Source organism: Streptomyces sp. NPDC048352, from assembly GCF_040651895.1.
Taxonomy (GTDB): Bacteria; Actinomycetota; Actinomycetes; order Streptomycetales; family Streptomycetaceae; genus Streptomyces.
The window spans coordinates 1-47,137 of record NZ_JBEZKZ010000057.1 but is presented as its reverse complement, the minus strand read 5'-3'; the positions used below and the strand labels follow the sequence as shown (position 1 = coordinate 47,137).

Sequence of the window (47,137 nt, the reverse complement as noted above, 5' to 3'; positions counted from 1 at the left end):
CAGTACGCGGGCGGCCCTCCGCCTTGCGATGCACGGCACCAGACGCCGCAGGGCCCGCCCTTCGGGCGGCCGGCGCTACTTCGCGGACACCCCCTCGCGCGCGTCCGCCGCCCCGCGTCCAGGGGCGTCTGGGCCGTCGCCGGCTGGGCCGGGGTCACCCTCTTCGGCGCGGCCACCGCCGCCGACGCCTGGCTGCCGCTCAGCTGCCGGCCGACCGTCGACCCGGAGTGCGCCGCCCGCGAGACCGCCGGACTGGTCCCGGCCACCCACCAGGCGCACGCCGTCAGCAGCAGCCTCGCGATGGCCGGCGCCCTCGTCGGGACGGTGGCCCTCACCGTCGCCGCCCGCCGCTACGGGCGGCATGCCCCGCTCGCCCGCCACGGCCCGGCCCTCGTCGTCCTCGAACTGCTGGCCACCGCCTGGACCCTGACCGCGATCTCCCTGTTCACCGCCGGGCGCGGGACCTGGGCGCTCGGCGCCGGGCAGCGGCTGCAGGTGCTGCTGGTCGCCCTCTGGCTGGGGCTGCTGGCGTACTCCGTCCACCGGGAGGGCCGGACGTGAGCGGCCCGGCCCGCTTCGTCCGGGTGGACGGGGTCCCGCTGCACGTGGTCGTCGAGGGCGGCGGGCCCCCGGTGGTGCTGAGCGCCGGCCTCGCCATGGCCTGGTTCGACTGGGACCCCGTCGCGGCCCTGCTCGCGGACCGGGGCCGCACCGTGGTCCGGTTCGACCGTCCGGGGCACGGGCTGAGCGGCCCCGCGGCCGGGCCGTCGGGCGCCGCCGCGGAAGCCCGCCGCATCGCCGGCCTGCTGGACGCGCTGGGGCTGGGCGGCGCACCGGTGACCGCCGTCGGGCACTCCATCGCCGGGTTCCACGCCGAGGCCTTCGCCCGCCTGTACCCGGAGCGCACCGCCGCCCTCGTCCTGGTCGACGCCAGCGTGGAGGAGGCCCCCCGTACGGTGCTGCCCGCCGCGCTGCGCACCGGCGCCGCCCGCGCCCTCGGCCGGGCCGTGACCGCCGCCGGGCTCCCGGCCGCGCTCGGGCCCGCGCTGCGGCGCGGCGCCGTACGGGCCTCCCGGGCGGGGCGGGCCGCCGACCCGGCCGCGCGGGACCTCGTACGCCGCTGCTACCGCACGGGCCGGGTCTGGCGCGGCGCCCTCCTGGAGAACGCCCGCTACCCGGACACCGCCGCCGAACTGCTCGCCCTGCGCGGGGAGCACCCGCTGGCGGCCCCCGCCACCGTCCTGGCCGGCCACGACGGCTCGGCCGGGGGCGCCGCCCTGCACTGGCTCGGCCGTCAGGCGGCGCTGGCCGACCTGCTCGGCGCCCGCTTCGAGGTCGCCGTGCCGGCCGGGCACCTGGTCATGCTGGACCGCCCGTACGAGGTGGCCCGGGCGGTCCTGCACACGGCATAGGGGGTGTCCGCAAGGTCCCGCCTGCCCGACGGGCGGCCGGCGCTGCTTCGCGGACGCCCCCCGGCACCGCCCGGCGCTCGTGCGCCCGGTCCGCGCTCACCCGCGCGGAGCGGCCCCGCGCTGCTTCAGCATGTCCGCCATCAGGGTCAGCTCCGACTGCTGCGCCTCGGCCATGCCCTGCGCCAGCGCCCGCTCCGCGGGCGTGCCGCACTGGCGGGCGCAGGCCTCGGCCATGGAGACACCGCCCTTGTGGTGGTCGGTCATCAGCTGGAGGTAGAGCACCTCGGCGTCCCGGCCGCCGGCCGCACCCAGCCGCTCCAGTTCCTCCTTGGTGGCCATCCCGGGCATCAGCGCGCCGGGCTTGGTGCCGGCGTGCCCCTCGTGGCCCCCGTGCCCTCCGTGCCCCTCCGAGGACTGCATCCAGGACATCGGTGGCTCGTCGGCCACCACCTTCGGCAGCCCCCACAGGTCCAGCCAGCCCAGCAGCATCCCGCGCTGGTTGGCCTGGGTGTTCGCGATGTCGTACGCGAGGCCGCGCACGGGCTCGTCCTGGGTGCGGTCGCGGACGATGAAGGACATCTCCACCGCCTGCTGGTGGTGCACCGCCATGTCCCGGGCGAAGCCCGCGTCCGGCGAGTACAGCGCGGGCGCGGCGCGGTCGCCGCCGCCGTCCGGGCCGTTCGCGGTGGCGACCGTGGCCCCCACCGCGAACAGCACCGCCAGCACGACGGCCGCGCCCGCCGCCCAGTACGTACGGGTCACTTCTCGCCCAGCCCGTTGGTGCAGGCCGCGCCCGGCTCGGGGGTCTGCTGGCCCTGCACGTACTTGGTGAAGAACTGCGCCACCCGCGGGTCGTCCGCCTTGTCGACCGTCAACTGCTTGCCCCAGGCGCTGAGCATGATCGCCCCGGCCTGCTCCTTGACGGGGCTCATCAGCGTGTACGGGGTCTTGGTGACCTTCTCCCTGAGCTTGTCGAGCTCGCCCGCCGCGGCCTTGTCGCTGTACGTCACCCAGACCGCGCCGTGCTCCAGCGAGTGGACGGCGTTCACCTCGGGGACCGGGTTCTTGTAGACGTCGCCGTTGCAGTTCATCCAGCGGGGGTGGTGGTCGCCGCCGACGGGCGGGTTCATCTCGTACTTGACCGGGGTCTCGACGTGGTTGCGGCCGAGCTTCTTTGCGTCCCAGGTCTGCTCGCCCGACACGGGGGCCTTGCGGGCCGCCTCCGCGTCCTTCTCCTTCTGCTTCTGGTCGATCAGCACCCAGGCCCCGAACCCGACGAGTCCGGCGACGATCGCCGTGGAGATGCTGATCGCGAGGATCTTGTTGCGCCGCTCGCGCGACTGCTCGGCGCGGCGCATCTCGGCTATGCGCTGCTGGCGGGAGTTCTGGTCCGACGTCCTGCTGGCCATGTGCCCTGGTTCCTTCTGCTGAGGGGGGTGTGGGGGTGGAGCCGGTGGTGCCGTCCGGTGCGCCGGAGCGCTCAGGTCCGCAGCACCTGCAGGACGTGCAGCCCGGGGGCGCGCGCGAGGGTCCCGGGCGGCCGCACCGGCCCCGCGGCCGCGCCCGGGCGGACGGCGGGCGCCGGTCCGCTCCGGGGCAGGGCCACGGCGGGCGGCGGGGCGGGCAGCACGGCCGGGGTCACATGGGAGAGGGGGGAACAGCCCGGCAGGTCCTGCGGGGACACGCACGTGGCGTGCGCGCCGTGCCCGGCGTGCACCCGTCCGGGTTCCGCCACGGGCCGCACGCACAGGAAGGCCACGCCGGCCGCCACGCCGACGGCGACCAGCAGTGTCAGGACGGCGCGCCGAAGGGGGCGCCCGTGGCGCCCGCTCCCCGTGTGCTCCCAGCCCCCCATGGGCGCCGATGGTAATGCTCATGACGGCTCCGAGGTCAGAGCGGGGGTGCCATCGGCTTTGGGGGGTGCGTAATGTGGCGGAAACCACCACTGGCGATACTGGACGGGCCCGACTGCGCCCCCCGTCCTTTTGGGGTGGTGGTGCACAGATCGTCTGAACTGCGAGGATGAAGGCATGGACAAGCAGCAGGAATTCGTCCTCCGGACGCTCGAGGAGCGCGACATCCGCTTCGTGCGCCTGTGGTTCACCGATGTGCTGGGCTTCCTGAAGTCCGTCGCGGTCGCCCCCGCCGAGCTGGAGCAGGCTTTCGACGAGGGCATCGGCTTCGACGGCTCCGCGATCGAGGGCTTCGCCCGGGTCTACGAGTCCGACATGATCGCCAAGCCGGACCCGGGCACCTTCCAGATACTGCCGTGGCGCGCCGAGGCCCCCGGGACGGCCCGGATGTTCTGCGACATCCTGATGCCGGACGGCTCCCCGTCCTTCGCGGACCCCCGCTACGTCCTCAAGCGCATCCTCGCCAAGACCTCCGACCTGGGCTTCACCTTCTACACCCACCCGGAGATCGAGTTCTTCCTGCTGAAGGACAAGCCGCTGGACGGCACCCGGCCGGTCCCGGCCGACAACTCCGGCTACTTCGACCACACTCCGCAGAACGTGGGCATGGACTTCCGCCGCCAGGCGATCACCATGCTCGAATCCATGGGCATCTCCGTGGAGTTCAGCCACCACGAGGGCGCCCCGGGCCAGCAGGAGATCGACCTGCGCTACGCCGACGCCCTCTCGACGGCCGACAACATCATGACCTTCCGCCTGGTCATGAAGCAGGTCGCGCTGGAACAGGGCGTCCAGGCCACCTTCATGCCGAAGCCCTTCTCCGAGTACCCGGGCTCCGGCATGCACACCCACCTGTCCCTCTTCGAGGGCGACCGCAACGCCTTCTACGAGTCGGGCGCCGAGTACCAGCTGTCCAAGGTCGGCCGCTCCTTCATCGCGGGCCTCCTGCGCCACGCGGCGGAGACGGCGGCGGTCACCAACCAGTGGGTCAACTCCTACAAGCGCATCTGGGGCGGCTCCTCCCGCACCGCCGGCTCCGGCGGCGAGGCCCCCTCGTACATCTGCTGGGGCCACAACAACCGCTCGGCCCTGATCCGCGTCCCGATGTACAAGCCGGGCAAGACGGGCTCCTCCCGGGTCGAGGTCCGCTCGATCGACTCCGGCGCCAACCCGTACCTGACGTACGCCGTCCTCCTGGCGGCGGGCCTCAAGGGCATCGAGGAGGGCTACGAACTCCCGGCGGGCGCCGACGACGACGTCTGGGCCCTCTCCGACGCCGAACGCCGCGCGATGGGCATCGAACCCCTCCCGCAGAACCTGGGCGAGGCCATCTCCCTGATGGAACGCAGCGAACTGGTCGCCGAAACCCTCGGCGAACACGTCTTCGACTTCTTCCTGCGCAACAAGAAGCAGGAGTGGGAGGAATACCGCTCGGAGGTCACGGCCTTCGAACTCCGCAAGAACCTCCCGGTGCTGTAGCCCCAGCTCAGCGGCAGTACCCCAGCACCACGACCCCCGGGCCGACGGCACTCAGGCCGTCGGCCCGGAGCCGTTTCAGGTTCTGGGCGTCCCTGCGCCAAGGGGATGCGCGGGGTGAGCGGCTACGGCTTGGCGCACGTGAGGGTGACCTGGTCGCTGCGGGCGCTCAGGTTGGCCGACGGGACGTGCAGGGTCATGAACACGCTCTGGGAGGCCCCGTTTACGGTCGGCGACAGCTCGACCACCTTGAGCAGGGAGACGCCCTGGGTCCCGGCGTCGAAGTGGGCCGTGCCCTTCGCGAAGGGCTCGGAGCTGGAGGCGTAGGTCCAGTAGTAGTCGACGTCGCCCTTGCCCGTGCCGGTGATCCGGCCGTCGAACGCGGCTTTGTTCGGCTTGGAGCAGTCGACCACCGTGCCCGGCTTGGTGAGGGTGACGACCTCGACCTTGGTGACCTTCACCTTGCCCTGCTTGCCGCCGCCGTCGTGTTCGCCCCGGGCCGGGGTGATGCAGCCGATGCGGTTGCCCTTGGAGTTGACGGTGTACTTGCCGTAGCGGACGCCCTGCTTGTCGAGGGTGCCCTCGTCGCCGACCCGGGTGCGCTGGTCGGTGCGCGGCCCCTTGATCGTGACGGACTGGCCCGGCTCGAACCCCTCCAGTACGAGGGTGTACGAGGTGTTGCGGCCCTCGCCGGTCGCGACCAGCTCGCAGGAGGCGGCGGGCAGGGCCGCCGGTGCGGCGAAGGCCGGGGTGAGGGTGGCCGCGGAGATGAGGAGCGGGGCGGCGAGGAGCGTGAGGTGGCGGTGCTTCATCGTGCTGCCCTCCGGAACGGGAAAGCCCCCGATGCCGTTCCCAGGATATCGGCGGCGGCCGGGCGGGGCAGGCCGGGCGGGGCAGGCCTGGCGGCCCCGCCCCGGCGGAGGTCAGGCGCCGGGCGGGAGGACGGCCGGGTGCCAGGTGGGGTGGGGGGCGGTGGGGCGGGTCGTGGTGGTGTGGAGCCGGGCGTCCAGGCCCAGGACCGCCGTGGTCGTGGTGCCGGCCGGGTCGAGGACGGCGGAGGGGGCGCCGGCGTAGAGCATCCGGGACTCCGTCCAGGCGGGCGGGCCGCCCAGGGTGGTCGCCGCGACGGTGCCGGTGTCCGCGCGGCCGGCCACCGTGCGGCCAGCGACGCCGACCGCGCCGTAGCCCGCACGGCCGCCGGACTCGGAGACGCCGGAGACCTGCGGGCCGCCCGCGCCCGCCGTGACGAGCGCGCTGCGGACCACCCCGGAGTCGGGGCGGCGGAAGTAGAGGCGGACGCCCGCGCCCTCCCGGGCGGCCGAGAGCGGCACGGTGGTGGCCGGCAGGCCCGTGGGGAAGGGCCCGGCGAGCGGGGCGCCGGGGGCCGGCTGCGTCCAGGCCAGGACGGATGTGGTGGTGGTGGCGTAGACGTGGCGCCGGCCGGCCGCGTCCACGACCGCGACCGGGTCGCTCTGGAGGTCCTCGCCGCCCAGCTGCTGCCAGTCGGTGAAGGCCCCCGACGGCTGCTGGACGCGGGCGCGCAGGGTGCGGCGGGTGTCGCGGAGGTAGACGGTGAGGCGGCCCTCGGCGTCGACGGCGGCCGAGGGGGCGCTGACGGCCGAGGTGCCGGGCTCGTCCCCCGGCTCGGGGGTGCCGAGCGAGGTCCACGCCCCGAACGGGCCGTCGGGCGCGGCCTGGACGGCGTACACGACCTCGCGCCGGTAGTCGGCCGGCCGGGCGCCGAGCGTGGTGCGGGTGGCGAGGACCGCGACGCGGCCGTCGGGGAGGCGGGCGGTGGTGGCGCCGGGGTCGATGCCGGTGCCGGGGAGCAGGGCGGGCCCGGTCCAGGCCCCGGCCCGGTCCCGGCTCCAGACGGCCATCCGGCCGTCCAGCGCGGCGAAGGCCCACAGCCGGCCGGGGGTGCCCTCGGTGAGCCAGGAGGTGGTGTCGGCGCGGGCGTAGCGCAGGGACTGGGCCCAGTGGCGGCCGGTGGGGCTGCCGGCCACCTTGCGGTCGCCGCAGCCGGAGGGGGAGCCGCAGTAGTCGGCGCGGTCCTGCCAGGCGTAGGTCTTCAGGAAGCCGGTCTTCGTCTCGGCGGTCTGCGGGTCCAGCGCGTGCGGGAGGGTGCCGTTGTGGTAGCCGAGGTAGTTCTGGACCGAGAACCGCGGCCGGTCCGCGACGCGCTCGGCGTACACGGCGGTGGCGGCCTGTACGAAGCGGGCGCCGTACATGTGGTCCTGGTGGTCGGTGTACTTGCCGGTGTCCGCGTAGCGGTTCGGCGTCGGGTCCTGCATCCGTATCGTCGTCGGCCGGTACCGCTCCAGGACCCCGGCTATGGACTCGACCACCTGGTCCTTGGTGTACGAGAACTCCTGCTTGACCGGAGTGCCCGTGGTGAGCTGGGAGCCCAGCGCCGGTATCCGGCCGTTCCACAGGCCGCGCAGGCTGTCCGGGTTCTCCGCGGCCGGGTTGCGGGCCTCGCGCAGCTGGAGCCAGACCAGGTGGACCTGGGGGCGGGCGACGAGGACGTCGAGCTCGGCCTGTCCGCCGCCCGCGGTGGGTATGACCGTACGCTGCCACGCGCTGGTGCGGTCTCCGGTGGCCATCTGGGCGTAGGCGGAGCGTATGCCGTTCTGCCGGGCCTCCGCGTACCGGGCGCGGTCGGCGGGCTGTTCCGGGTCCTTGGCCTCGCCGCCGCGCGCCTCGTTGCGGCCGTCGGCTTCGCCGGAGGTGAGGTAGGCGGTGGTGACGGGGACGCCGGCCAGCAGGGAGCGGCTGAGGTCGGGGTTCATGAAGAACAGGTCGTCGTCGGGGTGCGCGACGATCTGGACGACCGTGCCGGAGGTGGTGCTGGCGGGGAGGGCTGCGGCGGGGTTCTTCCCCTGGCTGGTCTCGGCCGCGGTCTGCTGGCCGGAGGCGAGGGACAGGACACCGGAGGCGCCCACGGTGAGCATGGGCAGCACGGCCGCGAGGAGGAAGCGGCGGCGGGAAAGGGGCATGGTCACGGCCTCTTGAGGTCGCTTCGGGCAGGAAGAACCGCTGTGCAGTCAGTGAGAGGCCAAATCGGGGGAGTTGGTTCACCGATTTCGCCGATGACGCGTGCTTTTCCGAAAACGACCGGTTGTGATGGTGCCCTTTCGTGTCGCCGCGGCGCCCAACGGTCCGGATCGTGGACGCGGTTGGGGGGGCCGACCGGACCCGGGGGCGCCGCGCGCAGCTGTCCCCCGCGGACGTCTCACCTGAATGCGGGCGGGTCGTTCCCCCACACGCCGTTGGATTCAGTCCGAAATAGGCACAAAAACCGCAGACTTGGCCGGTCCCGAGGGCGCGAGGGGCGCCCGTCCCGGCGCTCCCCGCGAGCGCCGCCGGGGCCGACCTGCCCACGCGCTTAGGCCGCCGGGCGACCGCGACCGGCTCCGGGGCGGCAGGGGGAACGGCACCCTCCGGGCGGGCCCCTCCGACGACCGCCTCGACGGGGGCCGGATGCCGACGACTGCGACGGCGAGGCGGGTGCCGGCGACGTCGCGAGGAGGTGCGAGACGATGGGCGGCCTCCCGTAGACCGCCGCGCGGGCTCGCGGGGGACCGGAGACGGGACGCGGGGCCCCTACGGAGCGGTGTTGCGCGGCCCCACCGGCTGCCACGGCGCCAGGTAGGCGTCGGAGTCCTCCGCCGAGGACGTGACGTACAGCCGTGCGTCGAGGCCGACCACGGCCAGGCTGACCAGGTTCCTCCCCGTCATCGTGCTGGACGGGGCCCCGACGAACATCAGCGGCGAGCGCTGCCACGCCCCGCCCGGGCCCAGGTCCGAGCCCAGCTGCCCGCCAGCCGAACGGCCCGCCAGCACGTGCCCGCTGGCCGTCACCGGACCGAAGCCCTGGAGGCCGCCCAGGTCGGTGAGGTGGTTCACCTTCAGCCCGCCGTCGCCCGTCACCAGCGCCGAGCGCACGTTGCCCGACCCCGGCTTGCGGAACCACAGCCGTACGCCGCCCTCGCGCCCCTGCGCCGTCAGCGGGAGCGTGGTGTCGGGCAGCCCGGTGGCGGTGGGCGGGCCCAGCGGGGCGCCGGGCTCCGGCTGCGCCCAGCCGGTCACCGTCTTCGTGGTGGCGGCGAAGACCATCCGCCGCCCGGCCCCGTCGGTCGCGGTGGCCGGGGTGCCGTGCAGGTCGGAGCCGCCGAGGCTCTCCCACGGGCCCCACTCCCCGTCCGGGCGCCGGACGCGGCCGCGCAGGGTGGAGGCCCCGTCGCGCACGTACACGGCCAGGGCGCCGGTGCCGTCGACGGACACGGCGGGGGCGCTGATGTCGGAGGTCCAGGCGTCATCGGCGGCCTCCGGGGTGCCGAGCGACTCCCAGGGGCCGAACTCCTCGGAGCCGGGGGCGCGCTGGACGGCGTACACGACCTCGCGCAGGTAGTCGGCCGGCTTGTCGCCGAAGGAGGTGCGGGTGCCGAAGGCGGCTATCCGGCCGTCGGCGAGGGTGACGGTGGAGATGCCCTGGTCCATGCCGGTGCCGGGCAGCAGACGGGGGCCGCTCCAGGCGCCGATCAGGCCGCTGCGGTGCCAGAGCGCGACCTGGCCGTCGAGCACCTTGAAGGCCCACAGGCCGTGCTCCCCGTCCGAGGCCAGCCAGGAGGTGCTGGTGCCGCGCGCGTAGTTGACGGTCTGCGTCCAGCGGTTGCCCGACGGGTGGTCGGCGACCTTGAGGTCACCGCAGCCGGCCTCGCTCCCGCAGTGGTTCTCCTGGTCGAGCCAGGCATAGGTGTCCAGTATGTCCAGCTTCTCCTTGGCCTCGCCGGGGTCGAGGGTGCTGGGGAGCGAGCCGTTGAAGTAGCCGATGTAGTTCTGCACGGCGAAGTGCGGGCGGTCCTTGACCTCCCGCGCGTAGGCGGCCGTGGCCATCTGCACGAAACGGGCGCCGTAGAAGTGGTCCTGGTGGTCGGTGTACCGCTTGGTGCCCGGGTACCGGCCGGGGGTCGGGTCCTGGGCGCGGACGGTGGTGGGCCGGTACCGCTCCAGGATGCCCCCGATCGTCCGGACGACCTGCTCCTTGGTGTACGTGAACCCCTGCTTGACCGGGGAGCCGGAGGCGAGCACCGACTCCAGGTGCGGGACCCGGCCGTCCCACAGGCCGTGGAGGCTGTCGGGGACGTCGGTGTAGACGTTGCCCGCCTCGCGCATCTGCAGCCAGACGAGGTTGATCTCGGGCTTGGCGACGAGGACGTCGACCTCGGCCTGTCCGCCGCCCGCCGTCGGGATCACGGTGCGCTTCCAGGCGCTGCTGCGGTCGCCGGTGGCCATCTTGGCGTAGGCGGCGCGGATGCCGTTCTGGCGGGCCTCGGCGTAGGCGGGCTTGTCGGGCGGGGTGGAGGCCTGCTTGGCGGCGCCGGCGTTGATGCCGTCGGCTTCTCCGGAGGTGAGGTAGACGGAGGTGACGGGGTGGCCGGCGGCTATGGAGTACCGCAGGTCGGGGTTCATGAAGTACAGGTCGTCGTCGGGGTGGGCGACGATCTGGAGCACCCGGCCCGGGTCGGGTGCGTCCACGGCGGTGGCGGTGGTGGCCCGGGAATCGGCGGCGGTCGGCGCGTCGAAGGCGGCGAGGGCCTCGTTGCCCCGGAGGATGAGCATGCCGGCGGCTGCCGTGGCGGCGACGAGGCCGACGGCCTTGACGGTCTTCCGCGCGGCGGGGTGGCCTGCGGCCGCACCGCGACTCCGGCCCGGCACGTGCCACCCGGCGGCTTCGGCGGTGCTCGTGGCGGCTTCGGCGGTGTTCGCCGTGGCTTCGGCCGGGCTCGTGGCGGCTCCGGCGGTGTTCGCCGTGGCTCCGGCGGTGCGCGCGCCGGCTCCGGCGTCGGCGCTTCGCGCGGCAGCCGGTACGCGGGGCGCGGCTGCGGGACCTGCGGCGGCGCCGTCGCCGGGTTCGCCCTTGGCAGGGCGAAGGGCGGAGGCCCCGCGCTGGTGGGGGAAGCGTCCAGCGGGGCTCGACACCCGGTCGGGCTCCGGCGAGGAGAAGGGCGTCGCGGCGGAGCGGACGGGTCCGTCGGACATGGGGGCTCCTCGCGGCCGGTCGGGTGGGGACCGGGCCCCCTCAGGCATAGATCTACAAGTAAGCAGATAATCCGATAAGCCGCCTCATGATATCGGCCACGGTGACCGGTGAGTCGAACGCCTGCTCCGGCTAGGCTCGCTCCCAGGCCGGCGGCCAGACCAATCCGCAGCGACACACTCGGGAGGCGGCGGGATGACAGTCCCGGGACGCAGGAGCAGCACTTTCATCAGGCTGCTGCGCAGCGGGTTCACCGACCCCACGCACGCCGCCCGGCTCCTCGACGCCGACGCGCTGGCCGCCGTACGCGCCGACCCGGTCCTCCTCGACGCCCTCGGCGCCACCGCCGACCCGGACCTCGCCCTGCACGGGCTGGTGCGCCTCGCCGAGGCCCAGACCCCCGAGGACCTCCCCCGGCTCCTCGACACCCTGGTCAGCGCCAAACCCCTGCGCGACCGGCTCCTCGGCGTACTCGGCGCCTCCGAAGCCCTCACCGACCACCTCGCCCGCCACCCCCGCGACTGGCATGCCCTGGTCACCTACGAGGCCGCCGACCTGCACCCCGGACTCGCCGAGTTCGAGCAGGGCCTCGCCGACGCCCACGACCCCGTCGCCCTGCGCGTCGCCTACCGCCGCTGCCTGCTGTCCATCGCCGCCCGCGACGTCTGCGGCACCACCGACGTCGCCCAGACCGCCGCCGAACTCGCCGACCTCGCCACCGCCACCCTCCGCGCCGCCCTGCGCATCGCGAGCGCCGCCGCCCCCGAGGACGCCGCCTGCTGCCGGCTCGCCGTCATCGCCATGGGCAAGTGCGGCGGCAACGAGCTCAACTACGTCTCCGACGTCGACGTGATCTTCGTCGGCGACGCCGCCCCCGGAGCCGACGAGGGCAAGGCGCTCCAGGCCGCCACCCGCCTCGCCTCCCACCTCATGCGGATCTGCTCCGAGACCACCGTCGAGGGCACCATCTGGCCCGTCGACGCCAACCTCCGCCCCGAGGGCAGGAACGGCCCCCTCGTCCGCACCCTCTCCTCCCACCTCGCCTACTACCAGCGCTGGGCCAAGACCTGGGAGTTCCAGGCCCTGCTCAAGGCCCGCGCCGTCGCCGGCGACCCCGACCTCGGGGCGCAGTACGTCGCCGCCATAACCCCCCTCGTCTGGCAGGCCGCCGAACGCGAGAACTTCGTCGCCGACGTCCAGAAGATGCGCCGCCGCGTCGTCGACAACATCCCCGCCGCCCAGGTCGACCGGGAACTCAAACTCGGCCCCGGCGGCCTGCGCGACGTCGAATTCGCCGTCCAGCTGCTCCAGCTCGTCCACGGCCGCAGCGACGCCACCCTGCACTCCGGCACCACCCTCGACGCCCTGCACGCCCTCGCCGCCGGCGGCTACGTCGGCCGCGCCGACGCCGCCCAGCTGCACGACGCGTACCGCTTCCTGCGCGCCATGGAGCACCGCATCCAGCTCTACCGGCTGCGCCGCACCCACCTCGTCCCCGAGGACGAGTCCGACCTGCGGCGCCTGGGCCGCTCCATGGGCCTGCGCACCGAACCCGTCGCCGAGCTCAACAAGGCCTGGCGCCGGCACGCCTCCGTCGTGCGCCGCCTCCACGAGAAGCTCTTCTACCGGCCCCTGCTCGACGCCGTCGCCCAGCTCGCCCCCGGCGAGACCCGGCTCTCCCCGCGCGCCGCCGGCCAGCGCCTCGAAGCCCTCGGCTACGCCGACCCGGCCTCCGCCCTGCGCCACCTGGAGGCCCTCGCCTCCGGCGTCAGCCGCAAGGCCGCCATCCAGCGCACCCTGCTGCCGGTCCTCCTCGGCTGGTTCGCCGACTCCGCCGACCCCGACGCCGGACTGCTGGGCTTCCGCAAGGTCTCCGACGCCCTCGGCAAGACCCCCTGGTACCTGCGGCTGCTGCGCGACGAGGGCGCCGCCGCCGAGAACCTCGCCCGCGTGCTCTCCGCCGGACGCCTCGCCCCCGACCTGCTCATGCGGGCCCCCGAGGCGGTCGCCCTGCTCGGCGACCCCGAAGGCCTCCAGCCCCGTACGGCCGAGGCCCTCGAACAGGAGGTGCTCGCCGCCGTCGGGCGCGCCGACAGCGCCGAAGCCGGCGTCGCCGCCGCCCGCGGGGTCCGCCGCCGCGAGCTGTTCCGCACCGCCGCCGCCGACATCATCGGCTCCTACGGCACCGAGGACAATCCCGCCGAAACTGACCCCGGCGCCCTCGTCGACCGGGTCGGCGACGCCGTCTCCGACCTCACCGCCGCCACCATCGCCGGAGCGCTGCGCGCCGCCGTGAGCGACCAGTGGGGCGAGACCCTCCCCACGCGCTTCGCCGTCATCGGCGTCGGCCGCTTCGGCGGACACGAGCTGGGCTACGGCTCCGACGCCGACGTGCTCTTCGTCCACGAACCCCGCGAGGGCGTCGACGAACAGGAAGCCGCCCGGGCCGCCCAGACCGTCGTCGCCGAGATGCGCCGGCTGCTCCAGCTGCCCACCGCGGACCCGCCGCTGCTCATCGACGCCGACCTGCGCCCGGAGGGCCGCTCCGGACCCCTCGTACGCACCCTGTCCTCCTACGCCGCCTACTACCGGCGCTGGTCCCTGACCTGGGAGAGCCAGGCCCTGCTGCGCGCCGAGCCCGTCGCCGGCGACACCGATCTGGGCAGCCGCTTCATCGAGCTGATCGACCCGCTGCGCTACCCCGCCGAAGGCCTCGGCGAGGACGCGGTCCGCGAGATCCGCCGGCTCAAGGCCCGCATGGAGGTGGAACGCCTGCCGCGCGGCGCCGACCCCACCCTGCACACCAAACTCGGCCGCGGCGGCCTCAGCGACGTCGAGTGGACCGTCCAGCTGCTCCAGATGCAGCACGCCTGGGCCGAACCGGGCCTGCGCACCACCCGTACCCGAGCGGCCCTGGCCGCCGCCCACGCCGCCGGACTGCTCCCCACCGAGGAGGCGCAGACCCTTGACGAGGCCTGGGTCCTCGCCACCCGCGTCCGCAACGCCGTCATGCTGGTCCGCGGCCGCGCCGGCGACACCTTCCCCTCCGACGCCCGCGAACTGGCGGCCGTCGGCCGCTACCTGGGCTACCCGGAAGGCAGGGTCGGCGAAATGCTGGACGACTACCGCCGCATCACCCGCCGCGCCCGCGCGGTGGTGGACGAACTGTTCTACGGGGCATAGCGGCTGACTGGTGGTCAGCCCGACGCTCCCGCATGGTCCAATGGCCCGATGGCATGGGACGAGTGGGACAGGGCGAAGGCGGACGCGGCAGCCCGGCAGGCGCCGATGCGCCTCGACCAGCTGCCGGGGTGGTGACAGCGGTCCCCGGCCCCGACGCGAGGGGAAGCAGCTCGGTGCAGCAGCACGACCTGGACTCCGGTGGCCCGGGACCGGCCCCCGTGGAGCCGGGCCGTGACGGCACCCGCGCCGACCTGGGCCGGAACGGAGACGCGCGGTGAGCGCGAGCCGTACGAGGCTCGGGGCGTTCTGCGCCGGCTTGGCGGTGGTGGCCGGCACGGTTGCCGGGTGTACGAGCGGCCCGGCCCAGCAGAGGGTGCCGTACGTCAAGGAGGGGGTCACCGCGTCGGCCGTGGCGGAACACCTGCACGTGGCCCTGCCGGCTACGGCGACCGATGCGAGGGCCGCGCGCCAGGTCGCCCACCGCGACGACTCGCTCCTGCTGTCGTTCGTCCTGCCGACCGGAGAGGTCGACGCCTTCGTCACGCAGCTCCAGTCCGAGAACCCGGTACGGACCGGTAGCCCCATCGGCACCGCGGAGAGGGCGTTCGCCCCGCTCGGCCTGCCGGAACCGGCCACCGTGCCGGGCGTGCGGGGAGCCCAGCTGTGCGCACCGTGCATGAAGAGGGACCTGGACTTCCTCGACCTGGCGGTGGCACCGCTCGACGAGAAGAGCAGCCGGGTCTACCTCCGGGCCGTCGACTGAGGAAGCCGCGTCCCCGCCCTTGACCGGGCCGTCCGGGCGCTAGACCCGCCGGAAGCGGGTCAGGAGTTCCGTTGCCGGGTGGGGGCCCGTCGGGAGGGGGCGGCGGGGGAGGTGGTGGGGGAGCGAGCCGTACCAGGTGCGGGAGACGGCGAAGCCGAAGGTCAGGCACAGCACGCCGCCGACGGCGTCGAGCCAGAAGTGGTTGGCGGTGGCCACGATCACGACCAGGGTCAGCGTGGGGTAGAGGAGACCCAGGATGCGGGCCCAGGGCGCGGAGGCGACCGCGAAGATCGTCAGCCCGCACCAGAGCGACCACCCTATGTGCATGGACGGCATCGCCGCGTACTGGTTCGACATCTGCTTCAGGTTCCCGGAGGCCATCGAGCCCCAGGTGTGGTGCACCAGCACGGTGTCGACGAAGTGCTGCCCGTTCATCAGCCGGGGCGGCGCGAGCGGGTAGAGGTAGTAGCCGACCAGGGCCACGCCCGTGGTGGCGAAGAGGACGAGGCGGGTGGCGGCGTAACGCCCGGGATGGAAGCGGTAGATCCACACCAGCACGCCGATCGTCACGATGAAGTGCAGCGTCGCGTAGTAGTAGTTCATGCCCACCACCAGCCACGTCACCGAGTTCACGGCGTGGTTGACGGTCTGCTCCACGGCGATGCCGAGCCCGCGCTCCACGCTCCAGATCCAGTCGGCGTTCGCGAGCGCGGCGGCCTTCTGCTCGGGCACGGCGTTGCGGATCAGCGAGTACGTCCAGTAGCTGACGGCGATCAGCAGGATCTCGAACCAGATCCGCGGCCGACGCGGGGCCCGCAGCCGGGTGAGCAGCGCGGGGTGCGGCTCCGGACGGGAGTCGATCACGGCCACGGTGGGTGACGAGACGTCCGTCCCGGTATCCAGTGTCTTCACGCTCGCTTCACCCATGGGGAGAGAGTCTGCCAGATGCCTTCCCGCCTCCGATCATCCCTCGGGACGGTCTTCGGCGCCTCCCCTCAACCCTGCGGACTACCCCCGCAGCGACCCGTGGCACCTAGGTGCTACGCCGCTGCCCCGGCCCCGAGGCGGTCGAGCCGCGGACCACCAGCTCGGGCAGGAAGACGAACTCGCTGTGCGGGGCCGGGGTGCCGCCGATCTCCTCCAGCAGGGTCCGCACGGCCGCCTGCCCCATGGCCTGCACCGGCTGGCGGATGGTGGTGAGCGGCGGATCGGTGAACGCTATGAGGGGGGAGTCGTCGAAGCCGACCACCGACACGTCCTGCGGCACCCGCAGCCCCTGCTGCCGGGCGGCCCGGATCGCGCCGAGCGCCATCATGTCGCTCGCGCACACCACCGCCGTGCAGCCCCGCCCGATGAGCGCGGCCGCCGCGGCCTGACCGCCCTCCAGGCTGTAGAGGGAGTGCTGGACCAGTTCCTCCACCTCGGCCTCGCCGAGCCCGAGCCGCTCCCGCACCGCCGTCCGGAAGCCCTCGATCTTGCGCAGCACCGGCACGAACCGCTTGGGCCCGACCGCGAGCCCGATCCGGGTGTGCCCGAGCGCCGTCAGGTGGGTCACGGCGAGCTGCATCGCCGCGCGGTCGTCGGGGGAGACGAAGGGGGCCCGCACCTTGTCGGAGAAGCCGTTGATGAGGACGTACGGGACGCCCTGGCCGCGGAGTTGGTCGTAGCGGCCCATGTCGGCGGTGGTGTCGGCGTGCAGGCCGGAGACGAAGATGATCCCGGAGACCCCGCGGTCCACCAGCATCTCGGTCAGCTCGTCCTCGGTGGACCCGCCGGGCGTCTGCGTCGCCAGCACCGGCGTGTACCCCTGGCGGGTCAGGGCCTGGCCGATGACCTGCGCGAGGGCGGGGAAGATGGGGTTGTCCAGCTCGGGGGTTATCAGCCCGACGAGGCCGGCGCTGCGCTGGCGCAGCCGCACGGGGCGCTCGTAGCCGAGTACGTCGAGCGCGGCCAGCACGGACTCACGGGTGCCGGCGGCCACGCCGGGCTTGCCGTTGAGCACGCGGCTGACTGTGGCTTCGCTGACCCCCGCCTGGGCTGCGATGTCGGCAAGCCGTGCGGTCACGGGATTGGACTGTACCGGTAGCCGGCTCACATCGCCCACCACGTGCAGGAATCCGCGGGAAGACGGACCGTGCGGCCGTCCGTCTCCACCGGGGCGCTGGAGAGGACGGGCCGGCCGGGGGAGGGGAGCTCCACGGGGGTCGGCCGGGTGTTGAGGGTGCAGGCGAAGCCGGGGCGGGTGAAGAGGAGGACGCCCTCGGGGGCGGGACACCAGCGCATGCCCCGGGCCCGGACGGCGGGTCCCGCGCCCGCCCCGGGCCACTCGTCGCGCGGCCCGCCCTGCCCCGACTCCGGCGCCCCCAGCCCCGGCATGGCCCGGCGCAGCTCCAGGGCGGCGCGGTAGAGCTCCAGGGTGGAGTGCGGGTCGCCGGTCTGCGCGGCGACGCTCAGCCCCGCCCATCCCCGGGGCTGGGGGAGCCAGCTGCCGCCGGCGCCGAAGCCGTACGGGGGCTCGTCGCCCGACCACGGGATCGGTACGCGGCACCCGTCGCGCAGCCCCTCCTGCCCGTCGGCCCCCTCCTGCGCTCCGGCCCCGCCGCTCCCCACCGGGGGCCGGCGGCGGAACGCCGGGTCCTGGCGGGCCCCGTCCGGGATGTCCGTCACCTCCGGCAGGCCGAGCTCCTCGCCCTGGTACACGTACGCCGACCCCGGCAGCGCCAGCATCAGCAGCGCGGCCGCCCGCGCCCGGGCCAGGCCCCGCGCCCCGCCCCCGTACCGGGTGACGTGCCGTACGACGTCGTGGTTGGACAGCACCCAGGTCGTCGGCGCGCCCACGGAGGCGGTGGCGGCCAGGGACTCGTCGATGACGGTCCGCATCGCGGCCGGGTCCCAGGGGCAGTTCAGGAAGCGGAAGTTGAAGGCCTGGTGCAGCTCGTCGGGGCGCACGTACAGTGCGAGCCGTTCCGAGGTGGGCGCCCACGCCTCGGCGACCCCGATGCGCTGGCCCCCGTACGAGTCGAGGAGGCGGCGCCAGGAGCGGTGGATCTCGTGGACCCCGTCCTGGTCGAAGAAGGGCAGCGGCTCCGTGCCGATCAGCGTGGCCTGCGCGCCGCGGCCGATGTCGGGCAGGCCCGGTGCCTTGACCATGCCGTGGGCCACGTCCACCCGGAAGCCGTCGACGCCCAGGTCGAGCCAGAAGCGCAGCACCGAGGCGAATTCCCGGGCGACCTCCGGGTGCTCCCAGTTCAGGTCGGGCTGCTCGGGGGCGAAGAGGTGCAGGTACCACGCGCCGTCCGGCACCCGGGTCCAGGCGGGGCCGCCGAAGACGGACTCCCAGTCGTTGGGCGGCAGCGCCCCGTCCGCGCCGCGCCCCGGCCGGAACAGGTACCGCTCGCGGGCCCCGCTGTCCCCGGCCAGGGCTTCGCGGAACCAGGGGTGGTCCTCGGAGGTGTGGTTCGGGACCACGTCCACGATCACGCGCAGGCCGAGCGCGTGCGCGGCCCGTACGAGGTCGTCGGCGTCGGCGAGGTCGCCGAAGAGGGGGTCGACGGCGCGGTAGTCGGCGACGTCGTAGCCGCCGTCCGCCTGCGGGGACACGTAGAAGGGGGTCAGCCACACGGCGTCCACCCCGAGGCGGGCCAGGTGGGGGAGCCGCTCGCGCACCCCGCGCAGGTCCCCGACGCCGTCCCCGTCGCTGTCGGCGAAGGAGCGGACGTACACCTGGTAGATGACGGCATCGCGCCACCAGCCGGTTCCGACCGTCGGGTCGCTGGAAGCTCTTGCAAGCGGGACGGCCGTCAACTCGTGCTTCATACCGCAGTCAACGCGTGTACACGCCCCGTGGTTGCGGGCCTGCGGCGTCGAAGCGGACTCGGAATCACAGCAAGCTGCGGCAACCGTACGGACACACGGATGTAACGATCAGCTCCGCTTGCAGAAAATTGCCGCAAGGTCTTTCCGTCGGCTTTCAGGCTTGTTACGTTCCTCGCAACTCGGGACCGCGAGGGCGCGGCCGGGATCATCGAAGGAGTTCATATGCGGCGTGGCATAGCGGCCACCGCGCTGGTCGCGACCCTGGCGCTCGCGGCGACGGCTTGCGGCGGTGACACCGACGACAACGGTGGCGGGACGAAGGCCGGCGGCGAGCTGTCCGGCACCGTCACCTGGTGGGACACCTCGAACGACGCCGAGAAGGCCAGCTTCCAGAAGATCGCCGAGGCCTTCACCGCGAAGCACCCGAAGGTGACCGTCAAGTACGTCAACGTCCCGTACGGCGACGCGCAGAACAAGGTCAAGAACGCCTTCAGCAGCGGCGCCGACGCGCCCGACGTGATCCGCGCCGACGTCGGCTGGGTCGCCGACTTCGCCTCCCTCGGCTACCTCGACGAGGTCCCCGCGGACACCGCGAAGAAGATCGACGCCGAGTTCCTGCCGCAGGCCGCCGCCAGCGGCAAGTTCGACGGCAAGACCTTCGCCGTCCCGCAGGTCATCGACACCCTCGGCCTCTTCTACAACAAGAAGATGCTCGCCGACGCCGGCGTCCAGCCGCCCAAGACGCTGGAGGAGCTGAAGACCGCCGCCGCCGCCATCAAGGCCAAGAGCGGCAAGACCGGCCTCTACCTGCGCGGCGACGACTCCTACTGGTTCCTGCCCTTCATCTACGGCGAGGGCGGCGACCTCGTCGACGCCAAGACCAAGACGGTCACCGTCGACAACGCGGCCGGCGTCAAGGGCTTCAAGGCCGCCCGCGACCTGGTCGCCTCGGGCGCGGCGGTCACCAACGCCACCGACGGCTGGACCAACATGCAGACCGCCTTCAAGTCCGGGGAGGTCGCCATGATGATCAACGGCCCCTGGGCCGTCGCCGACAGCTACGCGGGCGAGCAGTTCAAGGACAAGTCGAACCTCGGCGTCGCCCCCGTCCCGGCCGGCTCCGCCAAGGCCGGCGCCCCGCAGGGCGGCCACGACCTCGCCGTCTACGCCGGCTCCAAGAACACCGCCGCCGCGCACGCCTTCGTCGAGTACATGACCTCCCAGGAGGTCCAGGTCCAGTCCGCCAAGGACCTGAGCCTGCTGCCGACGCGCACCGCCGCCTACGAGCAGCCGGACGTCAAGAGCAGCGAGATGGTCCAGTTCTTCAAGCCGGCCGTCGACAAGGCCGTCGAGCGCGCCTGGATCCCGGAGAACGGCTCCCTCTTCGAGCCGCTGAAGGTCGAGTACACCAAGGCCGTCACCGGCACCTCGACCCCCGAAGAGGCGGCCAAGGCGGCCGGCGTCGAGTTCCGCAAGATCCTCAAGGGCTGGAAGTAGTACGGACGATGGCTGCTGACACCAGCCGGTCGGTGGCGAAGGCCGCGGACGGCGAGACGACCCTCGCCGGCCGCGGCCCCAGCCGCACGACTGCCAGGAGCAACCGCGGGAACGGCGGCGCGGGCAACCGCGGCCTCGCCCGCGCCCTCGCCACGCACTGGTACGCCTGGGCCATGACCGCCCCGGTGGTGCTCGTCCTCGGAGTGATCGTCGGCTGGCCGCTCGTACGCGGCGTCTACCTGTCGCTGACGAACGCCAACGAGCGCAACGTCGCCCGCACCATCGGCGTGCGCCACATCGACGCCACGTACGAGTTCGTCGGGCTCGACAACTACACGGCGGTCCTCGGCGACCCCGTCTTCTGGCAGCGGCTGGTGTGGACGGTGGTGTGGACCGTCGCCTGCGTGTCGATCACCTTCGTCCTCGGCCTCACCCTGGCCACCATGCTCAACCGGCAGTTCCGGGGCCGCGCCGCCTACCGGATGGCGCTCATCCTGCCGTGGGCCGTGCCCGGCTTCGTCTCCGTCTTCGCCTGGCGGTTCCTCTTCAACCGCGACAACGGCATCCTCAACAAGGTCCTCGACGGCGGCGGCATCGCGGCCGTCCCGTGGCTCGACGACCCCACCTGGGCCAAGCTCTCCGTCGTCGCCGTCAACGTCTGGCTCGGCATCCCCTTCATGATGGTCGCCCTGCTCGGCGGCCTCCAGTCCATCCCCGGCGAGCTGTACGAGGCCGCCGAGATGGACGGCGCCGGACCCTGGCAGCGGTTCCGGCACATCACCCTGCCCGGACTGCGCGCCGTCAGCATGACGGTGATCCTGCTCTCCACCATCTGGACCTTCAACATGTTCCCGGTGATCTTCCTGCTGACGCGGGGCGGACCGGGCGACTCCACCGAGATCCTGGTGACCCAGGCCTTCCGCGAGGCCTTCATCGCGAGCCCGCGCGACTTCGCCGGCTCCGCGACGTGGGGCGTCCTCATCCTCGCCCTGCTCATGATCTTCGCGCTGGTCTACCGGCGCTCGCTGCGCAAGCAGGGAGAGGTGTGGTGACCATGACCTCCAGCCGTACCCCCGGGGCCGCGCGTCCGAGGGGCAGCCGCTCCCCGCTCGCCTCCTTCGGCCTGCACGCCACGCTCGTCGCCGCGTCCGTGATCGCCGTCTTCCCCGTGCTGTGGATCCTGCTGACGTCGCTCAAGCCGGCCGAGGACGCCATCAGCACGGACTTCGTGAAGGAACCCACCCTCGCGAACTACCACTACCTGCTCGAGTCGAGCCACTTCCTCAGCTGGTTCGCCAACTCCGTCCTGGTCGCCGGCGTCACCACCGTCCTCGGCGTGTTCATCGCCGCGACCACCGGATACGCGGTCAGCCGCTTCAAGTTCCCCGGCATGAAGCCGCTGATGTGGACCCTGCTCATCACGCAGATGTTCCCGATGGCCATCCTGATCGTCCCGCTCTACAACCTGATGGGAGAGCTCGGGCTGCTGAACCAGCCGCTCGGCCTGATCATCACGTACCTCACCATCGCCGTGCCGTTCTGCGCCTGGATGATGAAGGGCTTCTTCGACACGATCCCGGTCGAGATCGACGAATCCGGCCGCGTCGACGGCCTCAACCCCTTCGGCACCTTCTGGCGCCTGATCCTGCCGCTCGCCAAGCCCGGCCTCGCCGTGACCGGCTTCTACGCCTTCATCACCGCCTGGGGCGAGGTCGCCTACGCCTCCGCCTTCATGGTCGGCGAGGAGAACCTCACCCTCGCGGGCGGGCTGCAGACCTTCGTCACGCAGTACACCTCCAACTGGGGCGCCATGAGCGCGGCTTCCGTCCTCATCGCGATCCCGGCGGCGGTCTTCTTCCTCTTCGCCCAGCGTCACCTCGTCGCCGGCATGACGGCGGGCGCCACCAAGGGCTGACCACCCGGCGCCCGCCCCCGTACGACCGGCCCGACCTCTCCAAGGACACCATGACCCAGCACCTCGCCGACGCACTCCCCACCCCGACCGGCACCCAGCCCGGCTGGTGGAGAGACGCGGTGATCTACCAGGTCTATCCGCGCAGCTTCGCCGACTCCAACGGGGACGGCATGGGGGACCTCGAAGGCATCCGCACCCGGCTGCCCCACCTGCGCGACCTGGGTGTCGACGCCGTGTGGCTCAGCCCCTTCTACGCCTCCCCGCAGGCCGACGCCGGCTACGACGTCGCCGACTACCGGGCCATCGACCCCATGTTCGGCACCCTGCACGATGCCGACGCCGTGATCCGCGAAGCGCACGCGCTGGGCCTGCGGATCATCGTGGACCTCGTCCCCAACCACTGCTCCGACCAGCACGAATGGTTCAAGCAGGCCCTGCGGGAAGGCCCCGGCAGCACCCTGCGCGAACGCTTCCACTTCCGGCCCGGCAAGGGCGAGGACGGTGCGCAGCCCCCGAACGACTGGGAGTCCATCTTCGGCGGCCCCGCCTGGACCCGCGTCGCCGACGGCGAGTGGTACCTGCACCTCTTCGCCCCCGAACAGCCCGACTTCAACTGGGAGCACCCCGCCGTCCAGGACGAGTTCCGGTCCGTCCTGAGGTTCTGGCTGGACCTGGGCGTCGACGGGTTCCGCATCGACGTCGCCCACGGACTCGTCAAGGCCCCCGGCCTGCCCGACCTCGGCCGTGACGAGCAGCTCAAGCTCCTCGGCAACCAGGTGCTGCCCTTCTTCGACCAGGACGGCGTCCACGAGATATACCGCTCCTGGCGGCAGGTGCTGGACGAGTACGCCGGCGAACGCATCGGCGTCGCCGAGGCCTGGGCCCCCAACGTCGCCCGCACCGCCCTCTACGTGCGCCACGACGAGCTGCACCAGGCCTTCAACTTCCACTACCTGACCACCGGCTGGGACGCGGCCGCGCTGCGCGCCACCATCGACGACTCGCTCGACGCGATGCGGCCGGTGGGCGCCCCGACGACCTGGGTGCTGTCCAACCACGACGTCGTGCGCCACCGCACCCGCCTCGGCGGCCTGGACCGGGCGCGCGCGGCCGCGCTGCTGATGCTGGCCCTGCCCGGGTCCGCGTACGTCTACCAGGGCGAGGAGCTCGGCCTGCCGGAGGTCGTGGACCTGCCCGACGAGGTGCGCCAGGACCCCTCCTTCTTCAAGGCGAACGGGCAGGACGGGCTCCGCGACGGATGCCGCGTGCCGATCCCGTGGTCCGGCGACGAAGCCCCGTACGGCTTCGGCGAGGGCGGCAGCTGGCTGCCGCAGCCCGCGGAGTGGGCGGGGCTGAGCGTCGCCGCCCAGACCGGCGACCCGCGGTCCACGCTGGAGCTGTACCGCACCGCGCTGCGGATCCGGCGCGAGCACGCCGACCTGGGCGCCGGGGACGCGGTGGAGTGGCTGGACGCGCCCGAGGGGGTGCTGGCGTTCCGCCGGGGTTCCTTCGTGTGCACCGTCAACACGACGGACGCCGCCGTACGCATCCCCGCGCCCGGTTCCGTGCTGCTGGCGAGCGGAGACCTGGAGGCCGGCCCCGACGTCCTGCCCGGCGACACGGCGGTGTGGTGGCAGGGGTGAGCTCCCCGCTGCGGCTGACGGACATCGCCTCGCAGGCCCAGGTCAGCGAGGCGACCGTCAGCCGTGTGCTCAACGGCAAGGCGGGCGTGGCGGCCGGCACCCGGCACCGGGTGCTGGCCGCCATGGACCTGCTCGGCTACGAGCGGCCGGTCAGGCTCAAACGGCGCAGCAACGGGCTGGTGGGGCTGCTCATACCCGAGCTGACCAACCCCATCTTCCCTGCGTTCGCCCAGGTCATAGAGCAGGCGCTGGCAGGGCACGGCTACACGCCGGTGCTGTGCACCCAGACCCCCGGAGGGGCCACCGAGGACGAGCTGGTCGAGCAGCTGGAGGAGCGCGGGGTCACCGGGATCGTCTTCCTGTCCGGCCTGCACGCGGACGCCTCGCAGGACCCGTCGCGCTACCAGCGGCTCTCGGCCCGGGGGCTGCCGTTCGTCCTCATCAACGGCTTCAACGAGGCGATCAGCGCTCCCTTCGTCTCCCCGGACGACCGGGCGGCCGCCGACATGGCCGTACGGCACCTCGAGGAACTGGGACACCGGCGGATCGGGCTGGCCATCGGGCCGACGCGGTACGTCCCCTCGGCGCGCAAGGAGCAGGGGTTCCTTGCGGCCCGGCCGGGGGCGGCGGAGGAAGGCCTGGTCCAGCGGACGCTGTTCACCGTCGAGGGCGGCCACGCGGCGGGCGGCGCCCTGCTGGAGCGGGGCTGCACGGGCGTGGTCTGCGCGAGCGACATGATGGCGCTCGGCGTCATCCGCGCCGCCCGCGAGCGGGGGCTGCGGGTGCCGGAGGACGTGTCGGTGGTCGGCTTCGACGACTCCCCGCTGATCGCCTTCACGGACCCCCCGCTGACGACGGTCCGCCAGCCGGTCCGCTCGATGGCCACGGCGGCGGTCGGAGCCCTCCTTGAAGCGGTGGCCGGCACCCCGGTCCAGCGCACGGAGTACGTCTTCCAGCCGGAGCTGGTGGTCCGGGGCTCGACGGGGCCGGTGGGGGGGTAGGGGCTCGGGGGGAGCGCGGCGGGGCGGGGGTGGGGGAGCGGGGTTTCGGTGGGGCGGTGTCGGGGAGGGTTTGGGGGTTTCCCGTCAGTCCCATCGTCATTCCGGTCCGGGCCGGTCCCTCAAGGGCGCTCCCTTCGGTCGCGTCGCTTCGCGATGGCCTTCGGCCACCCTTGACCGACCGACCCGCCCCGGAAAGCCGAAAGACTGCCGGGAAGCCCCCAAAAGAACGGTCACGGGGCAGGAGAGGCAGGAGCGGGCCCTCAGCGATGAGGCGAGGGGCCGGGGCATGGCTACCTGCACGGAATGGTGACCAGGACAGCACGGGGAGCGCCCCAGCGCGACAGATCGCTACGCGCTCCTCATTGCTTGGCGTCCGACGGCCGTCTGGGGCTGATACCCGCACCAGACGGTGACCAGAGCGAGGCGGCGGTCGGTACTGGGGGAAATGCCGCGGGGACGGCCCGGCGGTTGCCGGTCCGTCCCCGCGGTGGGAGCCGCTTCGGGTCAGGCGCCCAGGTGGTAGTTCTTCGCCCACTCCTTCGCGCCGGTCTTGTCACAGCTCGAGCTCCAGACCGGGCCCGCGAACGCCGGGAGGTTGTGCGGCACCGCGGCGAACGAGGTGCAGCTCGACGCGAAGCCGGCACGGCCGCCGTCGAAGTAGTTGAGGTCGACGTCGTCGGCCAGGGCGGCGCCGGCCCCGCTGAGCAGGATGCCGGCAGCCAGGACGGACGCGGTGACAGCAGAACGAATACGCATGACTCCCCTTAAGGATCTGTGGAACGACGCGCCGGTCGGTCTGGGCGTCGGCCGGTCCAACGGTCGGGGAGTGCCGTGGGGAACGGGTGTTCACTCCAATGCCCGCAGCTGTATCGTTTCCGCGCCCTGCGTCCACCCCTGACGGCCGATCTTCCGCTAGCGCATGTCACAAGCTCCTGATCAACGTCTGGTGCAGGTATCAGCCCCCGGCGGCCGGCAGTCGCCGAGATGTGAGAAGCGTGTAGCGATCTGTCGCGCCCATCAGCTTCCCGCGCTGCTCTGGTCGCTGTTCGGTGCGGGTGGGGCCGGGCCCCCGACCCTGGGCGTGGGACAGGGGGCCCGGTTGCCCGGCGGGCCCTGGCCCTGGCCCCTCGCCTCGTCCCTGAGAGACCCGCTCCTCGGACGTGTCCCTGGTGACCGTTCTTTTGGGGGCTTCCCGGCAGTCTTTCGGCTTTCCGGGGCGGGTCGGTCGGTCAAGGGTGGCCGAAGGCCATCGCGTAGCGACGCGACGAAGGAGCGCCCTTGAGGGACCGGCACGACACGGAATGACGATGGGACTGGCGGGAAACCCCCAAACCCTCCCTGATCCGGCCCAGTAGGGACACGGCTCCCGGGGCTCCGCCCCCGGTTCGGTCGCCCTCGGCCCACCTGCCGGAAACAATTCTGCAATCTCTTGCGCAAGGTCTTGCAACACTCCTGGGCGCCCCCTACGGTCGCGTGCAACCCCCACACCTCTCCCGCCAGGAGGATCCCCACATGTCCCCGTCCACGCGCGCCCGAAGAAGCCCCGCCCGCCGCTCCCCGGACCCCACCCCGGACCGCTCCCCCCGCCGCCCCGCCCGGTCCCTGCTGGCCCTCGCCGCCCTGACCGCCCTCGCCGGTACCGCGCTCGCCGGGCAGGCGCCGCAGGCGGTGGCCTCCGCGCCCGGGGGGAAGGACGTCACCGCCGTGCTGTTCGAGTGGCGCTTCGACTCCGTCGGCAAGGCCTGCACCGAGTCCCTCGGGCCCGCCGGGTACGGGTACGTCCAGGTGTCGCCGCCGCAGGAGCACGTGCAGGGGGCCCAGTGGTGGACCTCGTACCAGCCCGTCAGCTACAAGATCGCCGGGCGGCTCGGGGACCGGGACGCCTTCAAGCGGATGGTGGACACGTGTCACGCCGCCGGGGTCAAGGTCGTCGCGGACTCCGTCATCAACCACATGGCCGCCGGCGACGGCGTCGGGACCGGCGGGTCTTCGTACACGAAGTACGGCTACCCGGGGATCTACTCCGGCTCCGACATGGACGACTGCCGGGCGACGATCTCGACCTACCAGGACCGCGCCAACGTCCAGAACTGCGAGCTCGTGCAGCTCGCGGACCTGGACACCGGCGAGGACCACGTACGCGGGCGGATCGCCGGCTACCTCAACGACCTCCTCTCCCTCGGCGTCGACGGCTTCCGGATCGACGCCGCCAAGCACATGCCCGCCGCCGACCTGGCGAACATCAAGTCCCGGCTGGTCAACCCGGGCGCGTACTGGAAGCAGGAGGCGATTCACGGGGCCGGGGAGGCCGTGTCGCCCGCCGAGTACCTCGGCACCGGGGACGTGCAGGAGTTCCGGTACGCCCGGGACCTGAAGCGGGTGTTCCAGAGCGAGAACCTCGCCTACCTGAAGAACTTCGGCGAGGGCTGGGGGTACACGGCGAGCGGGCAGTCCGCCGTCTTCGTCGACAACCACGACACCGAGCGCGTCGGCGACACCCTGAACTACAAGGACGGCTCCGCCTACACCCTCGCCAGCGTGTTCATGCTGGCCTGGCCCTACGGCTCCCCGGACGTGCACTCCGGGTACGAGTGGAGCGACAAGGACGCCGGGCCGCCCAACGGCGGTGCCGTGAACGCCTGTCACGCCGACGGCTGGAAGTGCCAGCACACCTGGCGGGAGATCTCCTCCATGGTCGGCTTCCGCAACGCCGCCCGCGGGCAGGGCGTCACCGACTGGTGGGACAACGGCGGCGACCAGATCGCCTTCGGGCGCGGGGCCAAGGCGTACGTCGCCCTCAACCACGAGACCGGCGCCCTGACCCGGACCTTCCAGACCTCCCTCGGCGCCGGGACCTACTGCGACGTCCAGAGCGGCCGCGCCGTGACCGTGGACTCCGGCGGCCGGTTCACCGCCACCCTCGGCGCGGGGACCGCCCTCGCCCTGCACGTCGGTGCCCGTACGTGTGCGGCGTCCCCCGCCGGGGCCTCCTTCGCCGTCGACGCCACCACCTCCGCCGGCCAGAACGTGTACGTCGCCGGCGACCGGCCCGAGCTCGGCGGCTGGAACACCGCCGCCGCCCTCAAGCTCGACCCGGCCGCCTACCCGGTGTGGAAGCTCGACGTGACCCTCCCGCCCGGGACCTCCTTCGCCTACAAGTACGTCCGCAAGGACGCCTCCGGCAGCGTCACCTGGGAGAGCGGAGCCAACCGCACCGCCACCGTCCCCGCCAACGGCCAGGTCACGCTGACCGACACCTGGCGCAGCTGACCCCCCGCACCTCACCCACCGAGGAGAGACCCCTTGATACGCCCCGCCGCAGGAGCCCTCGCCGCCGCCCTGGCCGCGACGCTCCTGCCCGCCCTCCCCGCGGCCGCCGCCGCCCAGGCGCAGCCCCCGGCCCCGCCGTCGGACGCCAAGCTGGCCGCCGAGCCCGCCCGGCACGACCTGACCCGGGAGCAGTTCTACTTCGTGCTCCCGGACCGGTTCGCGAACGGCGACCCGCGCAACGACCGGGGCGGGCTGGCCGGCGGCCGCCTGGAGACCGGCCTCGACCCGACGGACAAGGGCTTCTACCAGGGCGGGGACCTCAAGGGGCTCACCGACCGGCTCGACTACATCAAGGGGCTCGGCACCACCGCCATCTGGCTGGCGCCGATCTTCAAGAACCAGCCCGTGCAGGGTGAGGGCGCCAACGCCTCGGCCGGCTACCACGGCTACTGGATCACCGACTTCACGCAGGTCGACCCGCACTTCGGCACCAACGCCGACCTGGAGCGGCTCATCGACAAGGCGCACGGGAAGGGGATGAAGGTCTTCTTCGACGTCATCACCAACCACACCGCCGACGTCGTCGACTACCGGGAGGGCTCCCACGCGTACCTGTCGAAGGGGGCCTTCCCCTACCTGACCAAGGACGGGGTCCCGTTCGACGACGCCGACTACGGCGACGGGGCCGGCGGGGCCGGCGGGAAGAGGAAGTTCCCGGCCACCGGTCCCGGCACCTTCCCCCGCACCCCCTTCGTGCCGGAGGGCAAGAAGGACCTCAAGGTCCCCGGCTGGCTCAACGACCCGGCGATGTACCACAACCGGGGCGACTCCACCTTCGCCGGGGAGTCCTCCGAGCAGGGCGACTTCTCCGGCCTCGACGACCTGTGGACCGAGCGTCCCGAGGTCGTCAGCGGCATGGAGAAGATCTACGAGAAGTGGGTCAGGGACTACGACATCGACGGCTTCCGCATCGACACGGTCAAGCACGTCAACACCGGCTTCTGGACCCAGTGGGCCACCGCCCTCGACGCGTACGCCGCCAAGCGCGGCCGCGAGGACTTCTTCATGTTCGGCGAGGTGTACTCCGCCGACACCGCCGTCACCTCCCCGTACGTCACCCGCGGCCGCCTCGACGCCACCCTCGACTTCCCGCTCCAGGACGCCGTCCGCGCGTACGCCTCCCAGGGCGCGCCCGCCGGCCGGCTGGGCTCCGTACTCGCCGAGGACTACCGCTACACCACCGACAAGGCCAACGCCTACGAGCAGGTGACCTTCCTCGGCAACCACGACATGGGCCGCTTCGGCTCCTTCCTGAAGCAGGACCGGCCCGGCGCCGGCGAGCGGGAGCTGCTGGAGCGCTACCGGCTCGCCAACGAGCTGATGTTCCTCTCCCGGGGCAACCCGGTGGTCTACTCCGGTGACGAACAGGGCTTCACCGGCGCAGGCGGCGACAAGGACGCCCGCCAGCCCCTCTTCGCCACCCGCGTCGCCGACTACCTGGACGACGACCAGCTCGGAACGGTGCGCACACACGAGAGCGACGCCTACGATCCGGAGCACCCGCTCTACATGCAGATCAGTGCTCTCTCGAAGCTGACCAAGGCCCACCCGGCCCTGCGCGACGGCATCCAGACCGAGCGCCTCGCCGACGGGTCCGCGTACGTCTTCGCCCGCACCGACCCCAAGACCCGCACCGAATACCTCGTCGCCGCCAACAACAGCGGCACGCCCCGCACCGTGGAGATCGACGCCCCGCCCGGCGCCCGCTACCGCCCCCTGTACGGAGCCACCGGCCCCCAGGGCACCCCCTACGCCGGCCCCGCCCCGGTCACCGCCTCCCCGGCCGGCAAGCTCACCGTGCAGCTGCCCGCCCTCGGCACCACCGTCCTCCGGGCCACCGCCCCCCTGCCCGCCCCCGCCGCCAAGCCCGCCCTCACCCTCAAGGCACCGGCCCCCGGCGCCACCGGCACCGTCGAGCTGTCCGCCGACGTCACGGCCGGCACCGGCCCCGGCGCCCTCACCCGGGTCGTCTTCGCCGCGCAGACCGGTACCGGCCCCTGGCAGGTCCTCGGCTCCGCCGACCACGCCCCCTACAAGGTCACCCAGACCATCCAGCCCGCCACCCCCGCCGGAACGCCCCTGCGCTACAAGGCCGTGGCCGTCGACTCCGCCGGCCGCACCGCCGGCGCCCTCGCCGCGTCCGCGACCGGCCAGACCCCGCCGCCCACCGTCCCCACCGCCACCCAGCGCGACTACGCCGTCGTCCACTACCACCGCCCCGACGGCGACTACGCGAACTGGCGCCTGTACGCCTGGGGCGACCTCGCCGACGGCGAAGCCACCCCCTGGCCCGAAGGCCACCCCTTCACCGGCCGCGACGCCTACGGCGCCTTCGCGTACGTCCGCCTGAAGCCCGGAGCCTCCTCCCTCGGCTACCTCGTCATCGACAAGGACGGCACCAAGGACGTCGCCGCCGACCGCACCGTCGACCTGACGAAGACCGGCGAGATCTGGCTCGAACAGGGCCAGGAGCCCGCCCGCACCGACCGCCCCGCCCACCCGCCCCAGGACCAGACCAAGGCCGTCCTGCACTACCAGCGCCCCGACGGCGCCTACGACGGCTGGGGCCTGCACGTGTGGACCGGCGCCGCCACCCCCACCGACTGGTCCAAGCCGCTGCTCCCGGTGCGCACCGACCCCTACGGCGCCGTGTACGAGGTCCCCCTCGCCGCCGGCGCGACCAGCCTGAGCTACATCCTCCACAACGGCGACCAGAAGGACCTCCCCACCGACCAGTCCCTCGACCTCAAGGCCACCGGCCACGAGGTGTGGATGCTGGGCGGCCGCGAGAAGTACCTCCTCCCGCAGCCCGCCGGATCCGCAGCCGCCCTCGACCTCGCCAAGGCCGAAGCCGTCTGGATCGACCGCGACACCCTCGCCTGGAACGCCCCTCCGAGCGCCGCCTCCGTCCAGCTCCTCGCCTCCCGCGACGGCCGGATCACCGCCGACGGCGGCATCCTGCGCGAGGGCGGCGCCCAGTGGCTGCGCCTGACCCGCTCCCCGCTCACCGCCGCCCAGAAGCAGAAGTTCCCGCACCTGGCGGCGTACGGCGCCTTCAGCGTCGACCCCCGCGACCGCGACCGGGTACGCGAAGCCCTGCGCGGCCAGCTCGTCGCGAGCGCCCGCGCCGCGAACGGGGCCGTACTCGCCGCCACCGGCGTCCAGCTCGCCGGCGTCCTCGACGACCTGTACGCCAACGGCACGCCGCTGGGCCCCGTCTTCAAGGACGGCCGCCCCACCCTCTCCGTCTGGGCCCCCACCGCCCAGCAGGTCTCCCTCGAACTCGACGGCCGCACCGTCCCCATGCGCCGCGACGACACCACCGGCGTCTGGTCGGTGCGCGGCGAACGCTCCTGGACCGGCAAGCCCTACCGCTACGCCGTCACCGTCTGGGCCCCCAGCACCCGCCAGGTCGTCCGAAACCTGGTCACCGACCCCTACTCCACCGCCCTGACCGCCGACTCCACCCACAGCCTGGCCGTCGACCTGGCCGCCCCCGAGCTCGCCCCGCCCGGCTGGAAGGAGCTGCGCAAGCCCGCAGCCGTCCCCTTCACCGGCGCCCAGATCCAGGAGCTGCACATCCGCGACTTCTCGATCGCGGACGCCACCACCCGCCACCCCGGCCAGTACCTGGCCTTCACCGACACCGGCTCCGCCGGCATGAGGCACCTGCGCGAGCTGGCCGCCGCCGGCACCTCCTACGTGCACCTGCTCCCGGCCTTCGACTTCGGCACCGTCCCGGAGAACCCGAAGGACCGCACCGAACCGGCCTGCGACCTCAAGCCGTACGCCCCGGACTCCGAGGAACAGCAGGCCTGCGTGGCCGCGGCCGCCGCGAAGGACGGCTACAACTGGGGCTACGACCCGCTGCACTACACCGTCCCCGAGGGCTCGTACGCGAGCGACCCGAACGGCACCGCCCGTACGGTGGAGTTCCGCAGGATGGTCCAGTCCCTGAACGGGGCGGGCCTGCGCACCGTCATGGACGTGGTCTACAACCACACCGTCGCCTCCGGGCAGTCGGACCGGTCCGTCCTCGACCGCATCGTCCCCGGCTACTACCAGCGCCTGCTGGCCGACGGAAGCGTCGCGACCTCCACCTGCTGCGCCAACACCGCGCCCGAGAACGCCATGATGGGCCGGCTCGTCGTGGACTCCCTCGTCACCTGGGCCCGGCAGTACAAGGTCGACGGTTTCCGCTTCGACCTGATGGGCCACCACCCGAAGGCCAACATCCTCGCCGTCCGCAAGGCCCTCGACGAGCTGACCGTCGCCAAGGACGGGGTCGACGGGAAGAAGATCGTCCTCTACGGCGAGGGCTGGAACTTCGGGGAGGTCGCCGACGACGCCCGCTTCGTCCAGGCCACCCAGAAGAACATGGCCGGCACCGGCATCGCGACCTTCTCCGACCGCGCCCGCGACGCCGTGCGCGGCGGCGGCCCCTTCGACGAGGACCCCCGCGTCCAGGGCTTCGCCTCCGGCCTGTTCACCGCCCCCAACGGATCACCCGCGAACGGCACCCCGGAGGAGCAGCGCGCCCGCCTGCTGCACGCCCAGGACCTGCTGAAGGTGGGCCTGACGGGGAACCTGGCCCCGTACGCCTTCACCGACTCCGCCGGCCGCCGCACCAAGGGCTCCGAGGTGGACTACAACGGCGCCCCGGCCGGCTACGCGGCGGCCCCCGGCGACGCCCTGGCGTACGCCGACGCCCACGACAACGAGTCCCTGTACGACGCCCTGGCCTACAAGCTGCCCGCCGGCACCTCCACCGCCGACCGGGCCCGCATGCAGGTCCTGGCCATGGCGACGGCCGCCCTCTCCCAGGGCCCGGCCCTCTCCCAGGCGGGCAGCGACCTGCTCCGCTCGAAGTCGCTGGACCGCAACTCCTTCGACAGCGGCGACTGGTTCAACGCCCTGCACTGGGACTGCCGCGCCGGCAACGGCTTCGGCCGGGGCCTGCCGCCCGCCGCCGACAACCGCGCCAAGTGGCCGTACGCCAAGCCGCTGCTGAGCGGCGTCCCGGTGCCCGGCTGCGCGGAGATCGACGGCGCCTCCGCCGCCTACCGCGACCTGCTGAGGATCCGTACGACGGAAGCCGCCTTCGCCCTCACCACCGCCGAGGCGGTCCAGCAGCGGCTGTCCTTCCCGCTCTCGGGGCCGGGTGAGACACCGGGCGTGCTCACCATGGCCCTGGGCGACCTGGTGGTGGTCTTCAACGCCACCCCCGCCGACCAGCACCAGCGCGTCCCCGCCCTCGCCGGCACCGGCTACGCCCTGCACCCGGTACAGGCGCAGGGCGCGGACCCGGCGGTGAAGCGGTCGGCGTACGACCCGGCGACGGGGGAGTTCACCGCACCGGCGCGCACGGTCGCGGTGTTCAAGCGGGGCTGAGCCCGAGCGCGGCCGGCCCCGGGCGGGGCCGGCCGCCGCCCGACAGGAGCACGGCGGTGCCGGAGGCGACTCCGGCACCGCCGTGCCTCACCCGTCCAGGCGCCGCTCCAGCAGGATCACCCCGTACACCCGCCCGTCCGCGGCCTGCTTCGAGGGGAACTCGCCGACCACCCGGTAGCCCGCGCCCCGGTAGTACTCCACCAGCTTCGGGTTGCTGGAGACGCAGTCCAGCCGCGCCCGCTCCCGGCCCGTGCGGGCGATCCGGTACTCGGCGTGCTCCAGGATCCGCAGGCCCGCCCCGGCCGGCGCGGCCTCCCGCTCCACCATCAGCCGGTGCACGTACCCCGCCACCGGCGGCTGCACGCCCCAGGCTTCCTCGTCGGACCACCAGAGCTCGTACGCCCCCACGACGCGCCCGTCGGCGTCCTCCGCGAGCCAGACCTCACCGTCGCGCATGACCGCGCGGAAGTGCGCCGCGTCCTTCTCGCCCGGCTTCCACTGGTCGATGCCCCGGCCGAGCATCCAGCGCGCGGCCCGGTCGTACAGCTTCACCAGCGTGCCGGCGTCCTTCTCCCCGGCCGCCCGGAACAACATCCCGTCGTCAATGATCACGCGGGCATTATCACCACCGGCCGTGCGTTCATCCGCCCTGGCGGGGTCCCGGAACCAACGCCGCCAGCCGCCCGACCAGTTCCCCGAAGGGCCCGTCGGCCGGCTCGTCGGCCAGGATCCGTACGAGGATCCCCGCCATCTCCTCGTCGTAGGCCGCGCTCACCGCCGCCAGCGCGGCGAAGTCGTGCACCAGCTGGAGTTCCAGCTCGCCCCGGGGGATGCGCCGCCCGTCCAGCCACAGCAGCGCCGTGGACTCGGCCAGCGACACCCACGACCGTACGACGAGCTCCAGCCGGGCCGGCGGGTCCTGCACGCCGATGTGCACGAGGATCTGCTCGTACGCGGCCTGCCGGACCTCGTCGATCATCGCGTTGGCCCGGCTGCTGCCGGCCGCCGGACCACCGCGCAGCAACGCCGAGAAGCCGGGCCCGTGGTCGTCGACGAACGCGAAGTACCGGCCCATCACCCGCAGCAGCCGGGCCCCGAGCGGGCCCTCCTGCGGTTCGTGGAACCGCTGCGCCAGCTCGTCGGCGGCCCGCCGCAACGCGGCCTCGTACAGGCTGAGTTTGCCGGGGAAGTAGTGGTAGACGAGCGGGCGGGATATCCCGGCGGCCGCCGCGATCTCGTCGATCGACACGTCGTCGGGGGAGCGGTGGCTGAACAGCTCCAGGGCCACCCCGATCAGCTGCTGCCGCCGCTCCTCGACACCCATCCTGCGCCGCACCCCGGTTGTCATGCCGACACCCTACTTCCCGCGCGGGTGTGGGCCGTACGGGTGACGGGCCGCCGCCGCTACAGGTCGAGCGTGAGCCGGTCGGCGGCCGCGCGGGAGACGCACAGCAGCATCGAGCCGGCGCGCTCGCCGTCCGTGAGGAGATCGTCGCGGTGGTCCACCCGGCCCGCCACGACCCGCTGCCGGCAGGTCCCGCAGAAGCCCTGCCCGCAGGAGTACGGGGTGTCGGGCAGCACGCGGCGCACCGCCGCCAGCGCGGACTCGTCCGCCGCCACCTCGACCGCCGTGCCGGTGCGGGCGAGTTCCACCGTGAAGGGCTTCGCCTCGGCGGGCGGCGCCGCCGCGAAGCGCTCCAGGCGGACCGCCCCCGGGTCCGGGACGGCCTCCGCGACCGCCCGCATCAGGGGCTCGGGGCCGCAGCAGTAGACCAGGGTGCCGGGCCGGATCCCGGCCAGCGGGGACAGGTCGGGCAGGCCGGCCTCGTCCTCGGCGGTGACCGTCACCCGGTCCCCGTAGGAGGCGAGTTCGGGCAGGAACGGCATCGAGGCGCGGGTACGGCCCCCGTACAGCAGCGTCCAGCCGGCGCCGGCCGCCGTGGCCGCGCGGAGCATCGGCAGGATCGGGGTGATCCCGATGCCGCCGGCGACGAACGCGTACGAGGGCGCCGGCTCCAGCTCGAACCGGTTGCGCGGCGGACGCAGTTGCAGCTCCGCCCCCTCCACCAGCCGCTCGTGCGCCTCGCGGGAGCCGCCGCGGCCGTCCTCGACCAGCCGGACCGCGATCGTCCAGCGCCCCGCCTCGGCCGGGTCCCCGCACAGCGAGTACTGGCGTACCAGCCCCGAGGGCAGGGTCAGGTCCACGTGCGCGCCCGGGGTCCAGGCCGGCAGTTCGTCCGACTCCAGGACCAGGCGCAGCACCCCTTCGGCGGGCTCGGTGCGCGAGACGACCACGGCCCGCAGCGTCCGGCGCGGCGAGTACCCCGACACGGGGTTCTCCAGCGCGGGCAGCGGCCACAGGGGGGAGCGGTCCACCCGCTTGAGCAGGGCGCGCCGGGTGAGGGCGGCGGCCCCCGCCACCGCCGCGACGGCCAGGGCCCGCTTCACGGCCGCACCCCGCCGTTGGCGCCGGGGGAGGAGGCCAGGTAGGCCTGCGCCTGGGCGGTGGAGCCCTCCTGGGAGGGGTGGTAGGTCCGCGACAGGTACGTCGGGATGGAGCGGGCCATCGCTCCCGCCGAGGGCAGGACACCCTTGCGGCCCGCCCGCAGGAACTGCCCGTAGGAGGCTTTGGCGCCCGGGAGGAGGGGGTCGTTCGCCATGAAGAAGCGGGCGCCGCGCTGCCACAGGAAGAGCAGGGCGGCGAAGGCGCTGGCCCAGGTGCGGACCCGGCGGCGGTAGCTGCCGTCCACGTGCATGAACAGGTCGAAGGCCACCGAGCGGTGCTCGACCTCCTCCGCGCCGTGCCAGCGCAGCAGGTCCAGCATCATCGGGTCGGCGCCGCGCCGGTCCAGCTCGCGCGCGTTGAGCACCCAGTCGCCCAGGAACGCCGTGTAGTGCTCGATGGCGGCGATCATCGCGATCCGTTCCCTGAGCCACCAGGTGCGGGCGCGGCCGGGCGGCAGGGTCCGGTCGCCGAGCAGCTTCTCGAAGAGCCAGTCGACCTGGGCGGTGTAGGGGGTGGGGTCGAGGCCGAGGCGCTTGAGGTGGGGGAGTACGTCGTCGTGCGCGGCGGCGTGCATCGCCTCCTGCCCGATGAAGCCGATGACGTCCGCCCGCAGCCGCTCGTCCGTGATGTGCGGCAGGGCCTGCTTGTAGACGTGCACGAACCAGCGCTCACCGGCGGGGAGCAGCAGGTGCAGCACGTTGATGGTGTGCCCGGCGAAGGGTTCGCCGGGCAGCCAGTGCAGCGGGGTGTCCTCCCAGGAGAAGGACACGTTCCGGGGCGCGAGGCCTATGTGTTCCGACGCCACGGGGGCGGGGGCGGGCAGCCTATTAGACATGGCGTCAATGTACTGATGGGTACCCGCCAGGAAAACCCCCCGGCGCTACCGAACCCGCCGGCGCTGCCGAACCCGCCGGCGGGGACCACCCCCTAGCGGAGCGCCCCGGCCTTGGTGCCGTCCGTCAGCTTCCCCGACAGGTCCACCTGCGCACCCTCCGGCGCCTTCAGCGCCAGCCGGTTGCCGGTCGCGCTGCCGCTCACCCCGGACCCCGATGCCGACACCGAGGCGAACTGCGCGCTCCCCGCCGCCAGTACGTACCACTGCCCGGCGCGGGACTTCCACAGCACCCCGGCCAGTACCCGCGGCTCCCGGGGCCCGCAGGCCGGGGAGCCCTCCGCCTTGGCCGCCTGGGCCGCCAGCGGCGCCCCCGGGGCCAGGAACTGCGCCTGCACCCGGTCCGCGGTGCCCTGCCAGGTCTCCGCCCGGGTGCACAGCCAGGTGGCCGTCCCGTCGCCCTCGGGCAGCGGCTGCTTCGCGTACGTCCAGGCGTTGACGGTGCGCACCCCGTGCGAGCGCACCGACGGCAGCAGGCACGCCGTCTTCGACCACTCCCCGAGCTCCGCCCCCTCCGTCACGTCCCGCACCGCGCCCGGCGCGCCCGAGGTCAGCCGCGCCGGCGTCAGCTCGCCCAGGTCGGTCACCAGCCGGGTGGCGCCGTCGCCGGTCAGGGACAGGGCGCTCCAGCTCGTGCAGTCGCCGCCCGGGGCGGGGCCGACCACGGGCGGGGTGACCCCGTCCGGGGTGAGCTTCAGCGGGGCCGGCTGGTCGCCCGGCTTGAGCAGGTCGCGCAGGGCGGCGCCGGTCACCCAGGGGGCCGTCAGGTAGCGCACGTTGCCGTCGACCCGGCTCAGCACGAGCGCCGTCGCGGTGTCCGCCGTCGCCCCGTCGGTCCGGGCGAAGTCCAGGGCGGCGCCAGCCGTGCCGTTGCGCGGCTCGGCGTACCGGACCACGCGCAGCCCGTCGTACAGCAGGACCACCACGGCCTGGTCGACCGTGCCCGCGAACAGCAGCTGCGCCGGCCCCATCGGAGGCCCGGACGGGGTGCCCGGAGTGGCCGAGACCACCACCTCCTTGCCGGGGCGGGCCCATACGGCGAGCGCCCGGCGCAGCAGCCCCGCGTCCCCGGCGCGGTCGCCGCGCGCGGGCCAGGCGGAGTAGTCCGTACGGGAGGACGTACGCCACACCGTGGGCGCGGCCCGCAGCAACTGGCCCGGGTCCAGGGCCTGTTCCGCCACCGCGTTGCGCGCGTACGGCGGGGCCGCGGGCCCGTCCGAGCCCCAGCCCCCGCCCGGCAGTGCCAGCAGCGCCCCGCACACCGCGAGCGCCGCGGCGGCGGCCAGGCCGGCCCGCGCGAACCGGCGCCGGCGCAGCAGGTCGGTGGGGCGGGCCTGGAGCACGCACGGGTCGAACTCCGGGGAGGCGAAGAGGGCGTCGTGCGCCGGGTCCCCGGACTCGGCGACCGCCGCCGCCGGGTCGGCGACCCCGGCGTCGGCGAGCACCCGGAGCACGTCCGGCTCGGCCAGCCCCTCCAGCGCCCGCAGCACGCAGGCCGCGCGGCCGGGGCCGTTCAGGGTGGCCAGCCACTGGTCCAGGGCCAGTTCCTCGGCCCCGCCCGAGCGCGGGAACAGCCGCAGCCCCCACACCTGGGGCAGCAGCGCGGGCAGCTGCCCGCGCAGCGGGAGCGCCCGGAAGGTCAGCGGGATCCCCGCCTCCAGGGCGGAGCGCAGCACGCGCAGCCGGACGTACGCGTACCCGGACTCGGGCCCGCCCAGCCCGCCGCGCTGCGCCGGCACCCCGCCCTGCACGGCCGCGGGGTCGGAACCCCGCCGCCCGCGCGGCAGCGCCCGCTGGGTCAGCGAATGCGCGGTGAGCACCCGCCGGTTGCGGCCGAGGGCGGGGGGCAGCACCAGGTAGGCCAGCCGCACCAGCCGCGGGTAGTGCTCGACGATGGCGGCCTCGGCCTGCTCGACGTCGGGGGTCAGGGGGCGGGTGGCGGTATCCGGCGCAGTCACGTTCAGCAGAACGAGCGAATCGTCGGATGGTCACCCGCCCTGGCGCACCCGTTCGGGCGCATTCCCGCCTTCGAGGTTTACGGGGCGGCCCTGTGCGCGGACCGGCTCAGGCGGTCAGCCTGGCGCGCAGCGCCTCGACCGTCTCCTCCGAGACGCCGAGGCCCTCGTGGACGTACTTCTCCATCGAGCCGTAGCGGACGCGGACCTCGTCCAGACCGGCCTCCAGGTACGCGGGGAACACCCCGATCAGCGCCAGCGCGATGTCCGGGTCCCCGCCCGCGGCGGTGAAACCCTCGATCAGCGGCGCGAAGGCCAGCTTGACCGCCGGATTCACCGACAGGTACTCGGCCATCAGGGTGTCCTCGTCGGCGCCGAGCAGCGCCAGGATCAGCGTCGCGCCCCAGCCCGTACGGTCCTTGCCGGCCGTGCAGTGGAAGAGCAGCGGGCCCGCCTGCGGGTCCGCGGCCTCGGTGAGCAGCGTCCGGTACGCCGCCTGGGCGGAACCGGTGCTGACGAAGGAGCGGTAGACGGACCCGAACAGGGTCTGCGCCTTGCCGCCGCCCAGGTGCTCCTCGGCCACCACCGGGTCGGCGAGGAGGTCCTTGAGCTGGGTGGCGGCCGGCATCCGGCGGTCGCTCATCTTGTCGGCGAGCACGTCGCGCACCAGCAGCCGGACGCCGTCGGGTATCCGGTCCGGGTGGTCGGCCCGCTCGGGCGCGCTGCGCAGGTCGATGACGGTGCGCAGGCCGAGCGCCGCGACCGCCGGGTCGGCGTCGAGGTCGAGCCGGTCGAGCGCGCCCGAGCGCAGCACGAGGCCGGGGCGGACGGTACGGCCGCCGGCGAGCGGGGTGCCACCGAGGTCGCGGAGGTTGGCGACGGTGGTCGAGGGGGTGGCGGTCATCGTGGCGGCTCCAGCGGTGTGGCGTGCTCGGGGTGGCTTGCTCGTGGCGGCTTGCTCGGGTCCTGCGCGCCGTTCGTCCCCTTCGGGGCACATGGGTCAGACATGAGTGATTTTCCGATGATTCGATCCGGAACGACAATCGACGGCGACGGACAGCCCGATCCCCAGACCGAGCGCCACGAGGTGGCCGGCGTCGGTGAAGGTCCGTCCGCGCCGCAGCACCGGCTGTGCGGCGACGGCCAGCAGGCCGGCCCGGACCGCGGTGCGCACCGCCCCGCGCGGCAGCGCCGAGGTGAGCGCGCCCAGGACGGCGTTGAACCCGTAGCTCGTGCCGACGTCCAGGGCCCGGCGGGTCTCGCGGTCGGCGCCGCGGCGCAGGGCCCCGTAGACGAGGAGCGTCGCCGCGGTGTGCCCGAAGAGGAAGACGGCGGCCGTCCACCACGCCCCGTACGCGTACTCCGCGTAGCCCAGGACCGCGACCAGCAGCAGGGCGTACGGCAGCGGCATGGGCTCCTCGACCACGCAGGCGCTGCTCAGCAGCGTCTCCCAGCGGCCGGCGTCGAGGTTGTCGACGTTCGTCGAACAGCCGCGCAGCACCCGCTCCCGCTCGGCCGGGACCAGTCGTTCGAGGGCGTGGGCCCCGAGCTGGACGCCGCCCGCGTAGACCGCCCCCAGCGGCAATGACCATGACCATGGCAATGGATTCACCCTGCCATGATCGGATACGGCCCTCTTGCGGGTGGCGGCGGGCCCCGTGCGAACATGGCCGGGACATGCCTGAATCCTCACCCCGCGCGCCGATGCGCGGCACGCGCGCCGCGATGTTCGCGGCCGTGTGCGTGGCTCTGGGAGCGGTGGGGCATTCGCTCATGTCCGGGACGGATGTCCCTTTCGGTAGTCTTCTGGCCGCTTTCGCCGTGACCGGGGCGCTCGCCTGGGCCGCTGCCGGACGGCGCTGCGGACCGGCCGGGATCACCGCCGCGCTGCTCGCCGTACAGGGCGTCCTGCACCTCGCCTTCTCCGCCGGCCAGGCCCCGCGCCACGGCCATGGCCACGGCGGTGCCGGCCGGGCGCCGGCCGCCGTGCCCGAGCCGCTGCCCGGGCACCACCACGTGCCCGGCATGCGGATGGACGCCCCCGCGGGCGCTCCCGCCGCGGACGGCATCACGGGCCCGGCCGGCGGCGACCTCCTGGGCGGCACGGGCGACCTGGCGAGCGGCGCGGGCGACATGGCCCCGGGCGCGGGCGACATGGCCGGGATGGGCGACCTGCTGGGCACGGCCGGGATGGGCGACCTGCTGGGCACGGCCGGGCACGGCGGCCTCGGGATGATCGCCGCGCACGTCCTCGCCGGGGTCTTCTGCGCCGTCTGGCTGGCCCGGGGCGAAGCCGCCGTCTTCCGGCTGGCCGGCGCCCTCGGGGCCACCGCGCTGCTGGCCGCCCGCCCGCTGGCCCGCGCGCTCGCGCTGCTGCGGACCCGGGTGGCCCCCGTACCGGCCCCGCCCGCGCAGCGTCCTCCGTACGAACGCCCGCGCCGCCTGCGCGGAGCCGTCCACGCCCACACCGCGGTCCGCCGCGGCCCACCCGGGTGGCGGGACACCCGCACCACGGCCCCGACGCCGTGTCGCCAGAGCCCCGCCCGGCCGACGGCCCCCGCCGCGTACGCCCACCGCGTCGCCGCGGGCCGCCGTCGCGCCCCTGCGCGCGCGCACGCACCGGGCAGCGCCGGCCCCGCCCGCAGGGCGGCCGGAGCCGCTCCGGCGACACCCGTCCCGCTCCCCGCGCCCGCCTGACCGGCGCGTTCCGGGCGACGGACGAGACCGGGGCCGATCCCCCCGTTCCGCCGAACCCCGAGGACCGACATGTCCCTTGACGAGCTCCAGAACGCCCCGGCGCCGGATGCCGCCGCACCAGCCGGGCCCGCCCGCCGCACCGCCGGCGGCTGGGCCGCACTGCGGCCCCTGCTGCTGCGCCTGCACTTCTACGCGGGCCTGCTCATAGCCCCGTTCCTCTTCCTCGCCGCCGCCACCGGCCTGCTGTACGCCGGCTCCTGGCAGGCCGAGCGCATCCTCTACTCCCACGAACTGACCGTCGACAGCGTCGGCGAGCAGGCCCTGCCGCTCAGCGCCCAGGTCAAGGCCGCCCAGGGCGCCGCCCCCCAGGGCAAGGTGCTCGGCGTGTGGCCCGCGCCCGAGCCCGACGCGACCACCCGGGTGATCATGGAGAACCCGGGGCTCGGGGAGGGCGAGACCCTCACCGTCTTCGTCGACCCCTACACCGCCGGCGTGCGGGGGCAGCTGACCACCTCCGGTGACGCGCTGCCGCTGCGGGCCTGGCTGAGCGAGTTCCACGCGAGCCTCCAGCTCGGCGAGCCCGGCCGCAACTACAGCGAGCTCGCCGCCAGCTGGCTCTGGGTGGTCGCCCTGGGCGGACTCGCCCTGTGGATCGGCCGCCGCCGCGCCCGCACGGCCGACCTCGTCCGGCCCGACCGCAAGGCCACCGGCCGGCGCAAGACCCTCTCCTGGCACGGCAGCATCGGCCTGTGGGCCGCCGTCGGCCTTGTCGGCCTCTCCGTGACCGGCCTGACCTGGTCGAACTACGCCGGTGAGAACATCGGGCAGCTCCAGGACCGGCTCGGCGGAGCCACCCCCTCCGTCGCGGCCGCGCTCAAGCCCGGCGCGGGCGCCGACGGCGGCGACGAGCACGCCGGGCACGTCATGACCGACGGCATGGAGATGCCCCCGCCGGCCCCCGTCACCGACGTCGGCATCGACCGGGCCGTGGCCGCCGCCCGGGCCGCCGGGGTGACCGAGAGCCTGCGCGTGACCCTGCCCGCCAAGGGCAAGGGCTACGTCGTCAAGGAGAACGACAAGACGCTGCCGGTGCACCTGGACTCGGTCGCGGTGGACCCCGCCGACGGCCGGATCATGGACGAACTGCGCTTCGCCGACTACCCGCTGCTCGCCCAGCTGACCCGCTTCGGCATCGACCTGCACATGGGCCTGACCTTCGGGATCGCCAACCAGCTCGCGCTGGCCGCGCTCGCCGTCGCGGTGATGTTCCTCGTCGTGTGGGGCTACCGGATGTGGTGGATGCGCCGTCCCACCAAGGAGCGCCGGCTGGCGGTGGGCCGCGCCCAGCCGCGCGGCGCCTGGCGCAGGCTGCCGGTGACCGCACTCCTGCCGCTGGCCTGCGTGACGGCAGTCGTGGGCTGGTTCGTCCCGCTGCTCGGCATCAGCCTGGCGGCCTTCCTCGTCATCGACCTGGCCGCCGGGTTCACCGCGCGCCGGCGTGCGGGGCGGACCGCGTAGGGAGGAGCCGGCGGAGTGGGCCCGTACGCGCTTTCCCGCGTACGGGCCCACCGTCATCCCGGCGTCAGGGCGCGTACTTGTAGCCCACGCGGCGGACGGTCTGGATGGCGCCGCGGTGCGCCGCGCCCAGCTTGCGGCGCAGGCGGGCGATGTGGACGTCGACGGTCCGGCCGTCGCCGACGTGGCCGTAGCCCCACACCGTGGTCACCAGCTGGTCCCGGCTGTGCACCCGGTGCGGGTGCGCCACCAGATGGGCGAGCAGCTCGAACTCCAGGTAGGTGAGGTCCAGCTGCTCGCCGTCGACCTCGGCCGTGCGCTGCGCGGTGTCGATGCGCACGAGCGCGTCCCCGGTGGTCGTCGGGGACGCGGACGCCGACCGGACGGACGGGCCCGGTCCGGCGGCGGGTGCGGGAGCGGGAACGGACTGCGGGGCGAAGGCGATCGGCTGCTGGTCGGCCGGTACGAGGACCAGGTAGCCGACCATCGGCGGCTGGCCCGGCAGCGTGGGCAGGGCGTGCTGCGGCGCGGGCAGCCAGGTGGCGCCGGGCGGCAGCAGGTCCACCACCCGGGCCACCTCGTCCCGGTCGACGGCCCGGAGCCGGTGGCGCGGACCGGGCGGGAAGGGCAGGGAGGCGGAGGTCGCGGCGGAAGCGGCAGAAGCGAGGGAACGGGTGCTCGTCATGAGTGGTCGGCTCTTTCACGCGGAGAGGTCGGCAGAGGACGTACGTGTGCATGTGCGTGTGCACGTAGTCGTTGCGTACCGCGCAGACCGAAGGCCCCGGGTCTGGTGAGAGGTCCCGGAAGGCTTTAGAGGGCCGGCGCGTTCTCGGCGCGGCAACACACCCGGTCGAAGTCGTGGTCCTGACGGGACGGCCAGAACGGCTCCAGGTCGCTGCGACCTGTCGGGGGGTGTGAAGGGCTGGCCATGGGCGCCATTGAAGCAGAAACGACGGGCCCGGGGCAGGGCGCGTCCCACCTGTTGGATCGGAATCTCAAATTCCGTCGTCATGGCGTCGTCAGGTCGTCACAATCCCGGCAAACCGTCCTGCGGCGAGCCACTCCCGGACACCTCGTTCCGGCACCCGTATCGCATCGTGGACTGATCCGTCCCGGCAACACGACAGCCCCCCCACCGCCGTTGCCGGCGACGAGGGGCTGTGCGGGGGCCGGAGCCCCGGGCCGGCGGCTCAGACCAGGCCGTCCTTCTCCAGGCCCGTGCAGCAGGTGTCCGTGATCAGGCGGGTCACCACGTACGGGTCCACGTTCGCGTTCGGACGGCGGTCCTCGATGTAGCCCTTGCCGTCCTTCTCCACCTGCCACGGGATGCGGACCGACGCGCCGCGGTCCGAGACGCCGTAGCTGAACTCGTTCCACGGGGCCGTCTCGTGCAGACCCGTCAGGCGCTCGTCGATGCCCGCGCCGTAGTTCTTGACGTGGTCCAGCGGCTTGCTGCCCTCGCCCAGCGCCTCGCAGGCCGAGATGATCGCACGGTAGTCCTCGCGCATCGCCTTCGTGGAGAAGTTGGTGTGCGCGCCGGCGCCGTTCCAGTCGCCCTTCACCGGCTTCGGGTTCAGCGTCGCCGACACGTTGAAGTCCTCGGCCGTGCGGTACAGCAGCCAGCGCGCGATCCACAGCTGGTCGGAGACCTCCAGCGGGCTCAGCGGGCCGACCTGGAACTCCCACTGGCCGGGCATGACCTCGGCGTTGATGCCCGAGATCTCCAGGCCTGCCGCCAGGCAGTGGTCCAGGTGCTTCTCGACGATGTCACGGCCGAAGATCTCGTCCGAGCCCACGCCGCAGTAGTAGCCGCCCTGCGCCGCCGGGAAGCCGCCCACCGGGAAGCCGAGCGGGCGGTCGCCGTCGAAGAACGTGTACTCCTGCTCGATGCCGAAGATCGGGGCCTGGCCGGCGAACCGCTCGGCGACCGGACGCAGCAGCGCGCGCATGTTCGACTCGTGCGGGGTCATGTCGATGTTGAGGACCTCGCACAGGACGAGGAGGTGGTTCCCGCCGCGGATCGGGTCCGGGCAGGAGAAGACCGGCTGGAGGACGCGGTCCGAGGCGTGGCCCTCAGCCTGGTTGGTGCTCGAACCGTCGAAGCCCCAGACCGGCAGCTCCGCCCCGTCCGCCAGGATCTTCGTCTTGGAGCGGAGCTTCGCCGTCGGCTCGGTGCCGTCGATCCAGATGTACTCAGCCTTGTAGCTCACGGGACCATCCTGACTCTGCGGGGTGCTGCGGGTGGCTTGATCGGTGCGCGCGCCTGGCGCCTTTGTCGCTGGTCGCAGCGTGCCCCGTGGCGATTTCTCATCCGTTGCCCGTGTGTGAACCCCGTGTTACCGGGGTTTACACCGCAGGTCGGGTGGCTTGTGCGGGTCGGCGGCCGTACATCCGTCCGAGTGGGGCAGACTGAGCAGGTGAGCATTTCGTACGATTTCAGCGCCTCGGGCAGTGGCCCCGCCGCGGGCCCCGGCGGTTCCCGCCCCCGCGTCGGCCTGCTCGGCACCGGCCCCTGGGCCCACCGCACCCACGCCCCCGCCCTCGCCGCGCACACCGGCTCCGACTTCGCCGGGATCTGGGGCCGCCGCCCCGAAGCCGCGGCCGAGCTGGCCGACGCGCACGGGGTGAAGGTGTACGAAGACCCCGACGCGCTGTTCGCCGACTGCGACGTCGCGGCCTTCGCCCTGCCGCCCGACGTCCAGGCCCCCCTCGCCGTGCGCGCGGCCGCCGCCGGCTGCCACCTGCTGCTCGACAAGCCCGTCGCCACGACGGCCGCGGACGCCCGTGCGGTGGCCGACGCCGCCGCGGCGCACCGGGTCGCCTCCGTCGTCTTCCTCACCCTGCGCTTCGCCGAACCCACCGCCACGTGGGTCCTCGAACAGGCCGGACGCTCCGGGTGGTTCACCGCCTCCGCGCACTGGCTCGGCGCGGTCTTCCCGCCCGCCGGCGAGCCCAGCGCGTACGCCGACTCGCCCTGGCGGAAGGCCAAGGGCGGCCTGTGGGACGTCGGCCCCCACGCCCTGTCCGTCCTGATCCCGGTCCTGGGCGACGTCACCTCCGTCCACGCCACCCGTGGCCCGTCCGACCTGGTCCAGCTGGCCCTGCGGCACGCCTCCGGGGTCGTCAGCAACGCCGTGCTCAGCCTGAGCGCGCCCCGCGCGGCAGCGGGGGTCGGGCTGGAACTGCGCGGGGCCGAGGGCGTCTTCGCGCTGCCCGACTGGAGCGACGTCCCCGGCGCCTACGGGCGGGCCCTGGACGCGCTGCTCACCGCTGCCCGCACGGGGACGCCGGATCCGCGCGGGGCGGAGTTCGGGGCCCGGCTGACGGAGATCCTCGAGGAGGCGGAGGGGCAGCTCGGGGACATGTGACCCGGGGTCATTTGATGAGGGCGTTGGCCACGATGACGGCCAGCCCGATCGTGGCGTCCGCCAGGCCGAAGAGCAGGGCCGTGGCGATCCGGTAGCCGACCCGGATCGCCACGAAGGCCCCCCAGGCGAACAGCAGCGCGGTGTTCAGGCCGAGCCCGACGGCCGTCACCCCGTACGGGTCCCAGTGCGCGACCCCGGCGAGCAGGAGCAGCAGCACCGTCGGCAGGGTGGCGGCGATCATCGGCCACTCGTTCCCCAGGGCGCGGGCCAGCAACCTCCACCGGTACCCGGCGGAAGCGTGCTCGTGGCCCGCCATGTGGTGCGAGTACCCGTGCGCGAGGGCGGCGGTGACGGCGGTGACCAGGACCCAGCTGGCGTCGTAGAACGGGGTGTACTCCCCGCCCTCCTGATGCAGCGCGGCCAGCAACGCACTGGCCAGCACGGTCCCGTACACCCCGCCGAACATCCAGTCGGCCCTGCGGCGGGCCGGGGGGAGGGGGTACGGGGCGGCGGGGCCCGGCGGGGGCTGCGGCGGCTGCTGGGGCTGCGGCGGCTGGTCGGTCATGGGGCCCCTTGGTGTATTTCGTCCCTATTTGCTCCTCGGGCCACCCTAGCGGGACGGGGGGTGGGGGCGGTGTGAAGGGGGGGCGGGGTGGGGTGGGGGGCGGGGTTTCGGTGGGGCGGTGTCAGGGCTGGTTTGGGGGCTTCCCGTCAGTCCCATCGTCGTTCCGTGTCGGGCCGGTCCCTCAAGGGCGCTCCTTCGTCGCGTCGCTTCGCGATGGCCTTCGGCCACCCTTGACCGACCGACCCGCCCCGGAAAG

At 73.7% G+C, this 47,137-nt stretch carries 35 protein-coding genes; 15 read left to right on the top strand and 20 right to left on the bottom strand.

All coding sequences use genetic code 11. The features are described from left to right. A partial coding sequence (locus tag AB0D45_RS25235; RefSeq protein ID WP_362462896.1) for a DUF998 domain-containing protein occupies positions 1 to 561 on the top strand: 561 nt, incomplete at its 5' end. Then, a complete protein-coding gene (locus tag AB0D45_RS25230) occupies positions 558 to 1,412 on the top strand; it encodes an alpha/beta hydrolase (protein ID WP_362462893.1) in 855 nt (284 codons plus the stop codon). The genes AB0D45_RS25235 and AB0D45_RS25230, both read left to right, overlap by 4 nt. A 96-nt stretch (positions 1,413 to 1,508) precedes the next feature. Here AB0D45_RS25230 and AB0D45_RS25225 read toward each other — a convergent pair whose 3' ends face one another. From AB0D45_RS25225 to AB0D45_RS25215, 3 genes are all read right to left on the bottom strand, one after another. Continuing rightward, positions 1,509 to 2,174 carry a DUF305 domain-containing protein gene (locus AB0D45_RS25225; protein ID WP_362462890.1) on the bottom strand — a complete coding sequence of 222 codons (666 nt, stop codon included), beginning with the start codon at positions 2,172 to 2,174 and terminating at the stop codon, positions 1,509 to 1,511. Then, the gene (locus tag AB0D45_RS25220) at positions 2,171 to 2,821 is read right to left on the bottom strand and encodes a DUF3105 domain-containing protein (protein ID WP_362462887.1); all 651 of its coding nucleotides are present in this window, start codon (positions 2,819 to 2,821) and stop codon (positions 2,171 to 2,173) included. Before AB0D45_RS25220 ends, AB0D45_RS25225 begins: the two co-directional genes overlap by 4 nt. A 71-nt stretch (positions 2,822 to 2,892) precedes the next feature. Then, positions 2,893 to 3,267 carry a hypothetical protein gene (locus AB0D45_RS25215; RefSeq protein WP_362462884.1) on the bottom strand — a complete coding sequence of 125 codons (375 nt, stop codon included), beginning with the start codon at positions 3,265 to 3,267 and terminating at the stop codon, positions 2,893 to 2,895. A gap of 175 nt (positions 3,268 to 3,442) precedes the next feature. On the opposite strand from AB0D45_RS25215, the gene AB0D45_RS25210 reads away from it, so the two are divergent. After that, a complete protein-coding gene (locus tag AB0D45_RS25210; RefSeq protein ID WP_007263785.1) occupies positions 3,443 to 4,804 on the top strand; it encodes a glutamine synthetase family protein in 1,362 nt (453 codons plus the stop codon). Between the two features lie 122 nt (positions 4,805 to 4,926). Here AB0D45_RS25210 and AB0D45_RS25205 read toward each other — a convergent pair whose 3' ends face one another. The 3 genes from AB0D45_RS25205 to AB0D45_RS25195 form a co-directional block, all read right to left on the bottom strand. Continuing rightward, on the bottom strand, positions 4,927 to 5,613 hold the full coding sequence (locus AB0D45_RS25205) for a hypothetical protein (protein ID WP_362462881.1): 687 nt from the start codon (positions 5,611 to 5,613) through the stop codon (positions 4,927 to 4,929). A gap of 111 nt (positions 5,614 to 5,724) precedes the next feature. Continuing rightward, positions 5,725 to 7,800 carry a PIG-L family deacetylase gene (locus AB0D45_RS25200; RefSeq protein ID WP_362462879.1) on the bottom strand — a complete coding sequence of 692 codons (2,076 nt, stop codon included), beginning with the start codon at positions 7,798 to 7,800 and terminating at the stop codon, positions 5,725 to 5,727. A 607-nt stretch (positions 7,801 to 8,407) separates the two neighbouring features. Beyond that, complete coding sequence (locus tag AB0D45_RS25195) at positions 8,408 to 10,846, bottom strand: PIG-L family deacetylase (protein ID WP_362462876.1); 2,439 nt, start codon at positions 10,844 to 10,846, stop codon at positions 8,408 to 8,410. Between the two features lie 193 nt (positions 10,847 to 11,039). Here AB0D45_RS25195 and AB0D45_RS25190 point away from each other — a divergent pair, with 193 nt between their 5' ends. Together AB0D45_RS25190 and AB0D45_RS25185 are read left to right on the top strand one after the other, a co-directional pair. After that, positions 11,040 to 14,027 (top strand): bifunctional [glutamine synthetase] adenylyltransferase/[glutamine synthetase]-adenylyl-L-tyrosine phosphorylase, encoded by a 2,988-nt coding sequence (locus AB0D45_RS25190; RefSeq protein ID WP_362462873.1) that lies wholly within the window; start codon positions 11,040 to 11,042, stop codon positions 14,025 to 14,027. Between the two features lie 274 nt (positions 14,028 to 14,301). Continuing rightward, a complete protein-coding gene (locus tag AB0D45_RS25185) occupies positions 14,302 to 14,790 on the top strand; it encodes a hypothetical protein (protein ID WP_362462870.1) in 489 nt (162 codons plus the stop codon). A 39-nt stretch (positions 14,791 to 14,829) separates the two neighbouring features. On the opposite strand, the gene AB0D45_RS25180 is transcribed toward AB0D45_RS25185, so the two are convergent. From AB0D45_RS25180 to AB0D45_RS25170, 3 genes are all read right to left on the bottom strand, one after another. After that, a complete protein-coding gene (locus tag AB0D45_RS25180) occupies positions 14,830 to 15,717 on the bottom strand; it encodes a phosphatase PAP2 family protein (RefSeq protein ID WP_362462868.1) in 888 nt (295 codons plus the stop codon). 106 nt (positions 15,718 to 15,823) lie between these two features. Further along, positions 15,824 to 16,855, bottom strand: a complete 1,032-nt coding sequence (locus AB0D45_RS25175; RefSeq protein ID WP_361600905.1) for a LacI family DNA-binding transcriptional regulator — start codon at positions 16,853 to 16,855, stop codon at positions 15,824 to 15,826. 26 nt (positions 16,856 to 16,881) lie between these two features. Next, complete coding sequence (locus AB0D45_RS25170; protein WP_362462865.1) at positions 16,882 to 18,606, bottom strand: glycoside hydrolase family 13 protein; 1,725 nt, start codon at positions 18,604 to 18,606, stop codon at positions 16,882 to 16,884. Between the two features lie 222 nt (positions 18,607 to 18,828). Between AB0D45_RS25170 and AB0D45_RS25165 the strand changes: the two genes are divergently transcribed. Genes AB0D45_RS25165 through AB0D45_RS25145 form a run of 5 tightly spaced genes read left to right on the top strand, consistent with a single transcriptional unit; the run spans position 18,829 to position 24,662 of the window. After that, a complete protein-coding gene (locus AB0D45_RS25165; protein WP_361600899.1) occupies positions 18,829 to 20,103 on the top strand; it encodes an extracellular solute-binding protein in 1,275 nt (424 codons plus the stop codon). Between the two features lie 8 nt (positions 20,104 to 20,111). Then, positions 20,112 to 21,155: a sugar ABC transporter permease gene (locus tag AB0D45_RS25160; protein ID WP_362462862.1), complete on the top strand. Its 1,044-nt coding sequence runs from the start codon at positions 20,112 to 20,114 to the stop codon at positions 21,153 to 21,155. Positions 21,156 to 21,157: 2 nt separating this feature from the next. Beyond that, positions 21,158 to 22,018 (top strand): carbohydrate ABC transporter permease, encoded by an 861-nt coding sequence (locus AB0D45_RS25155; RefSeq protein WP_362462859.1) that lies wholly within the window; start codon positions 21,158 to 21,160, stop codon positions 22,016 to 22,018. 50 nt (positions 22,019 to 22,068) lie between these two features. After that, positions 22,069 to 23,661, top strand: a complete 1,593-nt coding sequence (locus AB0D45_RS25150) for a glycoside hydrolase family 13 protein (protein ID WP_362462856.1) — start codon at positions 22,069 to 22,071, stop codon at positions 23,659 to 23,661. Continuing rightward, positions 23,649 to 24,662 carry a LacI family DNA-binding transcriptional regulator gene (locus tag AB0D45_RS25145; protein WP_361600887.1) on the top strand — a complete coding sequence of 338 codons (1,014 nt, stop codon included), beginning with the start codon at positions 23,649 to 23,651 and terminating at the stop codon, positions 24,660 to 24,662. Before AB0D45_RS25150 ends, AB0D45_RS25145 begins: the two co-directional genes overlap by 13 nt. A 504-nt stretch (positions 24,663 to 25,166) precedes the next feature. On the opposite strand, the gene AB0D45_RS25140 is transcribed toward AB0D45_RS25145, so the two are convergent. After that, positions 25,167 to 25,418: a hypothetical protein gene (locus tag AB0D45_RS25140; RefSeq protein WP_361600884.1), complete on the bottom strand. Its 252-nt coding sequence runs from the start codon at positions 25,416 to 25,418 to the stop codon at positions 25,167 to 25,169. A 756-nt stretch (positions 25,419 to 26,174) separates the two neighbouring features. Here AB0D45_RS25140 and AB0D45_RS25135 point away from each other — a divergent pair. Both AB0D45_RS25135 and pulA read left to right on the top strand, forming a co-directional pair. Beyond that, entirely contained in the window at positions 26,175 to 27,932 is a 1,758-nt protein-coding gene (locus AB0D45_RS25135; RefSeq protein ID WP_362462853.1) for a carbohydrate-binding module family 20 domain-containing protein, read from the top strand. A gap of 33 nt (positions 27,933 to 27,965) precedes the next feature. Continuing rightward, a complete protein-coding gene (gene pulA / locus AB0D45_RS25130; RefSeq protein WP_362462850.1) occupies positions 27,966 to 33,383 on the top strand; it encodes a pullulanase-type alpha-1,6-glucosidase in 5,418 nt (1,805 codons plus the stop codon). Between the two features lie 87 nt (positions 33,384 to 33,470). Here the strand turns inward: pulA and AB0D45_RS25125 are convergent, their stop codons facing one another. The 7 genes from AB0D45_RS25125 to AB0D45_RS25095 all read right to left on the bottom strand — a co-directional run bounded on the left by AB0D45_RS25125 (position 33,471) and on the right by AB0D45_RS25095 (position 40,321). After that, positions 33,471 to 33,995, bottom strand: coding sequence for a GNAT family N-acetyltransferase (locus AB0D45_RS25125; RefSeq protein ID WP_362462848.1), 525 nt, complete (start codon positions 33,993 to 33,995; stop codon positions 33,471 to 33,473). A 28-nt stretch (positions 33,996 to 34,023) separates the two neighbouring features. Next, the gene (locus AB0D45_RS25120) at positions 34,024 to 34,731 is read right to left on the bottom strand and encodes a TetR/AcrR family transcriptional regulator (RefSeq protein WP_361600872.1); all 708 of its coding nucleotides are present in this window, start codon (positions 34,729 to 34,731) and stop codon (positions 34,024 to 34,026) included. 56 nt (positions 34,732 to 34,787) lie between these two features. Next, positions 34,788 to 35,831, bottom strand: a complete 1,044-nt coding sequence (locus AB0D45_RS25115; RefSeq protein WP_362462846.1) for a PDR/VanB family oxidoreductase — start codon at positions 35,829 to 35,831, stop codon at positions 34,788 to 34,790. Next, positions 35,828 to 36,724, bottom strand: a complete 897-nt coding sequence (locus AB0D45_RS25110; protein WP_362462843.1) for a metal-dependent hydrolase — start codon at positions 36,722 to 36,724, stop codon at positions 35,828 to 35,830. Before AB0D45_RS25110 ends, AB0D45_RS25115 begins: the two co-directional genes overlap by 4 nt. Positions 36,725 to 36,816: 92 nt before the next feature. Continuing rightward, a complete protein-coding gene (locus tag AB0D45_RS25105) occupies positions 36,817 to 38,739 on the bottom strand; it encodes a hypothetical protein (protein ID WP_362462840.1) in 1,923 nt (640 codons plus the stop codon). A gap of 106 nt (positions 38,740 to 38,845) precedes the next feature. Further along, positions 38,846 to 39,640 (bottom strand): tyrosine-protein phosphatase, encoded by a 795-nt coding sequence (locus AB0D45_RS25100; protein ID WP_361600860.1) that lies wholly within the window; start codon positions 39,638 to 39,640, stop codon positions 38,846 to 38,848. 96 nt (positions 39,641 to 39,736) lie between these two features. Beyond that, positions 39,737 to 40,321, bottom strand: a complete 585-nt coding sequence (locus AB0D45_RS25095; protein ID WP_362462837.1) for a rhomboid-like protein — start codon at positions 40,319 to 40,321, stop codon at positions 39,737 to 39,739. A 236-nt stretch (positions 40,322 to 40,557) separates the two neighbouring features. On the opposite strand from AB0D45_RS25095, the gene AB0D45_RS25090 reads away from it, so the two are divergent. Both AB0D45_RS25090 and AB0D45_RS25085 read left to right on the top strand, forming a co-directional pair. Beyond that, positions 40,558 to 41,433, top strand: coding sequence for a hypothetical protein (locus tag AB0D45_RS25090; protein ID WP_362462834.1), 876 nt, complete (start codon positions 40,558 to 40,560; stop codon positions 41,431 to 41,433). A 69-nt stretch (positions 41,434 to 41,502) separates the two neighbouring features. Next, positions 41,503 to 42,951 carry a PepSY domain-containing protein gene (locus tag AB0D45_RS25085; protein ID WP_362462831.1) on the top strand — a complete coding sequence of 483 codons (1,449 nt, stop codon included), beginning with the start codon at positions 41,503 to 41,505 and terminating at the stop codon, positions 42,949 to 42,951. 64 nt (positions 42,952 to 43,015) lie between these two features. On the opposite strand, the gene AB0D45_RS25080 is transcribed toward AB0D45_RS25085, so the two are convergent. Both AB0D45_RS25080 and glnII read right to left on the bottom strand, forming a co-directional pair. Further along, a complete protein-coding gene (locus AB0D45_RS25080; protein ID WP_362462829.1) occupies positions 43,016 to 43,633 on the bottom strand; it encodes a winged helix-turn-helix domain-containing protein in 618 nt (205 codons plus the stop codon). 505 nt (positions 43,634 to 44,138) lie between these two features. Continuing rightward, positions 44,139 to 45,158, bottom strand: a complete 1,020-nt coding sequence (gene glnII, locus AB0D45_RS25075) for a glutamine synthetase (RefSeq protein WP_362462826.1) — start codon at positions 45,156 to 45,158, stop codon at positions 44,139 to 44,141. A gap of 213 nt (positions 45,159 to 45,371) precedes the next feature. On the opposite strand from glnII, the gene AB0D45_RS25070 reads away from it, so the two are divergent. Beyond that, positions 45,372 to 46,316, top strand: coding sequence for a Gfo/Idh/MocA family oxidoreductase (locus AB0D45_RS25070; protein WP_362462899.1), 945 nt, complete (start codon positions 45,372 to 45,374; stop codon positions 46,314 to 46,316). Positions 46,317 to 46,323: 7 nt separating this feature from the next. Here the strand turns inward: AB0D45_RS25070 and AB0D45_RS25065 are convergent, their stop codons facing one another. Then, complete coding sequence (locus AB0D45_RS25065) at positions 46,324 to 46,881, bottom strand: hypothetical protein (protein ID WP_362462823.1); 558 nt, start codon at positions 46,879 to 46,881, stop codon at positions 46,324 to 46,326. Positions 46,882 to 47,137: the final 256 nt, after the last annotated feature.

Coding starts and splice junctions, on each gene's coding strand:
- AB0D45_RS25220 (WP_362462887.1), bottom strand. CDS start 2,821: ATGGCCAGCAGGACGTCGGACCAGAACTCCCGCCAGCAGCGCATAGCC.
- AB0D45_RS25215 (WP_362462884.1), bottom strand. CDS start 3,267: ATGGGGGGCTGGGAGCACACGGGGAGCGGGCGCCACGGGCGCCCCCTT.
- AB0D45_RS25210 (WP_007263785.1), top strand. CDS start 3,443: ATGGACAAGCAGCAGGAATTCGTCCTCCGGACGCTCGAGGAGCGCGAC.
- AB0D45_RS25205 (WP_362462881.1), bottom strand. CDS start 5,613: ATGAAGCACCGCCACCTCACGCTCCTCGCCGCCCCGCTCCTCATCTCC.
- AB0D45_RS25200 (WP_362462879.1), bottom strand. CDS start 7,800: ATGCCCCTTTCCCGCCGCCGCTTCCTCCTCGCGGCCGTGCTGCCCATG.
- AB0D45_RS25195 (WP_362462876.1), bottom strand. CDS start 10,846: ATGTCCGACGGACCCGTCCGCTCCGCCGCGACGCCCTTCTCCTCGCCG.
- AB0D45_RS25190 (WP_362462873.1), top strand. CDS start 11,040: ATGACAGTCCCGGGACGCAGGAGCAGCACTTTCATCAGGCTGCTGCGC.
- AB0D45_RS25180 (WP_362462868.1), bottom strand. CDS start 15,717: ATGGGTGAAGCGAGCGTGAAGACACTGGATACCGGGACGGACGTCTCG.
- AB0D45_RS25170 (WP_362462865.1), bottom strand. CDS start 18,606: ATGAAGCACGAGTTGACGGCCGTCCCGCTTGCAAGAGCTTCCAGCGAC.
- AB0D45_RS25165 (WP_361600899.1), top strand. CDS start 18,829: ATGCGGCGTGGCATAGCGGCCACCGCGCTGGTCGCGACCCTGGCGCTC.
- AB0D45_RS25160 (WP_362462862.1), top strand. CDS start 20,112: ATGGCTGCTGACACCAGCCGGTCGGTGGCGAAGGCCGCGGACGGCGAG.
- AB0D45_RS25155 (WP_362462859.1), top strand. CDS start 21,158: ATGACCTCCAGCCGTACCCCCGGGGCCGCGCGTCCGAGGGGCAGCCGC.
- AB0D45_RS25150 (WP_362462856.1), top strand. CDS start 22,069: ATGACCCAGCACCTCGCCGACGCACTCCCCACCCCGACCGGCACCCAG.
- AB0D45_RS25140 (WP_361600884.1), bottom strand. CDS start 25,418: ATGCGTATTCGTTCTGCTGTCACCGCGTCCGTCCTGGCTGCCGGCATC.
- AB0D45_RS25135 (WP_362462853.1), top strand. CDS start 26,175: ATGTCCCCGTCCACGCGCGCCCGAAGAAGCCCCGCCCGCCGCTCCCCG.
- AB0D45_RS25120 (WP_361600872.1), bottom strand. CDS start 34,731: ATGACAACCGGGGTGCGGCGCAGGATGGGTGTCGAGGAGCGGCGGCAG.
- AB0D45_RS25110 (WP_362462843.1), bottom strand. CDS start 36,724: ATGTCTAATAGGCTGCCCGCCCCCGCCCCCGTGGCGTCGGAACACATA.
- AB0D45_RS25100 (WP_361600860.1), bottom strand. CDS start 39,640: ATGACCGCCACCCCCTCGACCACCGTCGCCAACCTCCGCGACCTCGGT.
- AB0D45_RS25085 (WP_362462831.1), top strand. CDS start 41,503: ATGTCCCTTGACGAGCTCCAGAACGCCCCGGCGCCGGATGCCGCCGCA.
- AB0D45_RS25080 (WP_362462829.1), bottom strand. CDS start 43,633: ATGACGAGCACCCGTTCCCTCGCTTCTGCCGCTTCCGCCGCGACCTCC.
- AB0D45_RS25065 (WP_362462823.1), bottom strand. CDS start 46,881: ATGACCGACCAGCCGCCGCAGCCCCAGCAGCCGCCGCAGCCCCCGCCG.